General features: G+C 66.3%; 58 protein-coding genes (1 of these 58 only partly in view). 28 read left to right on the plus strand and 30 right to left on the minus strand.

Annotated elements, in window-relative coordinates; translation table 11 throughout:
* Positions 1-37: 37 nt before the first annotated feature.
* On the minus strand, positions 38-343 hold the full coding sequence (locus AC1RMY_RS10720; RefSeq protein WP_492864196.1) for a hypothetical protein: 306 nt from the start codon (positions 341-343) through the stop codon (positions 38-40).
* 5 nt (positions 344-348) lie between these two features.
* Positions 349-1,359 carry a 1-aminocyclopropane-1-carboxylate deaminase gene (locus AC1RMY_RS10725; RefSeq protein WP_492864198.1) on the minus strand — a complete coding sequence of 337 codons (1,011 nt, stop codon included), beginning with the start codon at positions 1,357-1,359 and terminating at the stop codon, positions 349-351.
* A 160-nt stretch (positions 1,360-1,519) separates the two neighbouring features.
* Between AC1RMY_RS10725 and AC1RMY_RS10730 the strand changes: the two genes are divergently transcribed.
* Positions 1,520-1,984 carry an Lrp/AsnC family transcriptional regulator gene (locus AC1RMY_RS10730; protein WP_492864200.1) on the plus strand — a complete coding sequence of 155 codons (465 nt, stop codon included), beginning with the start codon at positions 1,520-1,522 and terminating at the stop codon, positions 1,982-1,984.
* 108 nt (positions 1,985-2,092) lie between these two features.
* Here AC1RMY_RS10730 and urtE read toward each other — a convergent pair whose 3' ends face one another.
* From urtE to urtA, 5 genes are all read right to left on the minus strand, one after another.
* Positions 2,093-2,788, minus strand: a complete 696-nt coding sequence (gene urtE / locus AC1RMY_RS10735) for an urea ABC transporter ATP-binding subunit UrtE (RefSeq protein WP_492864202.1) — start codon at positions 2,786-2,788, stop codon at positions 2,093-2,095.
* Positions 2,789-2,793: 5 nt separating this feature from the next.
* Positions 2,794-3,558, minus strand: a complete 765-nt coding sequence (urtD, locus tag AC1RMY_RS10740; protein WP_492864203.1) for an urea ABC transporter ATP-binding protein UrtD — start codon at positions 3,556-3,558, stop codon at positions 2,794-2,796.
* A 5-nt stretch (positions 3,559-3,563) separates the two neighbouring features.
* A complete protein-coding gene (gene urtC, locus AC1RMY_RS10745) occupies positions 3,564-4,703 on the minus strand; it encodes an urea ABC transporter permease subunit UrtC (RefSeq protein WP_492864205.1) in 1,140 nt (379 codons plus the stop codon).
* Positions 4,700-6,301, minus strand: coding sequence for an urea ABC transporter permease subunit UrtB (urtB, locus tag AC1RMY_RS10750; protein ID WP_492864207.1), 1,602 nt, complete (start codon positions 6,299-6,301; stop codon positions 4,700-4,702). Before urtB ends, urtC begins: the two co-directional genes overlap by 4 nt.
* Positions 6,302-6,475: 174 nt before the next feature.
* On the minus strand, positions 6,476-7,735 hold the full coding sequence (gene urtA, locus AC1RMY_RS10755) for an urea ABC transporter substrate-binding protein (RefSeq protein WP_492864455.1): 1,260 nt from the start codon (positions 7,733-7,735) through the stop codon (positions 6,476-6,478).
* Positions 7,736-8,417: 682 nt separating this feature from the next.
* Between urtA and rnr the strand changes: the two genes are divergently transcribed.
* The 6 genes from rnr to AC1RMY_RS10785 all read left to right on the plus strand — a co-directional run bounded on the left by rnr (position 8,418) and on the right by AC1RMY_RS10785 (position 13,489).
* The gene (gene rnr / locus AC1RMY_RS10760; RefSeq protein ID WP_492864209.1) at positions 8,418-10,760 is read left to right on the plus strand and encodes a ribonuclease R; all 2,343 of its coding nucleotides are present in this window, start codon (positions 8,418-8,420) and stop codon (positions 10,758-10,760) included.
* The gene (locus tag AC1RMY_RS10765; protein ID WP_492864211.1) at positions 10,760-11,206 is read left to right on the plus strand and encodes a DUF983 domain-containing protein; all 447 of its coding nucleotides are present in this window, start codon (positions 10,760-10,762) and stop codon (positions 11,204-11,206) included. The genes rnr and AC1RMY_RS10765 overlap by 1 nt, the downstream gene beginning before the upstream one ends.
* A complete protein-coding gene (locus AC1RMY_RS10770) occupies positions 11,203-11,937 on the plus strand; it encodes an NUDIX hydrolase (RefSeq protein ID WP_492864213.1) in 735 nt (244 codons plus the stop codon). Before AC1RMY_RS10765 ends, AC1RMY_RS10770 begins: the two co-directional genes overlap by 4 nt.
* A 159-nt stretch (positions 11,938-12,096) precedes the next feature.
* Positions 12,097-12,264, plus strand: a complete 168-nt coding sequence (gene rpmG / locus AC1RMY_RS10775; protein ID WP_038367996.1) for a 50S ribosomal protein L33 — start codon at positions 12,097-12,099, stop codon at positions 12,262-12,264.
* Between the two features lie 112 nt (positions 12,265-12,376).
* Positions 12,377-12,610, plus strand: a complete 234-nt coding sequence (locus tag AC1RMY_RS10780; RefSeq protein WP_492864215.1) for a BrnA antitoxin family protein — start codon at positions 12,377-12,379, stop codon at positions 12,608-12,610.
* A 678-nt stretch (positions 12,611-13,288) separates the two neighbouring features.
* Positions 13,289-13,489 carry a hypothetical protein gene (locus AC1RMY_RS10785; protein WP_492864217.1) on the plus strand — a complete coding sequence of 67 codons (201 nt, stop codon included), beginning with the start codon at positions 13,289-13,291 and terminating at the stop codon, positions 13,487-13,489.
* Positions 13,490-13,736: 247 nt separating this feature from the next.
* Here the strand turns inward: AC1RMY_RS10785 and AC1RMY_RS10790 are convergent, their stop codons facing one another.
* Entirely contained in the window at positions 13,737-15,113 is a 1,377-nt protein-coding gene (locus AC1RMY_RS10790; protein WP_492864218.1) for a PleD family two-component system response regulator, read from the minus strand.
* Positions 15,114-15,129: 16 nt separating this feature from the next.
* Positions 15,130-15,501, minus strand: a complete 372-nt coding sequence (locus AC1RMY_RS10795; RefSeq protein WP_492864457.1) for a response regulator — start codon at positions 15,499-15,501, stop codon at positions 15,130-15,132.
* A 145-nt stretch (positions 15,502-15,646) separates the two neighbouring features.
* On the opposite strand from AC1RMY_RS10795, the gene AC1RMY_RS10800 reads away from it, so the two are divergent.
* Both AC1RMY_RS10800 and AC1RMY_RS10805 read left to right on the plus strand, forming a co-directional pair.
* Positions 15,647-15,952: a DUF3572 domain-containing protein gene (locus AC1RMY_RS10800; protein WP_492864220.1), complete on the plus strand. Its 306-nt coding sequence runs from the start codon at positions 15,647-15,649 to the stop codon at positions 15,950-15,952.
* Positions 15,949-17,304, plus strand: coding sequence for a DNA polymerase IV (locus AC1RMY_RS10805; RefSeq protein ID WP_492864221.1), 1,356 nt, complete (start codon positions 15,949-15,951; stop codon positions 17,302-17,304). Before AC1RMY_RS10800 ends, AC1RMY_RS10805 begins: the two co-directional genes overlap by 4 nt.
* On the opposite strand, the gene AC1RMY_RS10810 is transcribed toward AC1RMY_RS10805, so the two are convergent.
* Complete coding sequence (locus AC1RMY_RS10810; RefSeq protein ID WP_492864223.1) at positions 17,261-18,100, minus strand: cell envelope integrity EipB family protein; 840 nt, start codon at positions 18,098-18,100, stop codon at positions 17,261-17,263. The two genes, AC1RMY_RS10805 and AC1RMY_RS10810, sit on opposite strands and share 44 nt — an antisense overlap.
* Positions 18,101-18,323: 223 nt before the next feature.
* On the opposite strand from AC1RMY_RS10810, the gene AC1RMY_RS10815 reads away from it, so the two are divergent.
* The 5 genes from AC1RMY_RS10815 (at position 18,324) to AC1RMY_RS10835 (ending at position 22,157) form a co-directional block, all read left to right on the plus strand.
* Positions 18,324-18,797, plus strand: coding sequence for a RidA family protein (locus AC1RMY_RS10815; RefSeq protein WP_492864225.1), 474 nt, complete (start codon positions 18,324-18,326; stop codon positions 18,795-18,797).
* The gene (locus AC1RMY_RS10820; RefSeq protein ID WP_492864227.1) at positions 18,797-19,600 is read left to right on the plus strand and encodes a glycerophosphodiester phosphodiesterase family protein; all 804 of its coding nucleotides are present in this window, start codon (positions 18,797-18,799) and stop codon (positions 19,598-19,600) included. The genes AC1RMY_RS10815 and AC1RMY_RS10820 overlap by 1 nt, the downstream gene beginning before the upstream one ends.
* A complete protein-coding gene (locus AC1RMY_RS10825; protein ID WP_492864229.1) occupies positions 19,597-20,841 on the plus strand; it encodes a GNAT family N-acetyltransferase in 1,245 nt (414 codons plus the stop codon). The genes AC1RMY_RS10820 and AC1RMY_RS10825 overlap by 4 nt, the downstream gene beginning before the upstream one ends.
* Positions 20,834-21,649, plus strand: coding sequence for a hypothetical protein (locus tag AC1RMY_RS10830; RefSeq protein ID WP_492864231.1), 816 nt, complete (start codon positions 20,834-20,836; stop codon positions 21,647-21,649). Before AC1RMY_RS10825 ends, AC1RMY_RS10830 begins: the two co-directional genes overlap by 8 nt.
* Positions 21,650-21,728: 79 nt before the next feature.
* On the plus strand, positions 21,729-22,157 hold the full coding sequence (locus tag AC1RMY_RS10835) for an HIT family protein (RefSeq protein ID WP_492864233.1): 429 nt from the start codon (positions 21,729-21,731) through the stop codon (positions 22,155-22,157).
* 9 nt (positions 22,158-22,166) lie between these two features.
* On the opposite strand, the gene AC1RMY_RS10840 is transcribed toward AC1RMY_RS10835, so the two are convergent.
* Both AC1RMY_RS10840 and AC1RMY_RS10845 read right to left on the minus strand, forming a co-directional pair.
* Positions 22,167-22,529 carry an AzlD domain-containing protein gene (locus AC1RMY_RS10840; protein ID WP_492864235.1) on the minus strand — a complete coding sequence of 121 codons (363 nt, stop codon included), beginning with the start codon at positions 22,527-22,529 and terminating at the stop codon, positions 22,167-22,169.
* On the minus strand, positions 22,526-23,248 hold the full coding sequence (locus tag AC1RMY_RS10845) for an AzlC family ABC transporter permease (RefSeq protein ID WP_492864237.1): 723 nt from the start codon (positions 23,246-23,248) through the stop codon (positions 22,526-22,528). Before AC1RMY_RS10845 ends, AC1RMY_RS10840 begins: the two co-directional genes overlap by 4 nt.
* Positions 23,249-23,605: 357 nt before the next feature.
* Here AC1RMY_RS10845 and AC1RMY_RS10850 point away from each other — a divergent pair, with 357 nt between their 5' ends.
* The gene (locus AC1RMY_RS10850; protein ID WP_492864239.1) at positions 23,606-24,628 is read left to right on the plus strand and encodes a dienelactone hydrolase family protein; all 1,023 of its coding nucleotides are present in this window, start codon (positions 23,606-23,608) and stop codon (positions 24,626-24,628) included.
* A gap of 48 nt (positions 24,629-24,676) precedes the next feature.
* Here AC1RMY_RS10850 and AC1RMY_RS10855 read toward each other — a convergent pair whose 3' ends face one another.
* From AC1RMY_RS10855 to clpS, 3 genes are read right to left on the minus strand one after another with little or no spacing between them, the layout of a single operon-like run.
* Entirely contained in the window at positions 24,677-24,955 is a 279-nt protein-coding gene (locus tag AC1RMY_RS10855; protein WP_492864240.1) for a hypothetical protein, read from the minus strand.
* Between the two features lie 4 nt (positions 24,956-24,959).
* On the minus strand, positions 24,960-27,506 hold the full coding sequence (gene clpA, locus AC1RMY_RS10860) for an ATP-dependent Clp protease ATP-binding subunit ClpA (RefSeq protein WP_492864242.1): 2,547 nt from the start codon (positions 27,504-27,506) through the stop codon (positions 24,960-24,962).
* A 48-nt stretch (positions 27,507-27,554) separates the two neighbouring features.
* The gene (clpS, locus tag AC1RMY_RS10865) at positions 27,555-27,896 is read right to left on the minus strand and encodes an ATP-dependent Clp protease adapter ClpS (RefSeq protein ID WP_492864459.1); all 342 of its coding nucleotides are present in this window, start codon (positions 27,894-27,896) and stop codon (positions 27,555-27,557) included.
* Positions 27,897-28,225: 329 nt separating this feature from the next.
* Between clpS and kdsA the strand changes: the two genes are divergently transcribed.
* Both kdsA and AC1RMY_RS10875 read left to right on the plus strand, forming a co-directional pair.
* On the plus strand, positions 28,226-29,107 hold the full coding sequence (kdsA, locus tag AC1RMY_RS10870) for a 3-deoxy-8-phosphooctulonate synthase (RefSeq protein WP_492864243.1): 882 nt from the start codon (positions 28,226-28,228) through the stop codon (positions 29,105-29,107).
* On the plus strand, positions 29,100-30,314 hold the full coding sequence (locus AC1RMY_RS10875; RefSeq protein WP_492864244.1) for an MFS transporter: 1,215 nt from the start codon (positions 29,100-29,102) through the stop codon (positions 30,312-30,314). Before kdsA ends, AC1RMY_RS10875 begins: the two co-directional genes overlap by 8 nt.
* Before the next feature lie 183 nt (positions 30,315-30,497).
* Here the strand turns inward: AC1RMY_RS10875 and queF are convergent, their stop codons facing one another.
* Positions 30,498-30,953, minus strand: a complete 456-nt coding sequence (gene queF, locus AC1RMY_RS10880; protein WP_492864246.1) for a preQ(1) synthase — start codon at positions 30,951-30,953, stop codon at positions 30,498-30,500.
* A 248-nt stretch (positions 30,954-31,201) separates the two neighbouring features.
* On the opposite strand from queF, the gene AC1RMY_RS10885 reads away from it, so the two are divergent.
* Positions 31,202-31,429 carry a hypothetical protein gene (locus AC1RMY_RS10885; protein ID WP_492864248.1) on the plus strand — a complete coding sequence of 76 codons (228 nt, stop codon included), beginning with the start codon at positions 31,202-31,204 and terminating at the stop codon, positions 31,427-31,429.
* On the opposite strand, the gene AC1RMY_RS10890 is transcribed toward AC1RMY_RS10885, so the two are convergent.
* Positions 31,430-31,555 carry a hypothetical protein gene (locus AC1RMY_RS10890; RefSeq protein ID WP_492864249.1) on the minus strand — a complete coding sequence of 42 codons (126 nt, stop codon included), beginning with the start codon at positions 31,553-31,555 and terminating at the stop codon, positions 31,430-31,432.
* A gap of 225 nt (positions 31,556-31,780) precedes the next feature.
* Here AC1RMY_RS10890 and eno point away from each other — a divergent pair, with 225 nt between their 5' ends.
* Entirely contained in the window at positions 31,781-33,064 is a 1,284-nt protein-coding gene (gene eno / locus AC1RMY_RS10895) for a phosphopyruvate hydratase (RefSeq protein WP_492864251.1), read from the plus strand.
* A 64-nt stretch (positions 33,065-33,128) separates the two neighbouring features.
* On the opposite strand, the gene AC1RMY_RS10900 is transcribed toward eno, so the two are convergent.
* Positions 33,129-33,818: a hypothetical protein gene (locus AC1RMY_RS10900; RefSeq protein WP_492864253.1), complete on the minus strand. Its 690-nt coding sequence runs from the start codon at positions 33,816-33,818 to the stop codon at positions 33,129-33,131.
* Between the two features lie 199 nt (positions 33,819-34,017).
* Here AC1RMY_RS10900 and AC1RMY_RS10905 point away from each other — a divergent pair, with 199 nt between their 5' ends.
* The gene (locus AC1RMY_RS10905; RefSeq protein ID WP_492864255.1) at positions 34,018-34,950 is read left to right on the plus strand and encodes a DMT family transporter; all 933 of its coding nucleotides are present in this window, start codon (positions 34,018-34,020) and stop codon (positions 34,948-34,950) included.
* Here the strand turns inward: AC1RMY_RS10905 and AC1RMY_RS10910 are convergent.
* The 5 genes from AC1RMY_RS10910 to AC1RMY_RS10930 all read right to left on the minus strand — a co-directional run bounded on the left by AC1RMY_RS10910 (position 34,930) and on the right by AC1RMY_RS10930 (position 39,069).
* Complete coding sequence (locus tag AC1RMY_RS10910) at positions 34,930-35,715, minus strand: hypothetical protein (protein WP_492864257.1); 786 nt, start codon at positions 35,713-35,715, stop codon at positions 34,930-34,932. The genes AC1RMY_RS10905 and AC1RMY_RS10910 overlap by 21 nt on opposite strands.
* A 13-nt stretch (positions 35,716-35,728) precedes the next feature.
* On the minus strand, positions 35,729-36,901 hold the full coding sequence (gene tgt / locus AC1RMY_RS10915) for a tRNA guanosine(34) transglycosylase Tgt (RefSeq protein ID WP_492864258.1): 1,173 nt from the start codon (positions 36,899-36,901) through the stop codon (positions 35,729-35,731).
* A gap of 212 nt (positions 36,902-37,113) precedes the next feature.
* Positions 37,114-37,473: an ArsC family reductase gene (locus tag AC1RMY_RS10920; RefSeq protein WP_492864260.1), complete on the minus strand. Its 360-nt coding sequence runs from the start codon at positions 37,471-37,473 to the stop codon at positions 37,114-37,116.
* Between the two features lie 12 nt (positions 37,474-37,485).
* Positions 37,486-38,193, minus strand: a complete 708-nt coding sequence (locus tag AC1RMY_RS10925; protein WP_492864262.1) for a glutathione S-transferase N-terminal domain-containing protein — start codon at positions 38,191-38,193, stop codon at positions 37,486-37,488.
* A gap of 132 nt (positions 38,194-38,325) precedes the next feature.
* On the minus strand, positions 38,326-39,069 hold the full coding sequence (locus AC1RMY_RS10930; protein WP_492864264.1) for a GntR family transcriptional regulator: 744 nt from the start codon (positions 39,067-39,069) through the stop codon (positions 38,326-38,328).
* A 260-nt stretch (positions 39,070-39,329) separates the two neighbouring features.
* On the opposite strand from AC1RMY_RS10930, the gene AC1RMY_RS10935 reads away from it, so the two are divergent.
* The 7 genes from AC1RMY_RS10935 (at position 39,330) to AC1RMY_RS10965 (ending at position 45,804) form a co-directional block, all read left to right on the plus strand.
* On the plus strand, positions 39,330-40,439 hold the full coding sequence (locus tag AC1RMY_RS10935; RefSeq protein ID WP_492864266.1) for an ABC transporter substrate-binding protein: 1,110 nt from the start codon (positions 39,330-39,332) through the stop codon (positions 40,437-40,439).
* A gap of 2 nt (positions 40,440-40,441) precedes the next feature.
* Positions 40,442-41,512 carry an ABC transporter ATP-binding protein gene (locus tag AC1RMY_RS10940; protein WP_492864268.1) on the plus strand — a complete coding sequence of 357 codons (1,071 nt, stop codon included), beginning with the start codon at positions 40,442-40,444 and terminating at the stop codon, positions 41,510-41,512.
* Positions 41,509-42,345: an ABC transporter permease gene (locus AC1RMY_RS10945; protein ID WP_492864270.1), complete on the plus strand. Its 837-nt coding sequence runs from the start codon at positions 41,509-41,511 to the stop codon at positions 42,343-42,345. The genes AC1RMY_RS10940 and AC1RMY_RS10945 overlap by 4 nt, the downstream gene beginning before the upstream one ends.
* Positions 42,342-43,142 (plus strand): ABC transporter permease, encoded by an 801-nt coding sequence (locus tag AC1RMY_RS10950; RefSeq protein ID WP_492864272.1) that lies wholly within the window; start codon positions 42,342-42,344, stop codon positions 43,140-43,142. Before AC1RMY_RS10945 ends, AC1RMY_RS10950 begins: the two co-directional genes overlap by 4 nt.
* Complete coding sequence (locus AC1RMY_RS10955; protein WP_492864274.1) at positions 43,142-44,050, plus strand: polysaccharide deacetylase family protein; 909 nt, start codon at positions 43,142-43,144, stop codon at positions 44,048-44,050. The genes AC1RMY_RS10950 and AC1RMY_RS10955 overlap by 1 nt, the downstream gene beginning before the upstream one ends.
* A 189-nt stretch (positions 44,051-44,239) precedes the next feature.
* The gene (locus AC1RMY_RS10960) at positions 44,240-45,148 is read left to right on the plus strand and encodes a polysaccharide deacetylase family protein (RefSeq protein ID WP_492864276.1); all 909 of its coding nucleotides are present in this window, start codon (positions 44,240-44,242) and stop codon (positions 45,146-45,148) included.
* Positions 45,145-45,804, plus strand: a complete 660-nt coding sequence (locus tag AC1RMY_RS10965; RefSeq protein WP_492864278.1) for an aspartate/glutamate racemase family protein — start codon at positions 45,145-45,147, stop codon at positions 45,802-45,804. Before AC1RMY_RS10960 ends, AC1RMY_RS10965 begins: the two co-directional genes overlap by 4 nt.
* Before the next feature lie 16 nt (positions 45,805-45,820).
* On the opposite strand, the gene AC1RMY_RS10970 is transcribed toward AC1RMY_RS10965, so the two are convergent.
* From AC1RMY_RS10970 to AC1RMY_RS11000, 7 genes are all read right to left on the minus strand, one after another.
* Positions 45,821-47,320, minus strand: coding sequence for an amidohydrolase family protein (locus tag AC1RMY_RS10970; RefSeq protein ID WP_492864280.1), 1,500 nt, complete (start codon positions 47,318-47,320; stop codon positions 45,821-45,823).
* Between the two features lie 184 nt (positions 47,321-47,504).
* On the minus strand, positions 47,505-48,359 hold the full coding sequence (locus AC1RMY_RS10975; RefSeq protein ID WP_492864282.1) for an NHL repeat-containing protein: 855 nt from the start codon (positions 48,357-48,359) through the stop codon (positions 47,505-47,507).
* 149 nt (positions 48,360-48,508) lie between these two features.
* On the minus strand, positions 48,509-49,423 hold the full coding sequence (locus AC1RMY_RS10980; RefSeq protein ID WP_492864284.1) for an allantoinase PuuE: 915 nt from the start codon (positions 49,421-49,423) through the stop codon (positions 48,509-48,511).
* Positions 49,424-49,528: 105 nt separating this feature from the next.
* Entirely contained in the window at positions 49,529-50,347 is an 819-nt protein-coding gene (locus AC1RMY_RS10985; protein WP_492864286.1) for an ABC transporter permease, read from the minus strand.
* Between the two features lie 9 nt (positions 50,348-50,356).
* Positions 50,357-51,220 carry an ABC transporter permease gene (locus AC1RMY_RS10990; RefSeq protein ID WP_492864288.1) on the minus strand — a complete coding sequence of 288 codons (864 nt, stop codon included), beginning with the start codon at positions 51,218-51,220 and terminating at the stop codon, positions 50,357-50,359.
* A gap of 187 nt (positions 51,221-51,407) precedes the next feature.
* A complete protein-coding gene (locus tag AC1RMY_RS10995; protein WP_492864290.1) occupies positions 51,408-52,436 on the minus strand; it encodes an extracellular solute-binding protein in 1,029 nt (342 codons plus the stop codon).
* Positions 52,437-52,450: 14 nt separating this feature from the next.
* Entirely contained in the window at positions 52,451-53,560 is a 1,110-nt protein-coding gene (locus AC1RMY_RS11000) for an ABC transporter ATP-binding protein (RefSeq protein ID WP_492864293.1), read from the minus strand.
* Positions 53,561-53,730: 170 nt separating this feature from the next.
* Between AC1RMY_RS11000 and AC1RMY_RS11005 the strand changes: the two genes are divergently transcribed.
* Positions 53,731-54,458, plus strand: the 5' portion of a protein-coding gene (locus tag AC1RMY_RS11005) for an amidase (protein ID WP_492864294.1). It continues 694 nt past the right edge of the window; only the first 728 of its 1,422 coding nucleotides appear in the window; the start codon lies at positions 53,731-53,733; its stop codon lies beyond the right edge, outside the window.

Raw genomic sequence — 54,458 nt, forward strand, 5'->3', positions numbered from 1 at the left:
GCAGCCACGCCCTGCGATGCGACCACGATCCACCGTTTCAGGGGAACATCAGGGCAAGCGGTTCCATCGACCAGAGCGGCTGAACCAGGAGGATACGCGTTTGCGTCGAAGCCGTGAGAATGCCCTCGCCGCGCCAACGTTCGAGCAGACCCGCCGCCGCGGAGGCCCGGGCCAGGCCGATCGCGACGACCTCGCGCCCGGCCGAGTCTGGGCCGCCGGCTTCCGTGCCGACGAAGCTCAGCCTTGCCTGCCCGGCGAGCGCGAGCGCGCCGACCTTCTCCAGCAGGGGGGCGCGCCCTGACGCCGCCCCCGTCTCGAATTCGATGAGGACGACGACCTCCATCGTGGTCAGCCGTTGCGGAAGGTGTAGCTGTAGCCGTTGATCGCCGGCACGCCGCCGAGATGGGCGTAGAGCACCTTCGAGCCGGCCGGGAAGAAGCCCTTCTTCACCAGATCGATCATGCCCTGCATGGATTTCCCCTCATAGACGGGATCGGTCATCATTCCCTCCAGCCGCGCCGACAGCCGGATCGCCTCGATCGTCTCCTGCGAGGGCACGCCGTAGACGGGATAGGCGTAGTCCTCGTTCAGCACGATATCCTCGTCGGTGATGTCCTTGCCACCGACCAGCGCAGACGTTTTCTGCGCGATGTCGAGCACCTGCGCGCGGGTCTGAGCCGGGGTGAAGGAGGCGTCGATGCCGATGACGTTGCGCTGGCGCCCGTCCTTGGCGAAGCCGACAACCATGCCGGCATGGGTCGAGCCGGTGACGGTGCAGACGACGATGTAGTCAAACTTGAAGCCGAGTTCGGCCTCCTGCGCCCGAACCTCCTCGGCGAAGCCGACATAGCCGAGGCCGCCGAATTTATGGACCGAGGCCCCCGCCGGAATGGCATAGGGTTTCCCGCCCTTGGCCTTCACGTCGGCGATCGCCTTCTCCCAGCTGTCGCGGATGCCGATGTCGAAGCCCTCGTCGACGAGCTGCACCTCGGCGCCCATGACGCGCGACATCAGGATGTTCCCGACACGGTCATAGACCGCATCCTCATGCGGCACCCAGCTTTCCTGGATCAGCCGGCATTTCATTCCGAGCTTGGCGGCGGTGGCCGCGACCATGCGGGTGTGGTTCGACTGTACCCCGCCGATCGAGACGAGCGTGTCGGCATTGCTCGCGATCGCGTCCGGCACGATATATTCGAGCTTCCTCAGCTTGTTGCCGCCGAAGGCGAGGCCGGAATTGCAGTCCTCGCGCTTGGCGAAGATCTCGACATCGCCGCCGAGATGGGCGGAAAGCCTCGACAATTTCTCGATCGGCGTCGGGCCGAAAGTGAGGGGATAACGTTCGAATTTGCTCAGCATGGCCGGCCGCTCTCCATCGGTTTCGATGGCCGAAAACCTACCGAAATGAAGCTGGAACGTCCTTCCGAAGTGAGGCAGTATTCTGCGCGGAAGCGGCCGGCAGACCTTCGATCATGCAGCGATAAGCGCATTAGTAAGGCAAAATCTGGAAGATCCTTTCATGGCGTCGAATCTTGATCGGACCGACCTCAAAATCCTGCGCCTGCTGCAGTCGGACGGGCGGCTCGGCAACGCCGAAATCGCCAAGCGGGTGAACACCAGCGCCGCCACCTGCCACCGCCGCATCCAGCGCCTGTTCGCCGAGGGCTACGTCACCTCGGTGCGGGCACAGGTGTCGCCGAGACATGTCGAGATGGGCACACTCGCCTTCGTCGGTGTGGTGCTCGACCGCTCGACGCCGGAGAGCTTCGGCGATTTCGAGGCCGCTATCCGGGGCATGCCGGCGATCCTCGACTGCCATATCGTCGCCGGCGATTTCGACTACATCCTCAAGATCCGGGTCCGCGACATGGCGGATTTCAACAAACTCCACGCCGACAAGCTGATCGCACTGCCCGGCGTCCGGCAAACGCGGACCTTCTTCGTGATGAAGGAGGTCGTCGACAACGCGCCGCTGGCGTTTTGAGCGGCGACCTCCCGTCATGGTCGGGCTTGTCCCGATCATCCACGTCGTCCTTTGTCGAGTGCCGTGTTCAAGACGTGGATGGTCGCCGCAAGGGCGACCATGACGTTGCTACACCTGGATCAGCCGCTGCACCTGGTTGGCGTCGAGGTCCTTCATCGGACCGGAGAGCACGACCTCGCCGCGGTCCATCACGAACATCGTGTCGGCGAGGTCGCGGGCGAAGTCGAAATACTGCTCGACCAGCACGATCGCCATGTCGCCCTTCTGGCGCAGATAGTCGATCGCGCGGCCGATATCCTTGATGATCGAGGGCTGGATGCCCTCCGTCGGCTCGTCCAGCACCAGCAATTTGGGTCGGGTGACCAGCGCTCGCGCAATGGCGAGTTGCTGCTGCTGGCCACCCGAGAGGTCTCCGCCGCGTCGGCCCAGCATGGACTTGAGCACGGGGAATAGGTCGAAGAGTTCATCGGGAACGTAGCGCTCCTTGCGGGGCAAGGGCGCAAAGCCGGTCTCGAGATTCTCCTTCACGGTCAGCAGCGGGAAGACCTCGCGGCCCTGCGGCACGAAGCCGATGCCGGCCCGCGCGCGATCCTCGGTGCGCAGCGTCGAGATGTCCTCGCCGCCAAAGGAGATCTTGCCCGCGCTGATCGCCTGCTGGCCGACGATGGCGCGCATCAGCGTGGTCTTGCCGACGCCGTTGCGGCCCATCACGCAGGTCACCTTGCCGGCCTCGGCCGTGATCGAGACGCGGCGCAGCGCCTGCGCCGCGCCGTAATGGAGATCGATGGCATCGACACTGAGCATCGTTCTCACCGCCCCAGATAGACTTCGACGACGCGCTCATTGGCGCTGACCTGGTCGAGCGGGCCCTCGGCCAGCACCGACCCCTCATGCAGCACCGTGACCTTCACGCCGAGTTCGCGGATGAAGCCCATGTCGTGCTCGACGACGATGACCGAATGATCCCTGGCGATCTCCTTGAGAAGCACAGCCGTCTCGGCCGTCTCGCCGTCGGTCATGCCGGCGGCGGGCTCGTCGACCAGCAGGAGCTTGGGGTCCTGCGCCAGCAGCATGCCGATCTCGAGCCACTGCTTTTGGCCGTGCGAGAGCGAGCCGGCGAGGCGGTCGCGGGCATCGCCCAGCTTGATGATGCCGAGGATGTCGTCGATGCGCTTCTGCTGAGCTGCGGCCGTGTTCCAGAACAACGTCTTGCCCACCGTGCGCGGCGCCTTCAGCGCCAGCAGGATATTGTCCTCTATGGTGTGGAAGTCGAATACGGTCGGCTTCTGGAATTTGCGGCCGATGCCGAGATTGGCGATCGCCGCCTCGTCGAGCTTGGTCAGGTCGATCGAGCCGCCGAACATCACCGTGCCGACATCCGGCTTGGTCTTGCCGGTGATGATGTCCATCATCGTGGTCTTGCCGGCGCCGTTGGGGCCGATGATGGCGCGCATCTCGCCCGGCGCGATGGTGAGCGACAGACCGCGAATCGCCTTGAAGCCATCGAAGGAGACGCTGACGCCGTCGAGATAGAGCAGCGAAGAGGTGAGCTGACCGGGGTTGGGAGCGTTCATAACAGTCACTCCGCCGGGGCCGGTTCGGGGGTCGCCGCCGGCGCGGGCTTGCGGCGCTTCTCCCAGAGTTGCTGCGCCGTGCCGAGGATGCCCTTGGGCATGAAGATCGTGACGAAGACGAAGAGCGCTCCGAGCGCGAAGAGCCAGTAAGGCGCCATGAAGCCCGAGGTGAACACTGTCTTGGCGTAGTTGACCACGCCCGCGCCGAGCGCCGCGCCGACCAGCGTGCCGCGCCCTCCGACCGCGACCCAGATCACGGTCTCGATCGAGTTGGCGGGAGCGAATTCGCTGGGGTTGATGATGCCGACCTGGGGCACGTACAGCGCGCCGGCGACGCCCGCCATGCAGGCCGAGACGGTGAAGACGAAGAGCTTGAAGCGGTCGACCCGGTAGCCGAGGAAGCGGGTTCTGGACTCCGCGTCGCGGATCGCGATCACCACCTTGCCGAGCTTCGAGACGACGATGCCGCGGGCGACCAGGAAGCCCGCGATCAACATGACGCAGGTCATGGAAAACAGAGCCGCACGAGTCGTTTGCGCCTGGACGTTGAAGCCGAGGATATCCTTGAAATCCGTCAGGCCGTTATTGCCGCCGAAGCCCATGTCGTTGCGGAAGAAGGCGAGCAGCAGGGCGTAGGTCAGCGCTTGGGTGATGATCGATAGATAGACGCCGGTGACGCGCGAGCGGAAGGCGAACCAGCCGAAGACGAAGGCGAGCAGCCCCGGCGCCAGGAGCACCATCAGCATGGCGAAGGGGAAGGAGGAGAAGCCGTACCAGTACCATGGCAGTTCCTGCCAGTTCAGGAAGACCATGAAGTCAGGCAGGATAGGGTTGCCATAGGTGCCGCGCGAGCCGATCTGGCGCATCAGATACATGCCCATCGCATAGCCGCCGAGCGCGAAGAAGGCGCCGTGGCCGAGCGAGAGGATGCCGCAATAGCCCCAGACGAGGTCGAGCGAGATCGCCAGCAGCGCGTAGCAGAGATATTTGCCCCAGAGCGACATGGTCGAGGTCGGGACGTGGAAAGCGGAGCCCGCCGGGACCAGGAGGTTCAGCAGCGGCACCAGGATGGCGATGGCCGCGACGATACCGAGGAAGACGGTGCCGCGCCGGTCCATGTTCTGGAGGAGAAAGCGGGAGATCATGCTTCCACCGCCCTGCCCTTGAGCGCGAACAGGCCGCGCGGGCGCTTCTGGATGAACAGGATAATGAAGACGAGCAGCGCGATCTTGCCGAGCACCGCGCCGGCATAGGGCTCGAGCAGCTTGTTGGCGACGCCGAGCGTCATGGCGCTGATCAGCGTGCCCCAGAGATTGCCGACGCCGCCGAAGACCACGACCATGAAGCTATCGATAATGTAGCTCTGGCCGAGATTGGGGCTGACATTGTCGATCTGCGAGAGCGCGACGCCAGCGAGCCCAGCCACACCCGAGCCAAGACCGAAGGTCAGCGCATCGACACGGCCGGTGCGGATGCCCATGGCCGAGGCCATGCGGCGGTTCTGGGTGACGGCGCGCATCTGCAGGCCGATCGGGGTGAGTTTCAGGATCGCCAGCAGGGCGGCGAAGACGAGGCCGGCGAAGACGATGATCCAGAGCCGGTTCCAGGTGATAGCGAGTTGGCCGATCTCGAAGGCGCCGGACATGAAGTTCGGCGCGCCGACTTCGCGATTGGTCGGGCCGAAGGCGGTGCGCACCGCCTGCTGCAGGATCAGGCTGATGCCCCAGGTCGCGAGCAGCGTCTCCAGCGGGCGGCCATAGAGGAAGCGGATGACGCCGCGTTCGATGGCGATGCCGACGAGGCCGGCGACGAGGAAGGCGAGCGGGATGGCGATCGCCAGCGAATAGTCGAACAGGCCCGGGAAGCGGGCGCGGATGATCTCCTGCACGATGAAGGTCGTGTAGGCCCCGATCATCACCATCTCGCCATGGGCCATGTTGATGACGCCCATCACGCCGAAGGTGATGGCGAGGCCGATCGCCGCCAGCAGCAGCACGGAGCCGAGCGAAAGCCCGTACCAGAGGTTCTGGCCGGCGCGCCACAAGGCGAGCTTGCCCTCGATCGCCGAGACGGCGCGACCTTGCGCCTCCTTCAGAGCCGGCGAGGAGTCACCCGGCAGCGAACGCAGGGTCGCCAGCGCATCCTGGTCGCCGCGCTCGCGCAGGACGTCGATGGCGGCAATCCGGTCAAAGGGCGGGGCGTCCGCCTTGGCGACGAGGATCGCGGCCTGGGCCTGGCGCAGCGCCGCCTTGGCGCGCGGATCGGTTTCCTTGGCGATGGCGCCTTCCAGCACCGGCAGCAGCGAGGGGTCGCGCGACTTGAACACGGCCTCGGCCGCCGCGATGCGCTTGACGGGGTCCGGATTGAGCAGCCCCAGCCCACCCAGCGCCGCCTGGATGTTGCGGCGGACGCTGTTGTTGAGGCGCACGGCAGCGAGGCCAGGCGGCTCGGCCGGCAGTGCCGCTCCCGTCTTCGCGTCGAGGAACTTGCCGTCCTTGGTCTTGACGGCGATGGCGCCGCCGCCGGCAAGGAGCCGGCCTTCTGCCAGAGCCTCGATGATCGTTGCCGCCTGCGGATGGGCATTCGCGATCAGAAGCTCGATGGCGCGGTTGGTATCGGAGAAGCTGTCGGCGCCGAGCCTCGTGAAGGCTTCGTCGGCACTCTGGGCGGCGGCCGCGCCCGGCTGGAGCGCAAGCAGCGTCGCAAGCGCAATCATGCGCAGAAGGCAGGACAGGATCCGCATGGGCTCTTTTCGGCTTGCAGGTCGGCGACTTCGGCAGATCGACAGGTTGGCGGCTCTGGTGAATCGCCAGCCTGGTGGCGGTGTCGACGCCCCCGGCGCATGACCGGGAGCGTCGCCGCATTTCGAGGGACGGCCGGGCTCTATGGGCTCGTGCCGTCCCTCCCCCTCAAAGGCTCACGCGCCGCCGCACTTGCCGGTCTTGACGTTGAAGTTGCCGCACTTCTTCTCGACCCAGTCGCCGATCAGGTCCTTCGAGCCTTCGAGCTCCTTGGACCAGGCGTCGCCGGCGACGAGGCCGGTCTTGGAAACCACGTCGAACTGGCCGTCGGCCTTGATCTCGCCGATCAGGACGGGCTTGGTGATGTGGTGGTTCGGAAGCATCTTGGAGATGCCGCCGGTCAGGTTCGGCGCCTCGATGCCCGGCAGAGCGTCGATGACCTTGTCGGGGTCGAAGCTCTTGGCCTTCTCGACCGCCTTCACCCACATGGCGAAGCCGATGACATGGGCCTCCATCGGGTCGTTGGTGACGGCCTTGTCGTTCTTCTTGTAGGCCTTCCACTGCTTGATGAACGCCTCGTTCTCGGGCGTCTTGACCGACTGGAAGTAGTTCCAGGCGGCGAGATGGCCGAGCAGCGGCTTGGTGTCGATGCCGGCGAGTTCTTCCTCACCGACCGAGAAGGCGACGACCGGGATGTCCGTCGCCTTGATGCCCTGGTTGCCGAGCTCCTTGTAGAACGGCACGTTGGCGTCACCGTTGATGGTAGAGACCACGGCGGTCTTCTTGCCGGCGGTGCCGAACTTCTTGATGTCGGAGACGATCGTCTGCCAGTCGGAATGGCCGAACGGCGTGTAGTTGATCAGGATGTCTTCCTTGGGCACGCCCTTGGCGAGCAGATAGGCCTCGAGGATCTTGTTGGTCGTCCGCGGATAGACGTAGTCGGTGCCGGCGAGGACCCAGCGCTGGACCTTCTCCTCCTTGGCGAGATAATCGACGGCGGGAATGGCCTGCTGGTTCGGGGCGGCGCCGGTGTAGAAGACGTTGCGCTCGCTCTCCTCGCCCTCGTACTGGACGGGGTAGAACAGGATCGAGTTCAGCTCCTTGAAGACCGGCAGCACGGACTTGCGCGACACCGAGGTCCAGCAGCCGAACACGGCCGAGACCTTGTCCTTGGTGATGAGCTCGCGAGCCTTCTCGGCGAAGAGCGGCCAGTTCGAGGCCGGATCGACCACGACCGCCTCGAGCTTCTTGCCGAGGACGCCGCCCTTCTTGTTCTGCTCCTCGATGAGCATGAGCATGACGTCCTTCAACGTCGTCTCGGAAATGGCCATCGTACCGGAGAGCGAGTGGAGAATGCCGACCTTGATGGTCTCCTGCGCCGCCGCCGGCAGATAGGATCCAAGGAAAGTGGCGCCTGCGAGAGCGGCGCCCAAAATAACGCGACGTGTGGTGTTCACGGACATACCCCCGAACCATCCCTGTTAGCCGCGCCCTTCAGCGGGCGCCGGCAGGCCTCCCCGGCCCGAGGCGAAGCGCTCGCAAGCGACGTGCCAACGACACAACCGGGCGTTACAAGGCCACAAGTCTCTGTCGTATGTGCGCCCGTAACCGCATTTCCTGCGACGGATGGCCAATGAGGCGCAAAGATCATGCGAGATCGAGGGATTTGATTAATTTATAATCAAAACGACTGCCCTCGATTTAGGCAGCCCGACACAGTGGCGAGATTCCGCCGTTCTGACAGTTGGTTTCACGAGCTTGGACAGCGTGTTTTTTGACGTTTACGCCCGGCAGAGAATCGCCTTAGCCTTCTCTTGTCGGTAACAACTGAAAGGAGGTGATCCAGTGTCTCATTGTCATCAACCGCTGGTTCAAAGCGGGTGGACCTGGGCTCTTTCCAACTTGGGGTCTTGTTCCGCGTGAGCTTTTGAACCTCTGGGCCCGGTTACCGGGGTCGCGGTTCGACAATGGAAGGGCTACCCGAAAGGGTGGCCCTTCTTTCGTCGCAGGGCCCTTTTACTGCAAGGCACGAATTCGACGGTGGTTCTGGTATCCTGGCGGTGCGCATGCGACATCAGGGCATGACTTTTCATCCTAGCCTCCCCGAGAGCGACCGCATTGTCCGCGCCTGAACCCAGCCGCGAGGCGATCCTCGACTTCATCGAATCCGAGCGGCAGGCCGGGCGCGAGGTCGGCCGGCGCGACATCGCCAAGGCCTTCGGCCTGTCGGGCGGCGGCAAGATCTGGCTGAAGCGCATCCTCAAGGAACTCGAGGAAGAGGGCGAGACCGGCGGCGACGGCGTCGAGCGGCCGGTCCATCCGCGCGGCGCGCTGCCGCCCGTGCTGCTCTGCGAGATCAAGGGCAAGGACCGCGACGGCGACCCGTTCGCGACCCCTCTCGAATGGAACGAAGCCGACCAGGGCTTAGCCCCCAAAATCCTGGTCGAACGGCAGCGCGAATTCCGCGCCAAGCGCCATGCAGCGCCGGCCCCCGGCATCGGCGACCATGTCCTGCTCAAGCTGACGCGGCTTAAGGGCGTCGAGGGCTTCGGCTATTCCGGCCGCGTGCTCAAGGTGATGGGCAAGGGCAAGGCGCAGGTGCTCGGCATCTTCCGCGCCCTGCCCGACGGCTCCGGCCGGCTCGTCCCGATCGACAAGAAGGCGCAAGGTCGCGAGGCGCTGATCCCGAAGGGCCAGACCGGCGGCGCCGAGGATGGCGACCTGGTCTCCGTCGTATTGCGCAGCGAGAGCCGCTTCGGGCCGCCCGAGGCGCAGGTGCGCGAGCGGCTCGGCTCGCTGAAATCGGAGCGCGCGGTCAGCCTGATCGCGATTCACGCCCATGGCATCCCGCATGTCTTCCAGCCCGCGACGATCGCCGAGGCCGAGGCGGTGCGACAGGCCGGCACGGCGGGACGCGAAGACTGGCGCGCACTGCCGCTGATCACGATCGATCCGGCGGACGCCAAGGACCATGACGACGCGGTCCATGCCGCCCCCGACGACGACCCGGAGAATCTCGGCGGCCATGTCGTGACGGTCGCGATCGCCGATGTCGCGGCCTATGTCCGGCCGGGCTCGTCGCTCGACAAGGAAGCGCTGGAGCGCGGCAATTCGGTCTATTTCCCCGACCGTGTCGTGCCGATGCTGCCGGAGCGCATCTCCAACGATCTGTGCTCGCTGCGCGAGGGCGAGGACCGGCCGGCGCTCGCAGTCAGGCTCGTGCTCAAGGCCGACGGCTCGAAGAAGAGCCATTCCTTCCACCGCATCCTGATGCGCTCGGCGGCGAAGCTTTCCTACCAGCAGGCGCAGGGTGCGATCGACGGGACGCCCGACGAAAAGGCTGGCCCTGTCCGCGACAGCATCCTGATGCCGCTCTGGGCCGCCTATGGCGTCGCCTCGCGCGCCCGCGACGCTCGCCAACCGCTCGATCTCGACCTGCCCGAGCGCAAGCTGATCCTGAAGGCCGACGGCTCGGTCGACCGCGTGATCGTGCCGGAGCGGCTGGCGGCACATAAGCTGATCGAGGAGTTCATGATCCTCGCCAATGTCGCCGCCGCCGAGACGCTGGAGAAGGCCGCCAGCCAGCTGATTTATCGCTGCCATGACGAGCCCTCGCTGGAGAAGATGCGCGCGCTCGGCGAGGTGCTGGCCTCGATCGGCATCAAGCTGCCGAAGGAAGGCGTGCTGCGGCCGGTGCTGTTCAACCGCATCCTGGGCATGATCAAGGGCTCCGAAAACGAGACCTTCATCAACGAGGTCGTGCTGCGGACCCAGGCGCAGGCCGAGTATGTCGCCGAGAATTACGGGCATTTCGGCCTCAACCTGCGCCGCTATGCGCATTTCACCTCGCCGATCCGGCGCTATGCCGATCTCGTCGTCCACCGCGCGCTCATCGCCTCGCAGAAATTCGGCGATGACGGGCTGCCCAAGGGTACGACGCTGGAGGCATTGCGCGAGGTCTCGACCCGGATTTCGGCGGCGGAGCGGCGCGCCATGGCGGCGGAGCGCGAAACCACCGACCGGCTGATCGCGCATTTCCTCGCCGACCAGATCGGCTCGTCCTTCGACGGGCGTATCGGCGGCGTCAACCGCGCCGGCCTCTTCATCAAGCTCGACGGCACCGGCGCCGACGGCTTCATCCCGGCCTCGACGCTGGGCGCGGACTACTATCGCTTCGACGAAGCGGCACATGCCTTGATCGGCGAGCGCACGGGCGAGAGCTTCCGGCTCGGCGACCGCGTGCATGTGAAGCTCGTCGAGGCTGCGCCCGTTGCCGGGGCACTACGGTTCGAATTGCTGTCGGAGGGGCGACAGGGTGCGGTGCGGTCCGCCGTCCGGGCCAGCCGCGGCACCTTCTCGGGAGGTGGCCGGCCGGGCTCGCCCTTCGGACCCGGCCGGTCTGGCGTCGGCAGGCCGGGGCGCGGCAAATCCGGCAAGCCGAAGACGGGCAAGAGACGGTGATGGCGGTCCAGAATCATATATCGGCCAGCGCTCCGCCAGAGCGCGACTGGCGCAGCGCGATCGGCAATGGCCTGCGGGGCCGCTGTCCTCACTGCGGCCAGGGACGGCTGTTCAGAGACTTCCTGAAGCCGGTCGAGGTCTGCGCCGCCTGCGGCGAACCGATGCATCACCAGCGTGCCGACGACCTGCCGCCCTATCTCGTCATCACGATCGTCGGCCATATCGTCGTCGGGGGTATCCTGATGGCGGAGAAATACGCCGACTGGTCGATGGGAATGCACATGGCGCTCTGGCCGGCATTGACCGTGGTCCTGTCGCTTCTTTTGATGCAACCGGCGAAGGGCGCGGTCATCGGCCTGCAATGGGCGATGCGGATGCACGGCTTCGGCGGCACGCCCGAGCGGCCCGAGCGCCAGCCCCTTCCTCCAGCAGTCCAGCAGTCATGAGCGATCACGCCGTCACATTGACTCAGGCCGAGCGCGTCCGCGTCGCAACCAACATCCGCCCCAAGGATGCCGCGACGATGATGATCCTCGACCGCACGGCCGCCAAGCCGCGCATCCTGATGGGCAAGCGCCATCCCGGCCACAAGTTCATGCCGGGCAAATACGTCTTCCCCGGCGGCCGGGTCGACCCCGGCGACAGGAGGATGGCGGCGACCGGCGCGCTCGCCCAGATCTGTGAGGACAGGCTCTGCGCACGCACGGTCCGCCCGACCTCGTCCAAGGCGCGGGCGCTCGCCCTGGCCGCGATCCGTGAAACCTTCGAGGAAACCGGGCTGCTGTTCGGCTCGGCCGAGTACGGCGCGCCGGAGCGCCCGCCGGCCGGCAGTTGGGCCGATTTCGCCGGCCACGGCATTTATCCGGATCTCTCGGCCGTCTCCTTCGTGGCCCGCGCCATCACGCCGCCGCGGCGCCCGAAGCGCTTCGATACCCGGTTCTTCACGGTCGATGCCTCGGCCTCGGCCAAGCGGATCGAGAACGTGGTCGGCCCCGATTCGGAACTGATCGATCTGGTCTGGGTGGATTTCGACGAGGCGAAGGAACTGGACCTGCCGACCATCACCAAGGTGATCATCCAGGAGGTCGAAGCCCGCATCGCCGGGGGCTTTGCGCCCTATCTACCGGTGCCGTTTTTCTGGGAAAAGAACGGCAGCTTCGTGCGCGAGGAGCTCTGAGGATCGCCTACGGCGCGAAAACAGCGCCCGGCCACGGCATTCCACCTTGACTTCGACAGGCCTTTACGGCATTCCCACGCCCGACGGTTTGCCGGGCTCGCCCGGCCTTTATCATTTCCCGTGGGCCTCACCAGCCCCGCATGGTTCGAGGATATCCCCATGGCCAAGGCCGTGACCATCAAGATCAAGCTGCTTTCGACCGCCGACACCGGCTTCTTCTATGTGACGAAGAAGAACTCCCGCACGATGACGGAGAAGATGTCGAAGAAGAAGTATGACCCCGTCGCGCGCAAGCACGTCGAGTTCAAGGAAACCAAGATCAAGTAAGGCGATCTCGCCTGCTGATTCTGGTTCGCGATTGAAAGCCGCCCTTTCCGGGGCGGTTTTTTTGTTGTCGCAATGGCACAAGCAACGTCTACCGCCGCAAGGATCATGTCCCATGAGCATCGATCGGCCACGCCGCCCCGTCAGCGCCCGCGACAAGGCGGAAGCGCTCTTCAGCGCGACCGCACCGAAAGCCGCTCCTCCGGCGCCCAAGCGCCCGACCGTGCCGGGCGCAAGAGAATTCGTCTCGCTGCGCATCGACAGCGACGTCCTCGAGCACTTCCAGAGCGCCGGTCCCGGCTGGCAGGATCGCATCAACGACGCTCTGCGGGGCGCTGCCGGTTTCTAGCCAACCCGCGCGCCAGCGAGCGGTCGGCCGTTGCCCTAATAGGACGGCTTCGGCACGAACAAGCAGAACGGTCTCTGCGCCGGCGCGATCACGGTGCCGGTCAGAGTTCCCCCGCTCCGACAGATGTGAAAGCGTCCGTCCCTGGAGACGCGTGTCGCCTTTTCGGGGACGAAGTGCCCGTCATGGGTCAGGTAGCCGCCGGGCACGATGCGCGGATCAGGCTCCCTCGCGTCGACGTCCAGCCCCATGGGCCAGCAATCGCGGTCGCTGCAGCAGTCATACGGGTACCAACTATGCGCGTAGACAAGCCCTCCACCCCACGGTGATGCCGCGAGGCAGAGCGCCAATGCGAGAATACGCATGGGTCGCTCCAGTGATTGAGGATGTCAGGCCAGCATCTTCGCATCGGCAAGCGGGATGCGAATCGTCGTCAGAGTATCATGCCAAAACGATAGCGGTGATATCCATGCTGCACCGCAACATGAAAATCGTGACTACACGGGGCCAGGGCTGCGGATTTTGATGGGCTTGCGGCGAATATGTCACGCCCACGCGCACGCATCGATGCCACACTGACGCTTCTGGCCACGCCTTTAACAACGACGACGAAAGCTGCGGTGCGCTATGCTCCCGCTCTCGCTGGCGGCTGTTTCAAATCTACCCGCAGGGATTGCGACATTGACCGCCAGCAGCAAGCAACCTGGACAGCACAACGGCTCGCACGGGCCTGCCCGGCGCCTGCTCAAGCTGCTCGTCGAGATCGATTCGTCGCGCTTCCTCACCAACCGTCTCGGCGCCGGCTTGTTGCTGGTGGCGATCCTGGTCGGCTTCGCGGCTATCGGCTATTGGCTGCCGGCTCTGCTGTCGCGCTACTTCTGACAGCGGGAAGGTGGCCGGCCGGCCGCGGGTCTGAGGAGGCCAGAGTGTCCGCAACCGGCCGGCCGAGCCCTCCGGTTTCCCAGGAGATGCGGCGGACCTGAGCACCCGAGGGGCGTCGCGAGGCAGCGGAAACGCCGCTGCGTCGACGGAACCCTTGCAGGCAGCCGGCCGTCGAATCAATCGAATACGACCGATTCACCAATGTTCATCGATGCTTAACCTTACCGGGTAACCAGTCGGCCGTACCTCAGGCGGCGTTGGCCGCGACGACCCGGTTGCGGCCATTCGCCTTGGCCCGGTAGAGCGCGTCATCGGCGCGCTTCATGATCTCGGCCGGCGACGCGTCGCCCGCCCGCCGGCTGGACACGCCGATGGAGACGGTCACCGGGATGGAGCGGGTATCGCCCTGGATGCTGAAGGGCTGGGCCTCGACGCGCTCGCGAATGCGCTCTGCAACCACATAGGCGGCGTCGAGGGCGGTATCCGGCAACACCACGACGATCTCCTCGCCGCCCATCCGGGCGACGAGATCGATGCCGCGCGTGCAGGCGCGGACGCGGTCCGCGAATTCGCGCAACACCTCGTCACCGGCATCATGCCCCCAACTGTCGTTGACCGATTTGAAGTGGTCGATGTCGAGCAGCAGCAGTGCGAGCGCACGAGCCCGAAGAGCGGATTCGTCGAACATCGTCGCCATGCGGGCGTCCATGTAGCGACGGTTGTGCAGACCGGTGAGCTGGTCCATCACGGCCATCTCCATCGAGGACTGCACGCTGTCGCGCAGCTTCTCGGTGAAGCGCTTGCGCCGGACCTGAGTTCGGACCCGGGCCAGCAGTTCGTTGCGGTCGATCGGCCGGATCAGGAAGTCATGCGCGCCGATCTCGAGGCCGCGCAGGATGCGGGCGCGATCCTCGGCCTCGCCCATCATCAGAACGGAGACGTTGCGGGTGCGCTCCAGCGAGCGGAGCTGGCTGCACAGGCGCAAGCCGTCATAATCGGCCAGGTCGAGGCTGACGACGACGCTGTCGAAATCGCCCTCGACGGCGCGCAGGAGCGCCTGCTGCGGATCGGCCTCGATTTCGACCGCATGGAAAGCGGAGAGCGCGCTCTCCAGCCGCTCGCTCACCCGGGGTCGGTCCTCTACGATCAGGATGCGGCCGTTCAGGCCGGTTTCGGAGGCTGCGGCGGCAAGCGGATCGGCGATGCCGAGCCGGCGAGAAGCCAGCGCGCGGTTGCGCAGCTCGTCCGTCATCGATTTCAGCCGCACCAGGCTGCGCACGCGCGCGAACAGCGCGGTGTCGTCGAGCGGCTTGGTCAGGAAGTCGTCGGCGCCCGCGTCCAGCCCCTTCAGACGGTCGCCAGGCTGGTCGAGCGCGGTGACCATCACGACAGGGATATGGGCCGTGGTCGCCTCGCTCTTGAGGCGGCGGCAGACATCGAAGCCGTTCATGCCCGGCATCATCACGTCTAGCAGAACGATGTCGGCCTCGCCGCGTTCGCAGATCGCAAGGGCCTCCGGCCCGTTGAGCGCGGTCACGACGTCGAAATATTCCGCCGAAAGCTTCGCCTCCAGCAGCTTCACATTGGTGACGATGTCGTCGACGACGAGGACGCGCGCTGACATAGGTTGCTTTCAGGGCTCAGGCGGTGCCGGCATAGGCACGGACGGTCTCCAGGAACTTCGCAACCGAGATCGGCTTCGAGAGATAAGCCTCGCAGCCGCCCTCGCGGATCCGCTCTTCGTCGCCCTTCATCGCGAAGGCCGTGACGGCGATGACGGGGATCGACTTCAACGCATCGTCCTCCTTGATCCATTTGGTCACTTCCAGCCCCGAGACTTCCGGCAACTGGATGTCCATCAGGATCAGATCGGGGTGATGCGCGCGCGCCAGCTCGATCGCCTCGATGCCGTCGGCGGTCTTCAGCGTGGCGTAGCCATGCGCCTCCAGAAGGTCGTTGAAGAGCTTCATGTTGAGCTCGTTGTCCTCGACGATCAGAACCGTCTTCATGATGCCGCCCTTCATTCGCGCCACGGACATCCGCTGTCATTCGGATTGTCCAAGCTGGCGGCCTCGTCCAATGATGCTGCTCTAGCACGCGAGCCGTTGACGAAACGCAAACCTGATACCGGACTCAAGACAGGAGCACCCGACCGCCATGGCCCGCCCCTCCAGCCTTCGCCACACCAGCTCCCAGGACGCCGAAACGCTGGCCTTGCGCGCGCTGGGCTTCCTGGCGGCCGAACCGGAGCGGCTCGAGCCGTTCCTGGCGACGACTGGCCTGGGGCCCGCGACGCTGCGTGCGGCCGCGGGCGAGCCCGGCTTCCTCGGGGCCGTTCTCGACCACATCTGCGGCAGCGATTCGCTGCTGCTCGAGTTTGCCGGAAATCTGGGCGTAAATCCGGAAAGCGTAGCGCAGGCTCGCGAGCGGCTGAGCGGGCCGCCTGCCCGCGACCCGTCTTGACCGCCAACCACCCATCGACGGTGCGGCGGGTCCTGTGCCGCGACTGCCTGAGCGACCATGACGGCAATGCGGCCGAGCCGCGCCGCTGCCCCTCCTGCGGCTCGCCGCGCCTGTTGCGCCACCCCGAGCGCGACAGCTTGAATCTCGCGCATATCGACTGCGACGCCTTCTACGCCGCGATCGAGAAGCGCGACGACCCATCCCTCCTGGACAAGCCGGTGATCATCGGCGGCGGCAAGCGCGGCGTGGTTTCGACCGCCTGCTATATCGCCCGTACCTATGGCGTGCGCTCGGCCATGCCGATGTTCAAGGCGCTGAAGGCCTGCCCCGAGGCGGTGGTGGTGAAGCCCGACATGGCGAAATACGTCGCGGTCGGCCGCCAGGTCCGGCGGCTCATGCAGGAGCTGACGCCGCTGGTCGAGCCGATTTCGATCGACGAGGCCTTCCTCGATCTCGCCGGCACGGAACTGCTGCACCATGCCAGCCCCGCCGTCACGCTGGCGCGCTTCGCCAGGCGGATCGAAAGCGAGATCGGCATCACGGTCTCGGTCGGCCTGTCCTATGCCAAGTTCCTGGCCAAGGTCGCCTCCGACATGGACAAGCCGCGCGGCTTCTCTGTGATCGGGCGGGCCGAGGCCGTGTCGTTCCTGGCCACGAAGCCGGTCGGCATCATTCCCGGCATCGGTCAGGCCAGCGCCGCCAAGCTGGCGGAAGCCGGTTTTCGACTGATCGGCGATCTGCGCGATGCGCCTGTGGACAAACTCTTCCGGCTCGCCGGCAAGGACGGCCCACGGCTGAAGAACCTCGCCAACGGCATCGACCCGCGCCGCGTGACGCCCGACCGCGAGACCAAGAGCGTCTCTAGCGAAACCACGCTCGATGTCGACCTCTCGCGCTTCGACGAGTTGGAGCCGGTGCTTTGGCGGCTCTGCGAGAAGACCTCGAAACGGCTGAAACACCAGGAGCTTGCCGGGCGAACCATCACACTGAAGCTGAAGACGGCCGACTTCCACTCGATCACGCGCGCCAGCCGCCTGCCGGAGCCGACGCAGCTCGCTGCGAGGTTGTTTGCGGCGGGGCGCGAATTGCTGCGGCGCGAATGCACGGGTGCGCCCTACCGGCTGATCGGGATCGGCGCGAGTGACCTCGCCGGCCCCGAGGAGGCCGACCATGGCGATCTCGCCGATGTCGCGACGCCGCGCCTGAAGGCGATGGAAGGGGCGCTCGACAGTTTGCGCGCTCGTTTCGGCGACGCTGCGATCGGCAAGGGGCTCAGCCTGCGCCTGCCGCAGCGGACAGGCGGCAACGCTACTTCGCGCAATCCGCCTGAGGCAGAAGATCCAGACGCGTGAGCGTGCCGCGCAGCGCGAAGCTGCCATAGTCCAACCTGACGGCGCCGGTGACGCCATTCTCGTAAAGCTCGAAGGAGATGGTGTAGGACGGCGTCGTTTCGCCCGACCCGACCTTGAAATAGGACATTGTCACGGGCCAGCGCGCCAGCTTGTCGAACTCCGGCCGCTGCAGCGGCGCCTCGCCCGCCTTCGCCTCGATGCGCTTGCCGATCACCGACAACGTCTCATATACGTCCTTGCCGCCATTGGCCCCGTCATAGAGCCTGACATTCAGCGTGCTCTGGCCAGCACGGGCGGCCTGGATCACCGCCTTCATCTGGGCGTTGGGGAATAAAGCGCCGGCCGGCTCGCGATGCGTCTCGGCCTTGGGAGCGCTGAGCTTGACCTCATAGCCTTCGCCAGCCTTGCTGGCCGTGCCATCGACCGTCTCGGTCGGCGCACCGCTGGCCGTGCTCTCGGTCCGGAAGCGGTAGCTCGCGCCATCGCCGGCCTCGAAGCTGGTGGTGCGCGCGTCGATCACACGTGGGCCGCTCTCGCCGGTCTGGAGCTGCGTGACCTGGCGGAAGGAGAGCGCATAGCCCTCGCAGGCATCGCCGGTGAAATCGAAGGCGATGCGCCCGCGGGCCGATTCGACGTTCTTGGCGGCCTTGCCCTGGTCGAGAACGAGGTCGTAGACGGCGCGGTGTGGAACCAGCACGACGCGCCCGGAGGCTTGCGGCTGCGCGGCAGCGAAACCCGGCGCCAGCACCGCAGCAGTGCCCAGAATGCCCGCAAGGCCGAGACCATTGATGTTCATGACGCCCGCCGCTTTCGCTTCGTAATGTATCGAAACTAGGTGCAACGCCGCAATGGCGCAAACAAGGCAGACGAGCGCAGACCAGCGGCGACGATCGTCCCTGCCTGGCGGGCATGGCGCCCGCGCTTGCGGCCTGGCCGGGCATCGGCCATGAAAGGCGTCCGGCCAGCGCGAGGCCTTTCGCCTCCGCCCGCCACCCTGTCCTCCGGTGGAGTCCACCCCGATGAATGCCGTCGACGCCAAGCTTGCCGAACTCGGCATCACCCTGCCCTCGCCCGCCGCGCCGGTCGCCAATTACGTTCCCTATGTGATCACCGGCAATCTGCTGGTGATCTCGGGCCAGATCTGCTTCGGGCTCGACGGCAAGCTTTCCGACAGTCACAAGGGCAAGCTCGGCGCCGAAATCTTCAACGAGGCCGGCCTCGAAGCGGCAAGGCTTTGCGCCATCAATGTGCTGGCGCAGGCCAAGGCCGCGCTCGGCGGCGATCTCGGCCGGATCAAGCGCTGCGTCCGTCTCGGCGGCTTCATCAATGCCGCGCCGCATTTCTCCGCCCTGCCTGCAATCATGAACGGCGCCTCCGACCTGATGGTCGAGGTGCTCGGCGACAAGGGCCGGCATGCCCGCTCGACCATCGGCGTCGCCGAACTCCCGGCCGATGCGGCCGTTGAGGTCGAGGCGATGTTCGAGATCGCCTGATGCGCGACCGATCGACGAGCGAGCACTCGGCTTCCGGGAACGAGCATGCCCATTCCGGCCTCGGCTGGCTGATCGCCCGGCCGATCGCACATCGCGGCCTGCACGACGTCGCGGCCGGTGTGATCGAGAACAGCATCCCCGCGGCGGAAGCGGCGATCGCCGGGGGCTTCGGCATCGAATGCGACGTCCAGCTCAGCGCCGATGGCGAAGCCATGGTGTTCCATGATTTCGTGCTCGACCGGCTGACGGAGAAGAGCGGCAAGGTCGCCGAGCTGAGGGCCGACGCGCTCGCCGCGATCACGCTCAAGGGCAGCGAGGCGCGGATTCCGACGCTCTCCGGCTTTCTCGACGTGATCGCCGGGCGTGTGCCTCTCGTCATCGAGATCAAGAGCCGCTTCAACGGCGATCTCGCACTGACGCGCCGGGCCGCCGAGATCGTCTCGCAGCGCGCCGGCCAGCCGATCGTGTTCAAGTCGTTCGATCCCGAGATCGTCACGGCGCTGCGCGATCTGGCGCCGGCGGTGCCGCGCGGCATCGTCGCGATGAACGACTATTCCGTCTATGACGACTACGCCCATCTCGATGACGCCAAGCGGCATGCGATGGCGAACCTGCTGCATTTCAGCGAGAGCCGCCCGGACTTCCTGTCCTGGAAGGTCATCGACCTCGAAAGCGCTGCGCCTTATCTCTGCCGCAACGCGCTCGGCATGCCGCTGATGACCTGGACGGTGCGGACGCCGGCGGATCGCGAGATGGCGGCGCGCCACGCCGACCAGATGGTGTTCGAGGGCTTCACACCTTGAGCTCCGGCGAGGGCGGCGACCTCAGGGTTCGCGTCACGACCTCGCTCAAGAACGTGCCGGCGGGCGCCTGGAACGCCTGTGCCAATCCGGGCGCGCTGAGTGCGGCGCTGGGCGCCCCCTGCGAATCTGCCGTAACTGCGCAGTCCGGGCTCGACATTGACAACCCCTTTGTCTCCCATGAATTCCTGCGCGCATTGGAGGACAGCGGTTGCGTCGGCGGGCGCTCGGGCTGGTCGCCTGCCTATCTCCTCGTCGAGGATGCGCAAGGAGCGTTGCTCGCGGCCGCGCCAAGCTTCCTCAAGAGCCACAGCCAGGGCGAATACGTCTTCGACCATGGCTGGGCAGACGCCTATCAACGCGCCGGCGGGCGCTACTATCCCAAGCTGCAGGTCGCTGCGCCGTTCACCCCGGCGACGGGTCCGCGCCTGCTGGTCGCGGACGGACCACGTGCCGGCGAGGCCCGGGCGGGACTGATCGCCGGGCTGGAGGCGCTGCGCGACCAGACGGAATCCTCCTCGGTCCACATCACCTTCGCCCAGGAGCCCGACATCTCGGCGCTGCGCGAGGCCGGCTATCTCGAGCGGCACGACCTCCAGTTCCACTGGCAGAACGAGGGCTTCGCGACTTACGACGATTTCCTGGCGACGCTCGCCTCGCGCAAGCGCAAGGCCTTGAAGCGCGAGCGCCGCGAAGCCCTGTCAGCCGGGATCATGGTCGAGATTCTCTCCGGGAGCGACCTGACCGAAGCCGTCTGGGACGATTTCCATTCCTTCTATGAGGATACCGGCGCGCGCAAATGGGGCCGGCCCTACCTCAACCGCGCCTTCTTCTCGGCCGTCGGCGCGGCGATGGGCGAGCGCATCGTGCTGGTGATGGCGAAGCGTGCGGGCCGCTACATCGCGGGAGCGATCAATTTCCGCGGCGCCAACACGCTCTATGGCCGCAACTGGGGCTGCATCGAGGACCACCCCTTCCTGCATTTCGAGCTCTGCTACCACCAGGCCATCGATTATGCGATCGCGCATGGGCTCGCCCGCGTCGAGGCCGGCGCCCAGGGCGAGCACAAGCTCGCGCGCGGCTACCGGCCGGTCATCACCCGCTCGCTGCATCATCTGGCCGATCCCGGGCTGCGGCGCGCGGTGGAGCATTATCTGACGGGAGAACGGCAGCAGATCGCCGAGGCGCAGGAAGCGCTCGCGACGGAGAGCCCGTTCCGCAAGGCGGGAGATGCACATGAATGACGGTAGCAGGCCGGTATCCGAGGAAGCTGCGCCGGACTTCTGCAACGATGCAGAACTGGGCTATCTGCGCAGCCGCACCACCTTGCCGTATGGCGCATCGCTGACGCTCGACGAGCCCTATCGTTTCGCCCATTTGCCGCTCGTCGCACCGGCCCATCCTGGCGTGATCGCCCGGCAGGACGGCCGCTTCTACGAGATGGGGCGGCATCCGAGGGTGTTTTCCCTCGTGCTGCCGATCGACGAAGCCACGCTGGCCGCGTCCGAGCCCCTCGAGCGACTGGACTATGAGATGCGGAGGGCTCCCTTCGCGCGGAAGATCGCCTGGGATGTCCTGCCGCGACGGGCGGACCGGCTGCATGCCACGCTGTGTGGCACGCTCTCCACCGGCGCGGCTCCGACGATCGACGCGACGGTGCGTGAGACCCTGTCCCAGATCGGACCGTTTCAGGTCGAGTTGCGCGGTTTGTTCTCCGGCAACGTCAATCGGGGGCGGCTCTATCTGCGCCTCTACCCGGAGAGCCGCGGCGGGACGAACCCGATCCACGCGGTCCAGACGGCGTTCGGCCGGCAGCCGGGCGATCTCTACCTGGTCGGCCTCTACAACCTGACCGACGATCTCGATGCGAAGGAGACCGTCGCACTGTCGGCGCTGATCGAGCGTTGGTGGGACGAGCCTCTGCTGCGCTTCGAGGCCACGGCGCTCTGGGTGCTCGGCGCCTGCGACGATCTCGTGCTCGATGCCGAGTTGGCCGATGTCCTGCCGCTGCATGCCGGGCCGGCGGGTCCGCTGCCGCGCCTCGGGCCTTGACGCAGGCGCCCGGCGCGCGACAGGCTGCGTGCCTGTGTTTTCTCGCCTGCGCTCCCCCCTCGCCTGCCCCGGACCCGCCATGACCGCCTATGACAGCGCCAATGTCTTCGCCAAAATCCTGCGCGGCGAGATGCCCTCCCACACCGTCTATGAGGACGCCGAGACGCTGGCGATCATGGACATAATGCCGCGCGCCGACGGGCATGTCCTGGTGCTCCCGAAAGCGGCCTGCCGCAACGTGTTCGACGCCCCTGCGGATGCCCTCAAGGCCGTCGCCGTGACGACGCAGACGCTCGCCCGCGCGACCAAGGCCGCGTTCAACGCCGACGGCGTCACCATCCAGCAGTTCAACGAGGCGGCGGGCGGGCAGGTCGTGTTCCACCTGCATGTCCATGTGATGCCGCGGTTCGAGGGGGTGGCGCTGCGGCCCCATACGGGCGCGATGGAGAAGCCGGAGATTCTGGCTACCAATGCCGAGAAGATCCGCATGGCGCTGAAGGCGCTCTGAGCGACTTGCTCACGCCCGCAGGAGCCACCACGCGCCGCCGATCAACGCCGCCTCGCCGGCCAGCACCGCCAGCATGACGCGCCGGCGATCGAACAACATGATGCCGAGCGTAACCGACAGCGCCGCGACGCGGAGCGCCAGTGGCACGGCTGCGAGCGCGCCGGGGGGCGCCACGATCAGTTTGGCAACGATGCCGGCGAGCAGGGCCGTGGCGACGGCCCGGACCCATTCGAGCGCAGGCGAATTGGCATCAAGGCGGCGCGAGAAGGCCACCGCGAGCCAGCGCCAGATCTCGGTCGGCAGCACCGCAAACAGCAGCAGCGCGAGATAGGGCCAGTGCGGGCCGTCGAGCCAGGGGATTGGCGGGGTCATGCCGTGTTCTTCCCCGGCCGCAGTGCGAAGGCGACCGTCCCGGCGATCAACCCCGCCACGATCAGGTCGAAGCCGCCGCCGATGAAGCGGTCGCAGACCGGCGCGAGCGCCAGCCCGAGCACGATCGCGGCAACGTCGCCGCGATGGCGCAGCCCGGCGCTGAGCGAGGCCAGGAAGAAGATCGGGGTCAGGCAAAGCAGTCCGGCGGCGAACGGGATCGGCAGAGCTCCGACGAGATAATAGCCGAGGAAGGTCCCGAGCGAGCTCATCGCCATGCAGGCGTTGGCGAAGCCGAGGAAATAGGCCACGCGCTGCGCCGGCGGCACATGCGGCAAGCGCCGCAGGCCTTCGGTCCAGGCGGTCACGGCGACGTAGTGCGCCAGCAGGAGCTGCATCCAGACGCTCTGCCCGGGGCGCCGCAGCAAAGGCAGGATCGCGACCGTCATCGGCAGGAAGCGCAGCGAGGCGAAACCGACCGCGATCGCGATCGCGCTCCAGGCAGCGCCGGCCGCGATCGAGGCGAAGAAGATGACCTGCGAGGGGCCGGCCCAGACCAGCATGGTCGAGAGCACGGCGATCTCGACGGGATAGCCGACATCGCGCGCCAGCGAGCCCACGCCGATCAGGCCGAAACCGACGACCCAGGCCGGCAGGGACAGCGCATCGCGTATGCCGGCCAGCGCTGCGCGCTTCCAGTCCCGGTCTGGCGGTGCATTCATGATAATTTCTGCGCGGCTGAGGCGTGGGGAGCGGCTTGATATACGATCGAATGATCGACACCGTTCTAGCCCGGCCTACGGCCATCCCGGGGCGCGCCCGCAGCCGACCGGCCCCGCGCGCCATGCAGGACGCGATCGGCGAAACCTGACACGGCAATCCGGGCCGGAGCGGCGGAGACCCACCCCGGCCGACATGCCGTTATCGAACTCGGCCCTATCGCTCATTCGCCAAGCTCCTTCTGACCATTCATCCTTCGAACGGGAAACAACATCGGAGGCCTCGATATCACCGCCTTGACGAATTAACCGACCGGTACAATCCTTTCGTCTGCCATGGGCGTGAACTGGATTCACGGAATGAAGCCAGGCGCCACCAATCGGGAGGACGATATGGGATCGTATTTGCCTATCAAGGCCATGGCCCTCGCGGCCTTTATGTCAGCAGGGGCCGTGTCCGCGCAGGTGGCCGCTCCGAAGGACCTGCCGGCGAGGGTCGAGCTCTTTTCCATCCCCACACTGACTTTGAGCGACAGCCAGTTTTTATCCGGCGATCCGAATGCGAAGGCTACCGTCGTCACGGGCGAACTGGCCATCGCCCAGGGCAGCGGGCGGCTGCCCCTCGCCGTCCTGATGCATGGCTCCGGCGGCATCGGAGGCAATGTTCAGTACTGGAAGAGGCTGTTCAACGCGGCAGGAATCTCGACATTCGTCATCGATGGCGTCACGGGACGCGGCTTCACCGGCGTCGGCGACAAGCAAGCCTCTCTGGGGCGCCTGAACTTCATTCTGGATATCTACAGATCGCTCGAAATCCTCGGCAAACATCCGCGCGTCGACCCCGACAAGGTCGTCATGGTGGGCTTCTCACGCGGCGGACAAGCGGCTCTCTACTCCAGCGTCGAGCGCTTCCAGAAACTCTGGAACAAGAGCGGCGTGAATTTCGCGTCCTATGTGGTCTTCTATCCCGACTGCGGAACGACGTACCGGGACGACGACAAGGTTTCGGGCAAGCCGATCCGAATCTTTCACGGCTCACCCGATAACTACAACCCGGTTTCCTCCTGCAAAACGTACATGGCACGCCTGAAACAGGCCGGCGCGGACGTGCAGTTGACCGAGTATCCGAATGCCGAGCACGGTTTTGACAATCCGCTCGGGGCCAATCCGCCTGTACCGACCAAAGCCGACCAGTCGGTGCGGGCGTGCAAGATTCGGGAAAACGAAGACGCCGTCCTGATCAACGACGCGACACAGAAGCCGTTCGCCTACACCGACGATTGCGTCAGCATCGGGCCGACCGTCGGCTTCGATCCCGAGGCGACCAAGGCAGCGACCGCCGCGGTCCTGGAATTCGTTCGATCGACGGTCGGCACGAAGTAGAGGCCACACAAAGCCACCATCCACGCGGCATCGTCTCGGCGGGTCCCGTCAACGCCCGCCCTTGAAGACGATGCCGATCAGTTCGTTGCCGAAATCGATCAGTTCCTTGGGAATGCCGCCGACTGCCTTCACCGCGAGATAGATTCCGTAGACGAAGGCCGGAACCAGTATCCAGCCGAGAATCTCCTCGAACATCTTCCGCCGCCGCCGGCGGCGGTCGCGCTTCTCGAACCAGCTCAGCTTCTGCTTGCGCGGCGGGGCGGCCTGCTCGGGTGCAGGCTCCGCCGCATGCGCGAGCAGAGTGTCGGACTTGCGCCTGAAGAACACGCTCTCAAGCCTTCGTCAGCGGGACCTTGGGGACAGTGCGGACAGCGCGCTGCGGCTTTGGAGCGTCAGGAGCCTTGCCGCCGCCATCGCCCTTTCCGACCTTGCCACCACCCCCAGCACCGCCACGACGCGGGCCGGCAGAGGCCGGCTTCGCCGCGGACGAGGCCTTGGCGCGCGGCTTGCGGTCGCGCTTCTCGGCAGCGGCCGCGACGTCCTTCTCGGGCTTCGGCTTGACCGGGCCGTCGGGGAATTCGAGACCGAGAACCTTGATGCCGGTTTCCGACTGCACGACCACGACCTTGACCGCGCCGCCGTTCTTGAGGCGCCCGAACAGCACCTCGTCGGCGAGCGGAGTCTTGATGGTCTGCTGGATCAGGCGGGCCATGGGGCGAGCACCCATCGCCTCGTCATAGCCGTTCTCGACCAGCCATTCGCGGGCCTCGTCGCTGAGTTCGATCGTGACGTTGCGGTCGGCGAGCTGCGCCTCGAGCTGAAGCACGAACTTGTCGACGACGCGGGCGACGACCGTCTTCGGCAGATGGCCGAAGGAGATCACCGAATCGAGCCGGTTGCGGAATTCCGGCGCGAACAGCTTGTTGATCGCCTCGGCGTCGTCACCCTCGCGCTTGCTGCGGGTGAAACCATAAGCGTTGCGGGCCATGTCGGCCGCGCCGGCATTGGTGGTCATGATCAGGATCACGTTGCGGAAATCGACCTGCTTGCCGTTGTTGTCCGTCAGCTTGCCGTGGTCCATCACCTGCAGAAGGATGTTGAACAGGTCGGGATGGGCCTTCTCGATCTCGTCGAGCAGCAGCACGCAATGCGGATGCTGGTCGATCTGGTCGGTCAGCAGGCCGCCCTGGTCGAAGCCGACATAGCCCGGAGGCGCGCCGATCAGCCGCGAGACGGTGTGGCGCTCCATATATTCGGACATGTCGAAGCGGACGAGCTCGACGCCGAGCGAGGAGGCGAGCTGGCGGGCAACCTCGGTCTTGCCGACGCCGGTCGGCCCCGCGAAGAGATAGCAGCCGATCGGCTTCTCGCCGTCGCGCAGGCCGGCGCGGGCCAGTTTGATCGAGGAGGACAGCGCCTCGATCGCCTTCTCCTGGCCATAGACGGTCCGCTTCAGGGTCGTCTCAAGGTTGCGCAGCACCTCGGCGTCATCCTTCGAGACGGTCTTGGCCGGGATGCGCGCCATCGTCGCGATCGCAGCCTCGATCTCCTTCACGCCGATCGTCTTCTTGCGCTTGTTCTCGGACACCAGCATCTGCGAGGCGCCGGTTTCGTCGATCACATCGATCGCCTTGTCCGGCAGCTTCCGGTCATGGATGTAGCGCGCCGACAGCTCCACCGCCGCCTTGATGGCATCGTTGGTATAGCGCAGCTTGTGGAACTCCTCGAAATAGGGCTTCAGGCCCTTCAGGATCTCGATCGAATCCGGGATCGACGGCTCGTTGACGTCGATCTTCTGGAAGCGACGCACCAGCGCGCGGTCCTTCTCGAAGTACTGGCGGTACTCCTTGTAGGTGGTCGAGCCGATGCAGCGCAGCGAGCCGGAGGCGAGTGCGGGCTTGAGCAGGTTGGAGGCGTCCATGGCGCCGCCCGAGGTCGCACCGGCGCCGATCACCGTATGGATCTCGTCGATGAACATGATCGCCTTGGGGTGGGCCTCGATCTCCTTCATCACCTGCTTGAGGCGTTCCTCGAAATCGCCGCGATAGCGGGTTCCGGCAAGCAGCGTACCCATGTCGAGCGAGAAGACGGTCGCGTCCTCCAGCACCTCGGGCACTTCGCCGCGGATGATCTTGAGGGCGAGGCCCTCCGCGATCGCGGTCTTGCCGACGCCCGGGTCGCCGACCAAGAGCGGATTATTCTTCTGCCGGCGGCAGAGAATCTGGATGGTGCGCTGGACCTCCGCCTCACGGCCGATCAGCGGGTCGATGCGGCCGTCGCGTGCCTTGCGGTTGAGGTTGACGCAATAGGCCTCGAGCGCGCTTTCCTTCTTCTTCTTGTCCTTGTCAGCCTCGTTGCCCTGGTCGGCGGCCCGCGAATCGCGTTGCTGCTCGGGCTCCTCCTCGACGCCGCGGACCGGGCGCGGCTCGCTCGCGCCCGGACGCTTGGCGATGCCGTGGCTGATGTAGTTGACCGCGTCGTAGCGGGTCATGTCCTGCTCCTGCAGGAAATAGGCGGCGTGGCTCTCGCGCTCGGCGAACATCGCGACGAGCACGTTGGCACCGGTCACTTCCTCGCGACCAGAGGATTGGACATGGATGACGGCGCGCTGGATCACGCGCTGGAAGCCTGCGGTCGGCTTCGAGTCGTCGCGCCCGTCGGTGACCAGATTGGACAGTTCGGCGTCGATGTAGTCGACGAGATTGCGCCTGAGCATGTCGAGATCGACGCTGCAGGCACGCATCACCGCGGCCGCATCCTGATCGTCGACGAGAGCGAGCAGCAGATGCTCGAGCGTGGCGTATTCGTGGTGACGCTCATTGGCGAGGGCCAGGGCCCGGTGAAGCGCCTGTTCGAGACTGCGCGAGAAACTCGGCACGGATTGCGCTCCTATTCCGATTTCAAAGGGGTGAGCGAACTCAAAACTCTACTTCTTCTCCATCACGCACTGGAGAGGATGCATGTGCTTGCGCGCCAGGTCCATGACGAGCGTGACCTTCGTCTCGGCGACCTCGTAGGTGAAGACGCCGCATTCGCCGACGCCGTTCTGATGCACATGCATCATGATCTGGGTCGCGGCGGCGCGGTCCTTCTGGAAAAAGCGCTCGAGAACGTGAACGACGAACTCCATCGGCGTGTAATCGTCGTTCAGGAGCAGAACACGGTAGAGATTCGGCTTGCGAGTGCGTGTACGGGTGAGAACGGCCGTACCCGTGCCGTCCCGCCCGCCATCGGTCGGCGAAGGCGGACGCCTGGGACGATCGGCCATCGCCTCAGGCTCGACGCACACGCCCGGCGACGGCGCCACGGCGTCGCTCGACCCCATGATGTCCCTTGCCTGCGTCATCGTCGCTGCCGTTGCTCTCAAGATCAGTCCCTGCCTCGCGGCTTCCTGGCGTTTCCCACCCGACATAATGCCTCGCCGATGAATTTACAGACCTCGCCGCCGCTTCGCCAGTGCGTTCGATGCAATGTCGAGGTTTTGGTCGCAGCTTAATGGTCGCAGTTTATCGGCCCTGCCTGTGGCGTGGCTTGACCCGCCGCGCTTGACCCACTCCCCTGCCGGACATAAGCCCGGCGCGCCCAGCAATCCCGGAGATGCCGCCCATGACCGCCAATGCCATCGTCTCCGTCGGCGCCGACCTCGCCTCCCCGGTCCGCTTCGGCAACGGGCTACCGCTCGCGGTAATCGCCGGCCCCTGCCAGATGGAGAGCCGCAACCACGCGCTCGAGACTGCCTTCGCGCTGAAGGAAATTGCGGAATCGCTCGGGATCGGGCTCGTCTTCAAAACCTCCTTCGACAAGGCCAACCGCACGAGCGTGAAGGGCGAGCGCGGGATGGGGCTAAAAGCCGCCCTGCCCGTCTTCGCCGACATCCGCGCCGAGACCGGCCTGCCTGTCCTGACCGACGTGCATGAAGCGGGCCAGTGCGCCGCGGTTGCGGAGGTCGTCGACGTGCTTCAGATTCCCGCCTTCCTGTGTCGCCAGACCGACCTGCTGGTGGCCGCGGCGCTGACCGGGCGCGTCGTCAATGTGAAGAAGGGCCAGTTCCTGGCGCCCTGGGACATGGTCAATGTCGCGGCCAAGGTCACCGAGAGCGGCAATCCGAACGTGATGCTGACCGAGCGCGGATCGTCCTTCGGCTACAACACGCTCGTCTCGGACATGCGCGCGTTGCCGATCATGGCGCAGTCGATCGGCGCGCCGGTGATCTTCGACGCCACGCATTCGGTCCAACAGCCCGGCGGCAAGGGCTCGTCCTCCGGCGGCCAGCGTGAATTCGTGCCCGTGCTGGCGCGCGCAGCGGTCGCGGTCGGCGTCGCCGGCGTCTTCATCGAGACGCATGAGGACCCCGACAATGCGCCCAGCGACGGCCCCAACATGGTCCCGCTCAGCGCCTTCCCTGCGTTGATCGCAGAGCTGCAAGGCTTTGATAGGCTTGCCAAGGCCAAGGCCAAGCCTACGCTGGCTTATGTCTGACACGCCGACTCCGGCGCCGCCCCCTGCGCCGGCGCCGACCCCACTTCGCACCCTCATCCTGGTTCTCGGGATCTGCGGCTTCGCATCGACCTTCACGATGCGGATCATCGACCCGCTGATCCCGACGCTCGCCGGCGAATTCAGCCGCAGCATTCCCCAGATCGTGATGATGGTGACGGCTTTCTCGCTATCCTATGCGCTGGGTCAGCCCTTTCTCGGCCCCCTCGCCGATGCGATCGGCAAGATCCGCACGATCTTGATCTGCCTGCTGGCGCTGGCGCTGTTCTCGACGGTCGCGGCTCTGGCGACATCCTTCGAGGTGATGGCCGTGGTGCGCGCGGTCACAGGCATCGCGTCCGGCGGCATCATCCCGATCGCGATGGCTGCGATCGGCGATCGCGCGCCGATGCAGGAGCGGCAGGTCGCTCTCGGGCGCTTCACCGTGCTGATGATCATCGGGCAGATGTCCGGCTCCGCCTGCTCGGGCCTCATCGCGACCCATGCCGGCTGGCGGGCCGCCTTCCTGTCGGCAGCCGTCATCGCCACGCTGGCCGCCATCCTCGTCGCCACAGCACTGAAGCCGCGGCGCAACGTCACGCGCCAGAAGCTCAGCCTCGCGGGGGCGCTGGCCAACTACAGCACGGTTTTCGCCAACCCACGGACCAAGCTGCTCTATGGCCTCGTAATCATCGAGGGCATTCTGCTGTTCGGGATACCCGCCTATGTCGCCGCGATCCTGTACGAGCGCTCCGGCGTCGGCCCGGCGCAGGCCGGCCTCGTCATCGCGGGAATGGGCTTCGGCTGCCTCGTTTACGGCCTGATGACCCGCGTGCTCGTCGAGCGTCTGGGGCCGACACGGATGACGCGCACGGGCGGCGTGATCTGCGCGATCGGGCTGGCGCTGTTCGCTTTCGACTGGCCGTGGTGGACCGCGATCCCGATCTTCGCCGCGCAAGGCTTCGGCTTCTTCCTGCTGCACGGAACGTTCCAGGCCCAGGCGACGGAGCTCGCTCCGAGCGCGCGCGGCTCGGCCATGGCGCTGTTCGCCTGCTGCTTCTTCCTCGGCCAGGCGACGGGGCCGGTCGTGATGGGTTTCGCCATGCATCTGCTGGGCACCGGCACCGCCATCGTCCTGTTCGCCGCCGCCCTCGCCGTGTTCGGCTATGCCACGCCGCGCATCCTGCCGATCCCCCGAAGCCGCACCTGAACCAATCCCGAAACGGCCGCCGGGACACGGCTGTTTCGGCGGTCTGCGGAACGGAATCTCAACATCTCTGCGTCATAGGCCGTCTCTCGGAAGCAACGAGCTCCGCCGCCGCCTTCCAGGCGATCGGCCAGTCGCTGACGAGCCTGCGCCTGTCGCATTGAGGGCGCGCCCCCAGGCCTATGGTCAGCGCCCGCGATAGGGCGCGACGCCCTGGTCGGGCAGCCACAGCCCCTTGGGCGGCTCAGCCGTCTGCCAGAACACGTCGATCGGGATGCCGCCGCGCGGATACCAGTAGCCGCCGATGCGGAACCATTCCGGCTCGAGCAGTTCGACCAGCTTCTTGCCGATGCCGACCGTGCAGTCCTCGTGGAACGCGCCATGGTTGCGGAAGGCGCCGAGATAGAGCTTCAGCGACTTCGACTCGACCAGCCACTGGCCCGGCAGATAGTCGATCACCAGGATGCCGAAATCGGGCTGCCCCGTGACGGGGCAGATCGAGGTGAATTCGGGACAGGTGAAACGGGCGAGATAGCACGTGCCGGCATGAGGATTGGGCACGCGGTCGAGGCGCGCCTGTTCGGGCGAGGCAGGCAGCTCGGCGTGCTGCCCGAGTTGCAGGGTCGAGGCGTCGATCGACATCGGAGGCTCCTGAAGTTTCGGGCCTTCTAGAGCATTGCGAGAGGCGGTGGGAACCGTTTTCGGGGTGGGGTCAGCGAAACCAGCGGGCCGATCGCAACCGGAGCGGCCGGATTCCTCCACGAGACGCCTCAACTTTGATTCAAATCCCGCCCCAAACGTAAAACGGATCGGAGCAACCGGTGCGCTAATACGCTCGTCGAGCCCGCAGCGATCCTGCGACGCGCACAGACGAGCGACGCCATCAGCCCATGATCATTGCCGGCATCTTGTTTCTCGTGGGAATACTGATCGGCCTTTCGTATAATTATCTCGCCATCATCGCGGCGAGCCTCGCCATGACACTGATCATGGTCCCTCTGTGGGCGTTCCGGGGGGAGTTCGGCGTTTTCAGCATCCTGGTCTGGATCGGCTATCTCTTCGCGATCCAGAGCGGCTTCCTCGTCGGCGGATATGTCCGCACGCAGGACGATTCCTGATCACCAGAACCAGACGGCGCGGCCCGCCAGCACACAGAGCCCCGCCCACCAGGCCATGGTGACGGCGACCGAAGCCAGCACAAGCCCCAGCGAAGGGCGGCGGCTATTGGGCATGATACGGAACATCTTCGTCTCCCGATGAAACAGTCGGCCTGCAAACATCGCGAAAGCCGCAAGATTGGGACCAGAACCCGGCGCGACAATGGAGCACTCTACGCGCGGACGCCGCCAGCCAGCGAGATTTCGCTGCGATGCCCCCGGCCCGCCCGTCGGATTGAGGCTTCCCGAGCGCAAAGCCGTTGGCTAGAAGCGCGGCTGACACTCCTTCCTGCGTCCGCCACGGAGCTTTCCATGACCGCGATCATCGACATCATCGGCCGCCAGATCCTCGACTCGCGCGGCAATCCCACGGTCGAGGTCGATGTCGTGCTGGAGGACGGCTCGATGGGCCGCGCCGCCGTTCCCTCCGGCGCCTCGACAGGCGCGCATGAGGCGGTCGAACTGCGCGACGGCGACAAGAGCTGCTATCTCGGCAAGGGCGTGCTGAAGGCGGTCGAGGCCGTCAATGTCGCGATCGCCGAGCAGCTCGTCGCGATGGACGCCGAGGACCAGGTCGCCATCGACGAGGCGATGATCGAGCTCGACGGCACTCCCAACAAGAGCAAGCTCGGCGCGAACGCCATCCTCGGCGTCTCGCTCGCCGTCGCCAAGGCCGCCGCCGAGGCCGCCGGCCTGCCGCTCTACCGCTATGTCGGCGGCACCTCGGCCCGCATCCTGCCCGTGCCGATGATGAACATCGTCAATGGCGGCGCCCATGCCGACAACCCGATCGACTTCCAGGAATTCATGATCATGCCGATCGGCGCTCCTTCCTTCTCGGAAGGGCTGCGGATGGGCTCGGAGATCTTCCACACGCTCAAGAAGAAGCTCCACGACGCCGGTCACAACACCAATGTCGGCGACGAGGGCGGCTTCGCTCCTAACATCAAATCGGCGGAAGCGGCGCTCGATTTCGTGATGCAGGCCATCGAGGCCGCCGGCTACAAGCCGGGCGAAGACATCGCGCTGGCGCTCGACTGCGCGGCCACCGAGTTCTTCAAGGATGGCGCTTATGTCTATGAGGGCGAGCGCAAGACCCGCGAACCCAAGGCGCAGGCGAAGTACCTCGCCAAGCTCGTCGGCAGCTATCCGATCGTCTCGATAGAGGATGGCATGTCCGAGGATGACTGGGAGGGCTGGAAGGCGCTGACCGATCTCGTCGGCGGCAAGTGCCAGCTCGTCGGCGACGACCTCTTCGTCACCAATGTCACGCGCCTGTCGCGCGGCATCAAGGAGAAGACGGCCAACTCGATCCTGGTCAAGGTCAACCAGATCGGCTCGCTGACCGAGACGCTGGCCGCCGTCGAGATGGCCCAGCGCGCTGGCTACACCGCTGTGATGTCGCATCGCTCCGGCGAGACCGAGGATTCGACCATCGCCGATCTCTCGGTCGCGACGAATTGCGGGCAGATCAAGACGGGCTCGCTCGCCCGCTCCGACCGGACGGCGAAGTACAACCAGCTCCTGCGCATCGAGGAGGAGCTCGGCGCCCAGGCGGTCTATGCCGGCCGCGCCGCGCTGAAGGCGCTGGCCTGAGCGCTAGAACATTGTTGACACGTTTTCTTCACGCGAACCGGTATCCACTTCGCTTGAAAACGCTCTAGAGGCGCGGCAGCAGGTCCGAGGCGCGCGACAGCGTCCAGCTTCCTGCCGCGCCGACGAGGCCGACCGCGCCGGAAACCGCATCGCCGATGCGCGAGACCGGCGCGGGAACGGCCACGCCAAGGACTCTGCGCTGCGGCGGCCTTGCCGTCTCGGCAGCCGCGGGAACATTCGCCGCGACCTGCTCTGGAGTGACGTGCGCCGGCGCGATCTGGAGCGGCGCCGTATCGGCCGCCACAACGGCACGTTCGACGGCGGGCCTGCGGGGCGGAAGCGCCTGCGCCTGAACGGCACGGGCGCGCGGCTCGCTCGCAGTCACCGACCTGGTCTGCGGCAGGGCCACGATGTCGGTGACGGGCTGCGTCCATTCCAGTGCCATCGGCATCACGATCGCGGCCGGGCTGACGAGGCCCGTCACCTCGGGTGTCCGCATCGGCGTATCGCCGCCGACCGTGTCATGGTGGCGTTCGCGGATCTTGCCGTCCAAGGCGACCGGCGAAAGCCAGCGCTCGGCGACCATCGCACTCGTCTCGACCTGCTCCGCCGCGCTTCCGAAGAACGGCAGGGCGATGCTGCCCGGAAGAGCCAGCGCCGCCGCCGCGAACGCAGAGGCGACCACCGAGACGGCCGCCTGATTGCCGACACCGCGCAGGAAGCGGGCCGAAGCCGCAAAGACAGAACCCGACATGTCCGAAGCTCCTCGTTGAACCCCAGCAGGAGAACACCGCGGCCCGGCGCGATAACGGCCGAGGCTGGGATTAATTGCGGTGCTTCGTCTCCAATTGTTTCCGGGCCTCATCGGTCGAGCTGCACCTGCGAACGCGACGCGCAGGCGCCATGCAGCCGCCGCGCTAACGCCGGACCGGCATCCGGGCGATACCGGACGCATGGACCAGATGTCGCCTTTGTCCGAAGCCACGCAGATTCGCGAGAAGCGTCGCTGGCGGCTCGCCTTTTCCGGCATGGTTCTGGCCATGCTGATCTTCGGCTCGAACTTCGTGATCAGCCGCCATGCCGTTCTCAACGGCCTGACCTCGCACGACCTTCTGGCGTTGCGCTTCGGCATCGCCGGGCTCCTGCTGCTCCCCGGTTTCATCGCCAGCGGCGTCGGGAGCTGCGGCGGCATCGGCTGGGGGCGCGGCATCCTGCTCGCCATCATGAGCGGTTTCCCGATGAGCTTCCTGCTGCTGACCGGCGTGACCTATGCGCCGGCGGCCCATGGCGCGACGATCGGGCCGGGGCTGGTCACCGTGATCAGCATCATCGGCAGCGTGGTGCTCTTCGGGGCGGTGATCACGCGCCAGCTCGTGCTCGGCATCGCCGGCGTGCTGCTCGGCCTCGTCTGCCTCGGCATCGCCGGCACGACGCATACCAACCCTTCGATCCTGTTCGGCGACCTCTGTTTCGTCGGGGTTGGGCTGATCTGGGGGATGTATCCGCTGCTGGTGCAGCTCTGGCGCCTCGATGCGCTGAAGGTGACGAGCGTCGTCGCCGTGCTGTCGATGGCCTACCTGCCGTTCTACGCGCTGTTCTTCTTCCGGGGCTTCGATGTCGCGCCCTGGTGGGTGATCGTGCTGCACGGAATCAATCAGGGCGTGCTCAACGTCATCCTGGGGCTGTGGCTGTGGAGCCTGGCTGCGCGTGCGCTGGGACCGGCTGTGGCCGGGCGCTTCCCGCCGACCATTCCCGTCATCGGCACGCTGCTCGCCATCCCGGTTCTCGGTGAGGTTCCAACGGGACTGCAGGTGGCAGGCATCGTCCTGATCATTGGCGGGCTGTTCGTCGCCTCCTGGCGGCGCTCAGCGCGCGCCGCGGTTTAGGCGCATCAGCGCGAGGTTCCAGCCGACGCAGATCGCGAGGCCCAGCGTCAAGGACCAGGCCGAGCCGAGCGGGATTGCCGTCAGATGCACGGCAGCCAGCGCCAATCCGAAGCCGATCAGGGCGAGAGCGCCGTTGGCGATGACGGCTGCGGTGGCCGGGCCGCCAATCCTCGGCTGCAGCATCGCGATCATGCTGGACAAGACCACCGGCAGCGCCGCCAGCGAGCCGGACCAGGTCGGCCCCACATAGGCGCTGACGGTCGTCACCGCGCCGGCAAGCGACGCGACGAAGGCCGCGCGCATCGGGATCAGATGCCAGGGCCGGCCCGGCGGCTGCTTCGGCCGGGCGGCGAGATAAGGCCGGAAGAGCCAATGCAGGCCGGCATAGACCAGGACCGTCGCTGCGATCATGACCGAGAAGGACGGCTCGAGCGCGCGCAGCAGGAACAGTACCGCCGTCCAGGCCAGCAGCGCGGCGGCGAGGCAGGCGAGCGTGCCGAAGCGCTGGGCCAGCAGCACATAGGCGAGACTCAAGCCGGCATTGGCGAGGTTCGAGGTCATGCCGCCGAGCGCGCCCCGTGCGATAAAGGCCGCGTCATGCTCGAGCGCGAGGAAGACCAGCACCGGCCCGGCCGAGATCGGCAACGTCGCGATCATCGCCGCGATCATCGGTCCGCTGCGCTCGGCCAGCAGCGAGCAACCGACGACGACTGCGGCGGCGGTCGCCATCTTCAAGGCCAGCATCAGGAACCAGGGGTCGAGCATCGCCAGGGATCGCTCAGGCGGCGCCGGACACGTCGCCCCTGGCCCAACCCTCTTTCGTTTCCGCGACGAAGTCGGCCAGACGGCCGGCCGCAATCGCGGCGCGCAGCCCCGCCGTCAGCTCCTGGTAGTAGGCAAGGTTGATCCAGGTCAGCAGCATCTTGCCGAGCATCTCCTCGGCCTTGACGAGGTGGTGGAGATAGGCGCGCGACCAGCCATTGGCCGCCGGGCAGGACGAGGTTTCGTCGACCGGGCGCGGATCCTCGGCATGCTTGGCGTTCTTCAGGTTCATGCGGCCGAAGCGCGTGAAAATCTGGCCGTGGCGGCCGGCGCGCGTCGGCATGACGCAGTCGAACATGTCGACGCCGCGCAGCACCGCCTCGACGATGTCGTCGGGCGTGCCGACGCCCATCAGGTAGCGCGGCTTGGCCTGCGGCAGATGCGGCTCGACCGTCTCGATCATCGCCAGCATCACCTCCTGCGGCTCGCCTACCGCGAGCCCGCCGATGGCGTAGCCCTTGAGGTCCATCCCCGCGAGTTCCCGCGCGCTCTCGACCCGCAGATGCGGCACCGCCCCACCCTGCACGATGCCGAAGAGCGCCCTGCCGGCCGGGTTTCCGAATGCCTCCTTGCAGCGCTGCGCCCAACGCAGCGACAGGCGCATCGCCTTCTCCGCGACTTTGTCCTCGCAAGGCAGCGAGACGCATTCATCGAGCTGCATGACGATGTCGGAGCCGAGCAGGTTCTGGATCTCGACCGAGCGCTCCGGGCTCAGCATGTGCTTCGAACCGTCGATATGCGACTGGAAGGTCACTCCCTGCTCCGTGAGCTTTCGCAGATTGGCGAGCGACATCACCTGAAACCCGCCGGAATCGGTCAGGATCGGGTGCGGCCAGTTCATGAAGCGATGCAGGCCACCGAGCCTGGCGACGCGCTCGGCGCCGGGCCGCAACATCAGGTGATAGGTGTTGCCGAGCACGACATCAGCGCCGAGCGCCCTCACCTGCTCGGGATACATGCCCTTGACGGTCGCAGCCGTGCCGACCGGCATGAAGGCGGGCGTGCGGATCGTGCCGCGCGGCATGCGGATCTCGCCGCTGCGCGCGGCGCCGTCGCGAGCCTGCAGATGGAAGGTGAAGTCGGTGATCCCGGCGGTCTCGGGCTGCGGAAATTGGGGCTGTTCGGTCATGCGCTGCGAGGTAGAGCAGCACGGATGTTTAGGGAAGAGGCCTGGAAGCGGGGTGGGGCATCCCAGCCCGCCGAGCCCAGACACGTGTCATCCCGGGCAAACGGCGATAGCCGTGCCGATCCGGGATCCATGCCGGAGCCCTTCCAATAGACGTTCAGGCATGGATGCCGGGTCTTCGTTTCGCTGCACCCGGGATGACCCGCGTCCTTTAATCACTCCGTTCCGGAAAGTGCCGCCTCGTACAGCTCCGGTTTGAACCCCACGATGGTCCGGCCCTTGCCGAGATCGAGCACCGGGCGCTTGATCATCGATGGCTGCGCCAGCATCAGGGCGATCGCCTTGCCCGCGTCGAGGCCGTGCTTTTCGGCGTCCGGCAAGGCGCGGAAGGTCGTGCCGGCACGGTTGAGAACCGTCTCCCAGCCATGCTCCTCAACCCAGCGCTCCAGCGAGGCAGGGTCGATGCCGCTCGCTTTGTAGTCATGGAAGCCCGCGGCGACGCCATGGCCTTCCAGCCAGGCACGCGCCTTCTTCATCGTATCGCAGTTCCTGATGCCGTAGATGGTGATCGCCACGTCGCCAGCTCCTCACACCGGACGCTTCGGGCTGTCGAGCCCGCGCTGCACCGCCGGCCGCGCCAAGCCGCGCTCCAGCCAGGCCGGGACGTTCTTGAGACTGGCATAGTCGACCAGCTCGCCGGCGCCGTAGAAGCCGACGAGATTGCGGACCCAGCCGAGCGAAGCGATATCGGCGATGGTGTATTCGTCACCCATGATCCAGTCGCGGCCGGCCAGCCGCGTCTCCAGCACGCCGAGCAGGCGCTTGCTCTCGGCGGCGTAGCGATCGCGCGGGCGCTTGTCCTCGTAGTCCTTGCCCGCGAACTTATGGAAGAAGCCGAGCTGGCCGAACATCGGCCCGATCGCCCCCATCTGGAACATCACCCACTGGATGGTCTCGTAGCGGGCGGCGGGGTCGGCCGGGATCAGCTTGCCGGTCTTCTCCGCGAGATAGATCAGGATCGCGCCCGACTCGAACAGGCCGAGCGGCTTGCCGCCCGGGCCATCGGGATCGATGATCGCCGGGATCTTGCCGTTGGGGTTGAGCGAGAGGAATTCCGGCCCCCAGGTCTCGTTCTGGCCGATATTGATCGTGTGCGGCTCATAGGGCAGGCCAAGCTCCTCCAGCGCGATCGAGACCTTCACGCCATTGGGCGTCGGCAGCGAGTAGAGCTGGATGCGGTCAGGATGTTTCGCCGGCCAGCGGGCCGTGATCGGAAATGCGGACAGATCTGCCATCGAAAGCTCCACAGACACCACAGGCGCCGAGGAATCGACGCAAGGACGGGCGGGACGATAGTCGCCCTGCCCGGCCGCGCAATCTCACAGGAGCGTCAATTGCCCCCCGGCTGCAGCAACCTCGTCGCGCGTTCAGTGCGGGACGGCTTCGCGCTCGGCTAGCGAGGAGGGATCACGGCCGGCGCCGCCCTGCTCGGCATGGAACGCCGCGATGGCCTCGGCCAGCATGGTCTCGATCGGCGGGCTCGCATCGTCGCAGGTGATCGGTCGCAGCCTGGTTTCGACCAGAGACAGATGGCTGCTCATCGCCTTGACGGCCTTGTTGCGCTCTCCGGCCGCAAGCGCCTTGAAGATCAGCCGGTGCTCCTCGCAACCGCAGGCCGAGCCGGCCGTCGTCTCGTAGCGCTTCACCAGCATCAGCGTGCGGTTGATGAGTTCGAGCGCCTGCCGCTGGACGATCGGGTTCCCGATCATCTCGGCCAGCAAGTAATGGAACTCGGCCGAAAGCTTCAGCCAGGTCGGCTGGTCGCCGCGGCGCAGCGCGTCGGCCTCGGCATCGACATGCTCGCGCAGGCGAAGCAACTGCGGCTCGGTCAGGTTGTCGGCGAGATGGGCGACCATGCCGCTTTCGAGGATGCGCCGCGCCTCGTAGACGACGCGCCCCTCGCGCAAATCGGGCTCGATGGTGAAGGCGCCGCGGTTCTTGACGATCTCCAGCAGGCGCTCATGGCCGAGCCGGTGCAGCACCTTGCGGATGCGCTCGCGGCTGACACCGAAGATCTCGGCCAGGCGATGCTCGCCGAGCTTCATCCCGCCCGGCAAGCCGCCGGCCAGGAGGAAGCGGGACAGGATCGCGTGAATCGTCGCTTCGTTCATTTCAGCCGTCTCAGAGCAGTTTTCCATCCGCCTTCGATCCGGCACAGCGGAAAGGCTGCATCGGAACCAACCTCATCATAGCATCCAAGACGCCACTCTTTATGCACATTCGATCAGCGATTGTGCACAAAATTAGCGCCTCTTCGCCCGTTAACGAGCCTCTCACCGGCGAAGACAATGAATCCGAAAACATCACCATCTATCTGAAAATAAACAATATATGCTGATCTCTTCAACCTCCTCTCCAATTGGCACAACGGTTGCTCAAGCTGTCGGATATCCGCGCCGTCCGGAGCGCGCCGAAGCTGAAAGGCCAGACCATGGACATGCTGTTCACGAGCAAGACGACCCGCCGCTCGCTGCTCAAGGCCGGCGCCGGCGCAGCCGCCCTGATCGCCTCGCCTTCCGTGCTGCGGGCGCAGACCAAGGAACTCGTCGTCGGCGGCGCGGCCGGCCACAAGCCCTGGGTCGAGCAGATCGTCGTTCCGGCCTTCGAGAAGAAATACAAATGCAAGGTGCTCTTTGAAGGCACTCGCTCCCTCGTCAACCTGGAGAAGATGCAGAAGAACAAGGGCAGCCAGTACATGTCGGTCGTCCAGATGGACGATCCGGTGATGATCCTGGCCGTGAAGGAAGGGCTGCTCGAGCCGCTCACAGTCGCCAAGGCGCCGAACCTCGCCGATCTCCTGCCGGGCTCCACGCATATGGACGGGATGTGGGCGAACTACCTTCAGCCATGGCTCGGCGTCGCCTACAGCAAGAACGCGATGAAGAGCCCGCCCTCGTCCTGGGCCGAGATGTTCGACCCGAAATACAAGGGCCGCATCGTCATCCCGTCGCTGCAGAACACCGAAGGCCTGCCGTCGCTGTTCGTCGCCGGTCTGCTCGCCGGCGGCACGATGGAGAGCGTGCAGAAGGACACCGATGCCGGGTTCAAGAAGCTCGCTTCGCTCAAGCCGAACCTGCTGACGATCTACACGCAGCAGCCGCAGGCCTTCAATCTGCTCGAACAGGGCGAGGCCTGGATGATCGGGCCGGCGATGTCGTCCTATGCGCTGGAGCGCAAGGCGGCGGGCGCTCCGATCGACCTCGTCGCGCCGAAGGAAGGCGTCTTCGCCATGCCGTCCGGCATCGCGGTGATCAAAGGCGCGCCGCAGTCGGAACTCGCCTTCGCCTATGTCAACGAACTGCTCGGGGCCGAACTCCAGAGCAAGCTTGCCGGACCGACCTTCTCGCTCGCCACCAACAAGGCCGTGCCGAAGCCGGCGGGGCTGGGCGCCGACGTCAAGATCCATCAGATCGACTGGGCCAATGTCGCCGCCCAGCGCAACGACTGGGTCAAGCGCTGGGATCGCGAGATGGCGATCTGAGCATGGCGGACGGTTTCCTGTCCGTCGCCGGGGCGGCGAAGACGTTCGGCAGCGCCACCGTGCTGGACGGGGTTGATCTCTCGATGAGCCGGGGCGAATTCGTCTCGCTGCTCGGCCCCTCGGGCTGCGGCAAAACCACGCTTCTGCGCATCCTGGCCGGGCTGATGCGGCCCGACCAAGGCAAGATCGCGCTCGACGGAAAGGACATCACGCGGCAGCCGCCGCACAAGCGCGATGTCAGCGTCGTGTTCCAGAGCTATGCGCTGTTTCCTCATCTCAGCGTCGCCGAGAACGTCGCCTTCGGGCTGAAGGCGCGCGGCGCGCCCTCAGCCGAGATCGCGCCCGCCGTGGCACGCTTTCTCGACCTCGTGCAGATGGGCGCCTATGCCGACCGCTCGATCAAGGCGCTCTCGGGCGGCCAGCAGCAGCGCGTCGCGGTGGCGCGCGCGCTGGTCGTCGGGCCGAAGCTGCTCCTCCTCGACGAGCCGTTTTCGGCGCTCGACCGCAAGCTGCGCGAGACGATGCAGATCGACCTCAAGCGCCTGCTGCGCGAGGTCGGCACGACCGCGATCTTCGTGACACACGACCAGGACGAGGCGCTGACGATGTCGGACCGGATCGCGGTGATGTATCGCGGCCGGATCGAGCAGCTCGACGTGCCGGCCGAGATCTATCGCAAGCCGGCCACGCCCTTCGCCCTCGGCTTCGTCGGTCTGTCGACCCGCCTGCCGGGCAAGGTCACGGAGTCGGCCGGAGGCATCGTGACGGTCGCAACTGCTGCCGGCCTGCTGCGCGCCCGCGGCAACTTCCTGCCGGACAGCCCCGTGCTCGTCGGGGTCAGGCCCGAGCGCATTGCCCTCGATCATGATCGCGCCAACCGGATCGAAGCGCCGCTCTCCGACGCTGCCTTCCAGGGCGCGCGCGTGCAGCTTCATTTCCGGGCTCCCGCAGACGGCCAGATCCTGGTCGAGGCGCCGGCCCTGCCCGCCGCAGCAGGTCCCGGCACGAGCCTTCCCATGTCCTGGGACGTGGAGGACACGCTGATTTATCCGGCACCGGCACTGTCCTCATGAACGTAGCGCGACGTCTCGACCCCGTTCTCCTGCTCGCCCTGCCCGCGGTCCTCTATCTCGCGATCATCTATGGCGTGCCGCTGCTCGTCCTGCTCGGACGCAGCGTCATGGTCGGCGGCATGCCCTCGCTCGCGCCCTTCGCCGGCTTCCTGTCCGACCCGTTCAGTTGGACGGTGATCTGGAACACGGTCCGCATCGCCGTGCTGGTCACGCTCGTCTGCCTCGTCATCGGCTATCCGACGGCACTGGCGCTGGCCCGAGCCGGCGGCATCGCGCAGGCGCTGATCCTGGTCGCGATCATCCTGCCGCTCTCGGTCGGCGTCGTGGTCAAGGCCTTCGCCTGGCAGATCGTGTTGAGGCGCGACGGCGTCGTCTCGCAACTGATGACGGGACTGGGTCTCTGGAGCGAGCCTCAGCGCCTGCTCTTCACGGAGGCCGGACTCGTCATCGGCGCTGCCAATGTCTTCGTGCCCTTCATGATCCTGCCGATCTATTCGGTGCTGAAGCTGGTCGATCCGCGCCTCGGCGAGGCGGCGGCGACGCTCGGCGCCTCGCCGCTCTACCGCTTCTTCAAGGTCGCACTGCCGCTCTCGCTGCCGGGCATCGTCACCGGGGTCGCCTTCGTCTTCTCGATGGCGGCCTCGATGTACGTCATCCCGAACCTGCTGATCGGCGACCGCTTCCAGACGCTGGCGACGCTGACCGGCCGCTCCTTCCTGTTCATGCGCAACGAGCAGCTGGGATCGACGACCGCAGTGGTGCTGCTGGTGCTGACCGTCGCGGTGGTGGTCGGCAGCGCAGCCCTCTCCAAGCGGCTGGGAGGCGCCTCGTGACCGGAATCGAGCGCATCGCCTCCGTCGTCGTCTGGGCGCTGGCCACCTTCACCGTCCTCTTCCTGCTGACGCCGCTGGTCGTGACGGTGCTGGTCTCCTTCGGCTCCAGCGCCGTCTTCACCCTGCCGGCGCCGAGCTGGTCGCTACGCTGGTATCAGGCGCTGGGCCGCTCGCGCGAGCTCTGGCAGGTGGTCGCGGCATCGGTGCAGCTTGCGGCGCTCTCGACCGCCACCGCGCTGGCGTTGGGCACGCTCTGCGCCATCGGGCTGCTGCGCAGCCAGTTCAAGGCGCGCGACGCGATCGTCACCTTCCTGGTTTCGCCGCTGATGCTGCCGGGCCTCGTCATCGGCATCGCCATGCTGGAGACCTTCCGCGCGGCCGGGCTGCGCGATGTCTGGGCCAGCCTGATCCTCGCCCATGTCGTGATCACGCTGCCCTATGTGGTGCGGACCGTCTATGCAGCGCTGTCGCTGTTCGATTTCACGCTGATCGATGCGGCCCGCACGCTCGGCCTGCCCTATCCGAAGGCCGTGATGAAGGTGCTGGTGCCGGCGCTGGCGCCCGCCTTCCTGACATCGGGGATGTTCGCCTTCCTCGCCTCGATGGACAATTATCCGATCTCGATCTTCTTCACCGACGCCTGGACCAAGACCTTGCCGATTCAGATGCTGCAATATGTCGAGGAAAGCCCCGATCCGACGATCGCGGCAATCTCGGCGCTGCTGATCCTGCTCGCCGCCGCCGTGCTGGTCATCGGCGACCGGCTGGTCGGCCTGCGCCGCATGGCCGATCTCTGATGGCGTCCGAACCGGAGACCGACCGCGACTTTCGTGGCTATGGCAGCAATCCGCCTCAGATCCGCTGGCCGAAGGATGCTCGGCTCGCCGTGTCCATCGTCGTCAATGTCGAGGAAGGCGCGGAGCTTTCCATCGGCCAGGGCGACGAGCGCAACGAAAGCGTCTACGAAGTTGTCGAGGAGATCACCGGGGCCCGCGATCTCTGCATGGAGTCGCATTTCGAATACGGCCCGCGCGCCGGTTGGCCGCGCATCAGAGCGCTGCTGAAGCAGTATGGCGTCGCGGCCACGATCAACGCCAATGGCCGGGCGGTCGTGCTCTCGCCCTGGCTGGTGCAGGAAGCGGTCGCCGACGGCCACGAGATCGCCGCCCATGGCTGGCGCTGGGAGCGCCACGCCCATATGAGCGAGGCGCAGGAGCGCGAGGCGGTCGCGCGCGCGGTGGCCGCGATCACCGAAGCGGCCGGCACGCCGCCGGTCGGCTGGCATACGCGCTCGGCAACATCCGTCAATACCCGCCGACTGTTGCTCGAGCATGGCGGTTTCCTCTACGATTCCAACGACTACAATGACGATCTTCCGTTTTTCGTCGATGTCGGGGGTGCCGAGCATCTCGTCCTGCCCTATGCCTTCGACACCAACGACATGCGCTTCCAGCGCGGCGGTGGCTTCGTCTTCGGTGATGATTTCGCGCGCTACTGCATCGACGCTTTCGACCGGCTCTACGAGGAAGGGGCCGGGGCGCCGCGGATGATGTCGGTAGGGCTGCATCTGCGGATCATCGGGCGGCCAGGGCGCATCGGCGGGCTGGAGCGCTTCCTGGCGCATGCGGCCTCGAAACCCGGCGTCTGGTTCGCCCGCCGTGACGCTATTGCAAGGCATTGGCTGGCGGCGAGTGGCAAGGGTTGAGTTTGACCGAGCCTGCCCACGTGATGGGCGGTCTCATAACGAGCCCTCATCCTGAGGAGCGCACCGCAGGGGTGCCTCTCGAAGGATGCTTCAGGAGGTTCCGGACGCATCTGGAGCATCCTACGAGACGCCGCTGCGCGGCTCCTCAGGATGAGGGCAAGGCGATGACGGCATCGGGGACTTTGAGCCATGACCCAACGCGACCTTGAAGGCTATGGCGGCGCCTGGCCTGATATCACCTGGCCGAACGGCGCCAAACTAGCCGTCTCGGTGGTGATCAATTTCGAGGAAGGTGCGGAGCTTCAGGTCGGCGACGGCGACGCGCGCTCCGAGAGCATGGGCGAGGTCGTCAGCGTCGTGCCGGCAGGGAAACGCGACCAGGGGCAGGAGCAGATCTTCGGATATGGCATGCGCGCCGGACTCTGGCGGATGCTCGATGCGCTGGATGAGAGTGCGGTCAAATCCACGATCTTCTTCTGCGGCCGAGCGGTCGAGCGCCTTCCGAGGCTCGCCCGGACGGTCGTGGAACGCGGGCACGAGCCGGCTGTGCATGGCTGGCGCTGGCGCCCGCATGCCGACTACGACACGCGCGAGGCCGAGGCTGTCGATATCGATGCTTGCGTCGAGACGATCACGGCCGCGACAGGCGTCCAGCCGGTCGGGTTCTTCTGCCGCGGCGGCGAAAGCCCCTGGACGCGCTCGTTGCTGGCCGAGAGAGGCTTCCTCTACACCTCGAACGGATTCGACGACGACCTGCCCTACTGGGACCGGAGGTCGGCGGAGAAGCCGCTTCTGGTCGTGCCCTATTCGCTCGACAGCAACGACATGAAGTTCTTCCATCCCAACGGCTTCGTCCGGTCGAGCGAGATGGTGGAGTATGTGACAGATGCGCTCGACGTGCTGGAGGCGGAAGCCGCGCGCGGCCTGCCGCGCCTGCTCAATCTCGGCTTCCATCTGAGGATCGTCGGCCGGCCCGCGCGCTTCGCGGCCTTTCGCGACATCTTGAACCTGCTGGCGGCGCGGCGCGACCGTCTCTGGATCGCCAGCCGCGCCGAGATCGCGCGCGCCTTCATCGCCGCCGTTCCGGGGACCCCATGACGCGCCTCCTCCTGATCAACCCCAACACCAATGCCGCCACCACCAACATGATGCGGGCCATAGCCCAGGCGGCGGCGCCCGGTGGCACGGTGATCGACGCACTGAGCGCCCCCTATGGCGTGCCGCTGATCACGAATGCCGAGGCGTTGGCGCAATCGGCCAAGGCCGTGCAGGCGATGGCGGGAGCCATCGCAACGACCCCGCCGGACGGCGTCATCATCTCGGCCTTCGGCGATCCCGGACTGACGGGATTACGCCATCGGCTGTCCTGCGCCGTGACGGGCATCGCCGAGGCGGGGATGGCGGAAGCGGGCTCGGGCCGGCGTCCCTTCGCCGTCGTGACGACGACGCCCGATCTGGTCGATTCGATCACAGCGCTGGCTCAGGCCTACGGCCATGGCGCAACGATGCGGGGCGTCGTCCTGACGGAGGGTGACGTGCATGCCGTCATGGCCGATCACGAAGCTCTCGTCGAAGCGCTCGCCAAGGCCTGTGCCCATGCCGTCGAGACGCTGAGAGCCGAGGCGCTGGTGATCGGCGGCGGGCCGCTCGGGCTGGCCGCGCAATCCCTCTCGATGCGCTTTCCAGTCCCGGTGATCGCGCCGATTCCAGCCGCTGTCCGGCTGGCGCAGAAGCGCGTCGCCAGCGGATTCTGACCGGGCGGCTGAGGTCCTATTCGTCGAGATAGCCGTCGTAGAAGCGGCGGACATGCGGCAGCAACGCCTGCGACAGCGCGACTCGATCCTGCTCAGCGATCGTCCTAGGCTTCGCCAACGCCTCGGCGAGACCCGCCAGCACGGCCTCGCGATCGATCTTCGTGAAACGGCGCTCGCGGTAGACGAACTCGCCGGCGATCATGACGCTGCACACGGCCTTCGCCTTGGCGCGCTGGACCAGCACCTCGACGAAGCCGAGCGCCTCGTCCTGATAGGGATACGTCACCGCCGGCCAGTCGAACAGCACGAGGTCGGCTGCCATGCCGGGCTCCAGCCGGCCGATGCGTCCGGCGAAGGGCGTCGTGCCGGCGCCGCCTGCGGTCGCCATGCGCAGCACCTGCGCCGATGAGGGATGCGGTGCGTCGATGCCAGGCTCGCGATGGGCGCGGAGCACGAGGCGCATCTCCTGCAGCATGTCGCGGTCGTCGTTGATGCCGGCCTCGTCGATGCCGATGGCGACGGGGATGCCCTGCGCCAGGAAGCGGTTGACGGGCGCCATACCGCTCTTCAGGCGGAAATTCGACGAGCAGTTGTGACAGACGCAGACGCCGCGCTCGGCAGCGATCTCGATGTCCGCCTCGCTCATCCAGACGCCGTGTCCGATGGTGAAATGCGGGCCGAGCAGGCCGAGCTTGTCGAGATGCGCCAGCGCCGAGCCGCCCGTGCGCTTGCGGGCATAGGCCTTCTGATACGGTGTCTCCAGCACATGCATATGCACCGGCAGGCCGGTGCGGCGCTGCAATTCGCCGGTCGTCTCGAGAGCTTTTTCCGACAGCCAGTGCAGGTTTGCCGGCGCGATCTGGATGCGGATGCGGTCGCCCTCGCCATGACGGGCGAGCAACTCGTCGAAGATCGCGACCTGGTCCGAGAGCGGCACAGTGAAACGCTGGAAGAAGGCACTCGCGGCCGGGCGAAGCTCCTCCGGCAGGCGTGCGACGAAATCCTGGTCAGCCTCGTAGACGAGCCGGTTCTGGTCGCGCAGCGCCATCGAATAGGAGGCACGCATGCCGATGTCGCGATAGGCTGCGATGACCTTCTCGGCGGCAGCAAGGATGTCGTCGGGCGTGCCCGGCGCGCGGCTGTGCAAATGCTGCACCGTGGTGACGCCACTCTCGATCATCTCGAAGGCCGAGAACAGCGTGTCGGCATAGAGATCGACATCGCGCAAGGCGATGCGGCTGGCGAACCAGAGTTCGAGCGGATAGTCGGGCGAGCCGAGCTGCAACGGCGTCAGCCCGACATGGTGATGCGCGTTGACGAGGCCCGGTGTAATCGCGAAATCGCGGCCGCCGGCCACCTCAGCATCGGGGTAGCGCGTCTTCAGTTCCGTAACAGGGCCGGTCGCGACGACGAGACCGCCGGCGCAGACGACGCCGGAATCGCGAAGGAGGACCGGCTCGCCTGCCGCATCGAAGCCGGTGAGAAGCGTCCCGCCCCAGATGATCTGCGTTGTCATGGTGTGTCTCCGACGGCATCCGGGTCCTCGCCGTCATTCCGGGGCGCACCAAAGGCGCGAGCCCGGAACCCATGAACACCACCAGATGCAAAAAAGCGCGGAGCGTGTCCGGCAATGACCGGTGGTCATCGGTTCCGGGCACTTCGCCGTCGCGATGCCCCGGAATGACGGCGTGGCTCCGTCGCTATTCTTCCAGCAATCGCAGCCGTGTCAGCCGGCTCGGGCTGCTCTCGGCCAGGAGAATGTCGCCGCCGGACATGCCGAAGATGCCGTGCGCGCCATTCAGGAAGGGCCGGCAGCGGCCGAGCTTTTCGCCCCACGGGCCGATCTTCTGCAGGGTGGGCTGCGTGTCGGTGACATAGGTGTTGCCGTCCGCGTCGCCCCAGATCGCGACGGGATCGCGAAAATGGGTCCAGCTCTGGAGATGCTCGCCATTGCGGTCGAAGACCTGGACGCGGTCATGGGTGCGATCGACGACGACGACGCGGCCATCGGCGTGGGTCCAGATCGCATGCGGCCAGCCGAACTGGCCGTCGCCGTCGCCATGCTCGCCCCAGCTCTGGACATGGACGCCATAGGCCGAGAAGCGGTGGATCCGGCTCGCCGCATAGCCGTCCGCAACATAGATGTCGCCCCAGGCCGAGACATGGACGTCAGTGGGGTGGTTGAAGGGCGCAAGCGGTTCGCCACGAGCCCCGAGCGCGCCCAGTCGCTCGCCGGCGGCCGAGCAGATGATGACCTCGTGCATGTCGCGATCGACGCAGAGGATGCGGCCCTGCGCATCCGCGGTCAGCATGTGGGAGTCGGCGATCAGGTTTCCGCCCCAGCCGCCGAGATACTCGCCCTCCGGCGAGAGTTCGATTACGCGTGGGTCATTGGGCTGGGTCAGGGGGTCGTGCCGGAGCATGACGAAGACGTGGCCGCGCGTATCGACCGTGACGTCCGTGACGAAACCGGAGTTCTGCGGCCAGGAGCCGAACGGGCGCTCGACGAGGTACCGGGCGTCGCCGAGGGCGACGATGAGTTCGGGAGTGGGCAAGGCGTTCCTCGTTCGATCGACAACAGAGCGGGCCGTCATTCCGGGCAAGCGAAGCGCAGACCCGGAATCCATCATAGGGCTGTCGTGCTTTACGATGGATTCCGGGTCTGCGCTTCGCTTGCCCGGAATGACGGCGGAGACGAACCAGCTTAACCCAGCTTGCCCGCAAACGGATGCGTCTTCGCCCAGTGCCGCGCAATATCGAGCCGGCCGGTGACCCACACGCCCTCGTGCTTCTGGACGTAGTCGAGGAAGCGGGCGAGACCGGCGGCACGGGCGGGGTGGCCGATCAGGCGCATATGCAGGCCGACCGACATCATCTTGGGCTGCGTGGCGCCTTCGGCATAAAGCATGTCGAAGGCGTCCTTGTGCCAGTCGAAATAGTCGTTCGAGGTCGCGAAGAAGCCCGAGCCGAACTTGCCGTCATTGTTGACCAGCGAATACGGCACGACCAGATGCGGCTTGCCGTCGACGACCTTCCAGTAGGGCAATTCGTCGTCGTAAGCATCTGAATCGTAGAGGAAACCGCCCTCCTCCACGACGAGCTTGCGGGTGTTCACGCTGGGCCCATAGCGGCAATACCAGCCGAGCGGGCGCTCGCCGATGGTCGCTTCCAGAGAAACGATCGCCTTGCGGATGTGCTCGCGCTCTTCCTCCTCGGTGAGGTCGTAATGCTTGATCCAGCGCCAGCCATGGCAGCAGACGTCGAAGCCCGAGGCCTTGATCGCGGCGGCGGCTTCCGGGTTGCGCTCGATGGCGAGCGCGCAGCCGAACACGGTCAGCGGCAGGCCGCGCTCCTGGAAGAGGCGCATCAGCCGCCAGAAGCCGACGCGGCTGCCATAGGCGAACATGCCCTCGCCGGCGAGATCACGCCCCTTGACGCCGGTCGGCAGGCCGTTCGCCTCGGTCAGGCCGAGCTCGGTATAGCCCTCGCCGTCCTGCACGGAGGGCTCGGAGCCTTCCTCGTAGTTCATCACGAAGTTGATCGCGATGCGGGCGCCGCCAGGCCATTTCGGATCGGGCGGATTGGCGCCGTAGCCGATCAGGTCGCGGTCATAGGTCATCCTCGTCTCCTCGACTGGCCAGCCACCTCGCAGCCTTCATCCTTCGAGACGCGCCCGCGGCGCTCCTCAGGATGAGAGCTGTGGTGAAAGGTCCGTTTTGCAACATCATCCGCTCATGCGCCGGGTCAGGCCAGTCAGGCGATCCATGACGATCATCAGGACCAGCGTCGCGGCGATCAGCACGCCGGCGATGGCGGCGATGCGGACATCGAGGGTCGATTCCATCATGCCCCACATCCGGATCGGCAGCATCGAGGTGCGGGCCGTCGACAGGAAGAGCGAGACGGGGACGTTGTCCATCGAGGAGATGAAGGCGAGGAAGCAGCCCGCGGCGATGCCGGGCGCGATCAGCGGTAGGGTGATCCGGCGGAAGCCGTAGAAGCGGCTCGCGCCGAGATTGGCCGAGGCCTCGAGCAGCGCCGGATCGAGCTGCGTCAGGCTCGCCAGGGTGGTGCGGAAGACGAAGGGCGCGATCACCACGAGGTGGCCGGCGATCAGCAGGTTGAGCGACGGCCGGATGCCGAGCACCGAGAAGAACATCAGAGCCGCCAGGCCATAGGCCAACGTCGGCAGCACCAACGGCGACAGGAAACTCGCCTCCAGGAAGCGGGCCGAGGGGCGCGCCACCCGCGTGATCGCCAGCGCCGCCAGCACCGAGAGGACGGCGCCGATCAATGTCGCCGTGCCCGCGACCCAGACGCTGTTCAGCGCCGCGGTGTGGATCTGGGCCGAGCGCGCGGTGTCGAACAATTCGCCATACCAGCGCAGCGACAGCCCCGGCGGCGGGAAGCGCAGGGTCTGCGATGTCGTGAAGGAGGTCGCGATGACGATCAGGACCGGCCCGATCAGGATCAGCACGGCGAGCCCGGCGAGAAGCCCGATGACCCAATTGTAGGTGACGTCGCCGAATGTCGAGCGCTGCATGGCCGGTCCTCAACTCGTCCTGGCAAACCGGCCGAGCCAGCTCAGCGCCATGATGCCCGCGAGCACGGTGAAGAGCAGCGTCAGCGAGGCCACCGCCGCGAAGGGCCAGTTATAGACCACCGTCACCTGCTGGTAGATCAGCGCTGGAAGATAGACGAGCCGCGCGCCGCCGATCACCGATTGCGAGATGAAAGCCGTCGTCGCCGAGGCGAAAACCAGCGTCGCACCGGCGATCCAGCCCGGCAGGGTCAGCGGCAGCACGACCCTGAAGAAGGTCCGCCATTTCGAGGCGCCGAGCGCGCGCGAGGCGTCGATCAGATTCTGGTCCATCTGGTTCATGATGGTCAGCAGGGGCAGCAGCATCAGCGGCATCTCGATCTGCGTCAGCGCAATGACGAGGCCGAGCTCGGTCTGGAGCAGGTTGAGCGGCGTCGCGGTGATGCCGAGCGCGATCAGCGTCTGGTTGATCACGCCCTCGCGCGCCAGGATGACGATCCAGGCGAAGGTGCGGATCACGACCGAGGTCAGCAGCGGCATCAGGATGATGAAGATCAGCACGCGCTGGGCGCGGGGACCCGAGGCGCGGAAGACCAGCGCCAGCGGATAGGCGAGCAGCGTCGTCGCGACGACCGCGAAGACGCCGAGCTTCAGCGTGTCGAGGATAACCTTTCGGTAGAAGGCATCGCCGTAGAACTTCGTCCAGGAGTCGAGGCCCAGCCGAGTCTGCTCGGAATCGGCATAGAAGCTGACTCCGAGCAGGATCGCGAAAGGCGCCGCGAAGAAGACGAGATAGGTCAGGCCAAGCGGCGCCGCGAGGCGCCAGTCGACCTTCTCCGTCCTCGCCGGCGCGGCCGTGATCGCGGCTGCGGCCATCAGTGGCGCACTCTCTCTGCACCCATTGCCACGTCATTCCGGGCACCCGAAGGGCGACCCGGAATCCATCGTAGAGTGCAATCCTGGATCAGGTTCGGCCCGACGATGGATTCCGGCGCTGCGCCGCTGACGCGGCTTGGCCGGAATGACGGCAGGAGGTTGTCGACCGCGAGCACGATCCGCCGCCTTACTTCGTAATCTCCTTGTTGAAGCGCTCGATCCAGGCCGCGCGCTGCGGATTGATCTTGGTCCAGTCATGCGTGACCATCTTCGACAGCTCGTCGAGCGACTTGATGTCGAGCGAGGGGTCGAGCGGTGTCTCGGCGTTGATCGGCACCATGTTGTAGGGCGGCTTCTGCAGCGCATTCTGGATGTCGGCCGAGATCGCGGTGTCGATGTATTTGTAGGCCGCGTCGACGTTCTCAGCGCCCTTCACGATGTGCAGCGTGGTCTGGAAGGTGATCGAGCCGGATTCCGGCGCGATATAGGCGATGTCGACGCCGCGCCCTTTGAGGATCGCGACCGTGTTGGTGTTGCCGTACATGATGTCGACCTGGCCCTGCTGGAACAGGCCCGGCAGCGCGGCCGGGGTCGCGATAGCGGCGACCTTCGGCACGGCCTCCTTCAGCACCTTGAACACGGGCTCCATATTTGCCTCGGAACCGCCGAAGGCCTTGGCGATCTCGATCAGCGAGACGGTGCCGAAGGTGGTCTGGAAGCCGGTGAGGCCGAGGCGCTCGACATAAGGGCTCTTGAAAAGGTCGGCCCAGGTCTTGGGCGGGTTCGGGAACTTCTTGGGGTTGTAGGCGATGCCGACGACCTGCGCGTTGCAGGTCACGGCATGGGAGGTGATCAGGCCCCTCGGCACCTTGCCGGCATTGGAAAGCTTCTTGGCGTCGATAGGCTCGAACAGGCCGGCCTGCATCGCGGCCGCGGCCGGGCCGGGGTCGAGCACGAAGCAGTCGAACGGCGGCACCCCGCGCGCGGCGCGAACTTTCGCGACCTGGTCGACCGCGAAGAGCGCGTCGAATGCGACATCGACGCCGAAATTCTTCTTCAGCGCCGGCGCAACGACGCCGCGGTATGCCTCTTCCCAGGTGCCGGGGTAGATCGCTGCGGTGAGGTTGCCGGCGGCATGGGCCGGGCGCACGAGCGCTCCGGCAAGGCCGAGAGCGGCAGCGCCTGCCATCAGGTCGCGACGTGTCATGGCTGTCATGGGAACACTCCGGGTCAGGGGTTGGAGGCTGGGAAAAGCGCCGGCCGGGCATGGCCGGAGAGCCCGCAATGGACGGCGCCGGCGCTACCGGACGCCATGCCAGGACGGCGCGCGATGGCGACCTTGAGCGACTCGCCGGCCTCGCTAACGACGTCGTGGATCAGCTCGCCTCCGATCGGCAGGCTGAGCTTGAGCGAGACCGGGATGCGATCGGGCGCCGGTTCGTCGGCCAGCAGCATCTGCTCCGGCCTCACGGAGACGATAACCGGCTGGCCGGGCTCGAAACGGGCTTGCGACGGCACCATCCATGCCGCGCCATTGGCGAGCACGACGCGGTAGCCGCCCTCGACCGGCGCCTCGACCTTGCCGTTCAGGAGGTTGCTGGAGCCGATGAAGTTGTTGACGAACAAGGTCGCCGGCTCGTCATAGACCTGCACCGGCGTGCCGAGCTGCTCGATCCGGCCCTGACTCATCACGGCGATGCGGTCGGCGATCGCCATCGCCTCGTCCTGGTCATGCGTGACCATGATCGCGGTCAGGGCGAATTGCCGCTGCAGGCGTTTGATCTCGATCTGCATGTCGAGACGCAGATTTTTGTCGAGCGCGGCGAAGGGCTCGTCGAGCAGGAGGATGCGCGGACGCATGGCGAGCGCGCGGGCCAGCGCCACGCGTTGCTGCTGGCCGCCGGAAAGCTGCTTCGGCTTGCGGTCGGCGAATCTGGCCATCTGCACGGTGGCCAGCATTTCCTCGACGCGCTGCGCTTGCATCTCACGGCTCTCGCCGCGCGCCGCGAGCCCATAGGCGATGTTCTGCGCCACCGTCATATGCGGGAAGAGCGCATAGTTCTGGAAGACGATGCCGATCTCGCGGCGGTTCGGCGGCAGTGTGTCGATCGGCCGGCCATCGATCAGGACCTTGCCGTTGCCCTGCTGGATGAAGCCGGCGACGATGCGCAGCAATGTGGTCTTGCCGCAGCCGGAGGGGCCGAGCAGGGCCACGAGTTCGCCGCCCTTGACCTCGAGCGTGACATTGTCGACCGCGAGGCCGCCGCCATAGCTGTGCGTGATGCCGTCGAGCGTCAACGGCTGGGCGGTCATCGCGCCGATCGGGGCAGGCACAGACATCTGAATGGCGACGGTCCTCCGGCGAGTTCAGAGCGGGGAAGCCAGCAACAGCCGTGCCAACCGCGCCCCTGTCGGCGCATCCCCGCTGCGCGCCTGACAGCCCCCCACCCCGCTGCTATGGCTCGAAACCCCGCAGGTCGCCCCCGCGACCGCCACGATGGACACCGCCGATGACCGAGATCTTCGCGCCCTGGCCCGCGCTTGTCGAAATCGCGGAGGCGGTTCGCTCGGGACGGAGGTCCGCACGGGCTCAGACCACGGAAGCGCTGCGCCGCATCGCGCTTCTGAACGGCGCGCTCAACGCCTTCGTCTCGGTCGATCCCGACGATGGGCTGGCGCGGGCGGAGGCCGTCGACGCACGCATCGCAGCGGGCGAAGACCTGCCGCTCGCCGGCGTGCCGATCGCGATCAAGGACAATATCTGGGTGAAGGGCCGACGGATCACGCAGGGCTCGCATCTCTTCGCGGATTTCGTAGCGCCGGAGGATGCGGTGGCCGTCGCCCGGCTCGTCAGGGCGGGGGCAGTGATTGTCGGCATCGCCAACACCGCCGAATTCGCTGCCAAGGGCCAGACCACCAACCTGCTGCACGGCGCGACGCGCCATCCGCTGAACCCAGCGCTGACGCCGGGCGGCTCGTCGGGCGGGCCGGTCGCGGCCGTGGCGAGCGGCATGGTGCCGTTTGCACTCGGCACCGACGCCGGCGGCTCGAGCCGGCGCCCGCCGGCCCATACCGGCCTCGTCGGCTTCAAGCCCTCCTTCGGCGCGATCCCCTATGGGCCGGGTTTCGAGGAGCCGTTCTTCGGCATCTCCTGCCATTGCCCGATCGCGCGGACGGTCGCGGAGACGGTAATGGCCTTCGAGGTGATGGCGGGCCCCTCGCCGCTCGATCCGCATTC

The sequence above is a fragment of the Allobosea sp. GW822-FHT03F07 genome (genome assembly GCF_058801345.1).

Excerpts from the sequence above, each read along its gene's own strand:
- AC1RMY_RS10875 (WP_492864244.1), top strand. The coding sequence starts at position 29,100 with ATGTCTGACACGCCGACTCCGGCGCCGCCCCCTGCGCCGGCGCCGACC.
- AC1RMY_RS10780 (WP_492864215.1), top strand. The coding sequence starts at position 12,377 with ATGAGCATCGATCGGCCACGCCGCCCCGTCAGCGCCCGCGACAAGGCG.
- AC1RMY_RS10830 (WP_492864231.1), top strand. The coding sequence starts at position 20,834 with ATGAATGACGGTAGCAGGCCGGTATCCGAGGAAGCTGCGCCGGACTTC.
- AC1RMY_RS10800 (WP_492864220.1), top strand. The coding sequence starts at position 15,647 with ATGGCCCGCCCCTCCAGCCTTCGCCACACCAGCTCCCAGGACGCCGAA.
- AC1RMY_RS10985 (WP_492864286.1), bottom strand. The coding sequence starts at position 50,347 with ATGCAGCGCTCGACATTCGGCGACGTCACCTACAATTGGGTCATCGGG.
- AC1RMY_RS10840 (WP_492864235.1), bottom strand. The coding sequence starts at position 22,529 with ATGACCCCGCCAATCCCCTGGCTCGACGGCCCGCACTGGCCCTATCTC.
- eno (WP_492864251.1), top strand. The coding sequence starts at position 31,781 with ATGACCGCGATCATCGACATCATCGGCCGCCAGATCCTCGACTCGCGC.
- AC1RMY_RS10905 (WP_492864255.1), top strand. The coding sequence starts at position 34,018 with ATGGACCAGATGTCGCCTTTGTCCGAAGCCACGCAGATTCGCGAGAAG.
- AC1RMY_RS10900 (WP_492864253.1), bottom strand. The coding sequence starts at position 33,818 with ATGTCGGGTTCTGTCTTTGCGGCTTCGGCCCGCTTCCTGCGCGGTGTC.
- AC1RMY_RS10790 (WP_492864218.1), bottom strand. The coding sequence starts at position 15,113 with ATGTCAGCGCGCGTCCTCGTCGTCGACGACATCGTCACCAATGTGAAG.
- AC1RMY_RS10995 (WP_492864290.1), bottom strand. The coding sequence starts at position 52,436 with ATGACAGCCATGACACGTCGCGACCTGATGGCAGGCGCTGCCGCTCTC.
- AC1RMY_RS10730 (WP_492864200.1), top strand. The coding sequence starts at position 1,520 with ATGGCGTCGAATCTTGATCGGACCGACCTCAAAATCCTGCGCCTGCTG.
- AC1RMY_RS11000 (WP_492864293.1), bottom strand. The coding sequence starts at position 53,560 with ATGTCTGTGCCTGCCCCGATCGGCGCGATGACCGCCCAGCCGTTGACG.
- AC1RMY_RS10965 (WP_492864278.1), top strand. The coding sequence starts at position 45,145 with ATGACGCGCCTCCTCCTGATCAACCCCAACACCAATGCCGCCACCACC.
- urtC (WP_492864205.1), bottom strand. The coding sequence starts at position 4,703 with ATGATCTCCCGCTTTCTCCTCCAGAACATGGACCGGCGCGGCACCGTC.
- AC1RMY_RS10990 (WP_492864288.1), bottom strand. The coding sequence starts at position 51,220 with ATGGCCGCAGCCGCGATCACGGCCGCGCCGGCGAGGACGGAGAAGGTC.
- AC1RMY_RS10980 (WP_492864284.1), bottom strand. The coding sequence starts at position 49,423 with ATGACCTATGACCGCGACCTGATCGGCTACGGCGCCAATCCGCCCGAT.
- AC1RMY_RS10885 (WP_492864248.1), top strand. The coding sequence starts at position 31,202 with ATGATCATTGCCGGCATCTTGTTTCTCGTGGGAATACTGATCGGCCTT.
- AC1RMY_RS10835 (WP_492864233.1), top strand. The coding sequence starts at position 21,729 with ATGACCGCCTATGACAGCGCCAATGTCTTCGCCAAAATCCTGCGCGGC.
- AC1RMY_RS10910 (WP_492864257.1), bottom strand. The coding sequence starts at position 35,715 with ATGCTCGACCCCTGGTTCCTGATGCTGGCCTTGAAGATGGCGACCGCC.
- AC1RMY_RS10850 (WP_492864239.1), top strand. The coding sequence starts at position 23,606 with ATGAAGCCAGGCGCCACCAATCGGGAGGACGATATGGGATCGTATTTG.
- queF (WP_492864246.1), bottom strand. The coding sequence starts at position 30,953 with ATGTCGATCGACGCCTCGACCCTGCAACTCGGGCAGCACGCCGAGCTG.
- AC1RMY_RS10930 (WP_492864264.1), bottom strand. The coding sequence starts at position 39,069 with ATGAACGAAGCGACGATTCACGCGATCCTGTCCCGCTTCCTCCTGGCC.
- AC1RMY_RS10940 (WP_492864268.1), top strand. The coding sequence starts at position 40,442 with ATGGCGGACGGTTTCCTGTCCGTCGCCGGGGCGGCGAAGACGTTCGGC.
- AC1RMY_RS10945 (WP_492864270.1), top strand. The coding sequence starts at position 41,509 with ATGAACGTAGCGCGACGTCTCGACCCCGTTCTCCTGCTCGCCCTGCCC.
- AC1RMY_RS10960 (WP_492864276.1), top strand. The coding sequence starts at position 44,240 with ATGACCCAACGCGACCTTGAAGGCTATGGCGGCGCCTGGCCTGATATC.
- urtB (WP_492864207.1), bottom strand. The coding sequence starts at position 6,301 with ATGCGGATCCTGTCCTGCCTTCTGCGCATGATTGCGCTTGCGACGCTG.
- AC1RMY_RS10925 (WP_492864262.1), bottom strand. The coding sequence starts at position 38,193 with ATGGCAGATCTGTCCGCATTTCCGATCACGGCCCGCTGGCCGGCGAAA.
- AC1RMY_RS10955 (WP_492864274.1), top strand. The coding sequence starts at position 43,142 with ATGGCGTCCGAACCGGAGACCGACCGCGACTTTCGTGGCTATGGCAGC.
- AC1RMY_RS10890 (WP_492864249.1), bottom strand. The coding sequence starts at position 31,555 with ATGTTCCGTATCATGCCCAATAGCCGCCGCCCTTCGCTGGGGCTTGTG.
- AC1RMY_RS10820 (WP_492864227.1), top strand. The coding sequence starts at position 18,797 with ATGCGCGACCGATCGACGAGCGAGCACTCGGCTTCCGGGAACGAGCAT.
- urtE (WP_492864202.1), bottom strand. The coding sequence starts at position 2,788 with ATGCTCAGTGTCGATGCCATCGATCTCCATTACGGCGCGGCGCAGGCG.
- AC1RMY_RS10765 (WP_492864211.1), top strand. The coding sequence starts at position 10,760 with ATGGCGGTCCAGAATCATATATCGGCCAGCGCTCCGCCAGAGCGCGAC.
- AC1RMY_RS10810 (WP_492864223.1), bottom strand. The coding sequence starts at position 18,100 with ATGAACATCAATGGTCTCGGCCTTGCGGGCATTCTGGGCACTGCTGCG.
- urtD (WP_492864203.1), bottom strand. The coding sequence starts at position 3,558 with ATGAACGCTCCCAACCCCGGTCAGCTCACCTCTTCGCTGCTCTATCTC.
- AC1RMY_RS10770 (WP_492864213.1), top strand. The coding sequence starts at position 11,203 with ATGAGCGATCACGCCGTCACATTGACTCAGGCCGAGCGCGTCCGCGTC.
- AC1RMY_RS10725 (WP_492864198.1), bottom strand. The coding sequence starts at position 1,359 with ATGCTGAGCAAATTCGAACGTTATCCCCTCACTTTCGGCCCGACGCCG.
- AC1RMY_RS10970 (WP_492864280.1), bottom strand. The coding sequence starts at position 47,320 with ATGACAACGCAGATCATCTGGGGCGGGACGCTTCTCACCGGCTTCGAT.
- AC1RMY_RS10845 (WP_492864237.1), bottom strand. The coding sequence starts at position 23,248 with ATGAATGCACCGCCAGACCGGGACTGGAAGCGCGCAGCGCTGGCCGGC.
- tgt (WP_492864258.1), bottom strand. The coding sequence starts at position 36,901 with ATGACCGAACAGCCCCAATTTCCGCAGCCCGAGACCGCCGGGATCACC.
- AC1RMY_RS10720 (WP_492864196.1), bottom strand. The coding sequence starts at position 343 with ATGGAGGTCGTCGTCCTCATCGAATTCGAGACGGGGGCGGCGTCAGGG.
- AC1RMY_RS10815 (WP_492864225.1), top strand. The coding sequence starts at position 18,324 with ATGAATGCCGTCGACGCCAAGCTTGCCGAACTCGGCATCACCCTGCCC.
- clpS (WP_492864459.1), bottom strand. The coding sequence starts at position 27,896 with ATGGCCGATCGTCCCAGGCGTCCGCCTTCGCCGACCGATGGCGGGCGG.
- rpmG (WP_038367996.1), top strand. The coding sequence starts at position 12,097 with ATGGCCAAGGCCGTGACCATCAAGATCAAGCTGCTTTCGACCGCCGAC.
- kdsA (WP_492864243.1), top strand. The coding sequence starts at position 28,226 with ATGCCGCCCATGACCGCCAATGCCATCGTCTCCGTCGGCGCCGACCTC.